The organism is Aeromonas sp. R4-1, assembly GCF_040908325.1.
Lineage (GTDB): Bacteria > Pseudomonadota > Gammaproteobacteria > Enterobacterales > Aeromonadaceae > Aeromonas > Aeromonas veronii.
The window spans coordinates 1-56,983 of sequence record NZ_JBFODM010000048.1 but is presented as its reverse complement, the minus strand read 5'-3'; the positions used below and the strand labels follow the sequence as shown (position 1 = coordinate 56,983).

The 56,983-nt window shown below is 57.9% G+C and carries 48 protein-coding genes, 3 tRNA genes and 3 pseudogenes (1 of these 54 cut by a window edge); 20 read left to right on the top strand and 34 right to left on the bottom strand.

What is annotated here, in order from left to right; all coding sequences use genetic code 11:
- From aroA to AB5Y90_RS07980, 4 genes are all read right to left on the bottom strand, one after another.
- A protein-coding gene (aroA, locus tag AB5Y90_RS07995) for a 3-phosphoshikimate 1-carboxyvinyltransferase (protein WP_005351267.1) crosses the window boundary here: on the bottom strand, nt 1–930 show its 5' portion. It extends 354 nt beyond the left edge of the window; the window shows 930 of its 1,284 coding nt (coding positions 1–930); the start codon lies at nt 928–930; its stop codon lies off the left edge, out of view.
- A 226-nt stretch (nt 931–1,156) separates the two neighbouring features.
- Nucleotides 1,157–2,245 carry a 3-phosphoserine/phosphohydroxythreonine transaminase gene (gene serC / locus AB5Y90_RS07990; RefSeq protein ID WP_307895046.1) on the bottom strand — a complete coding sequence of 363 codons (1,089 nt, stop codon included), beginning with the start codon at nt 2,243–2,245 and terminating at the stop codon, nt 1,157–1,159.
- Between the two features lie 225 nt (nt 2,246–2,470).
- Nucleotides 2,471–3,397 (bottom strand): electron transfer flavoprotein subunit alpha/FixB family protein, encoded by a 927-nt coding sequence (locus AB5Y90_RS07985; protein ID WP_307895047.1) that lies wholly within the window; start codon nt 3,395–3,397, stop codon nt 2,471–2,473.
- Nucleotides 3,394–4,161 carry an electron transfer flavoprotein subunit beta/FixA family protein gene (locus AB5Y90_RS07980; protein ID WP_368166774.1) on the bottom strand — a complete coding sequence of 256 codons (768 nt, stop codon included), beginning with the start codon at nt 4,159–4,161 and terminating at the stop codon, nt 3,394–3,396. Before AB5Y90_RS07980 ends, AB5Y90_RS07985 begins: the two co-directional genes overlap by 4 nt.
- A 169-nt stretch (nt 4,162–4,330) precedes the next feature.
- Between AB5Y90_RS07980 and AB5Y90_RS07975 the strand changes: the two genes are divergently transcribed.
- The 3 genes from AB5Y90_RS07975 (at nt 4,331) to AB5Y90_RS07965 (ending at nt 8,037) form a co-directional block, all read left to right on the top strand.
- Nucleotides 4,331–5,974, top strand: coding sequence for an electron transfer flavoprotein-ubiquinone oxidoreductase (locus AB5Y90_RS07975; RefSeq protein WP_307895048.1), 1,644 nt, complete (start codon nt 4,331–4,333; stop codon nt 5,972–5,974).
- 505 nt (nt 5,975–6,479) lie between these two features.
- The gene (corA, locus tag AB5Y90_RS07970; RefSeq protein WP_005337059.1) at nt 6,480–7,427 is read left to right on the top strand and encodes a magnesium/cobalt transporter CorA; all 948 of its coding nucleotides are present in this window, start codon (nt 6,480–6,482) and stop codon (nt 7,425–7,427) included.
- A gap of 148 nt (nt 7,428–7,575) precedes the next feature.
- Entirely contained in the window at nt 7,576–8,037 is a 462-nt protein-coding gene (locus tag AB5Y90_RS07965; RefSeq protein WP_042023947.1) for a DUF2919 domain-containing protein, read from the top strand.
- 12 nt (nt 8,038–8,049) lie between these two features.
- Here AB5Y90_RS07965 and AB5Y90_RS07960 read toward each other — a convergent pair whose 3' ends face one another.
- On the bottom strand, nt 8,050–8,820 hold the full coding sequence (locus tag AB5Y90_RS07960; protein ID WP_042080398.1) for a hypothetical protein: 771 nt from the start codon (nt 8,818–8,820) through the stop codon (nt 8,050–8,052).
- 245 nt (nt 8,821–9,065) lie between these two features.
- Here AB5Y90_RS07960 and AB5Y90_RS07955 point away from each other — a divergent pair, with 245 nt between their 5' ends.
- Entirely contained in the window at nt 9,066–9,617 is a 552-nt protein-coding gene (locus tag AB5Y90_RS07955) for a lipoprotein (RefSeq protein ID WP_005337065.1), read from the top strand.
- A gap of 195 nt (nt 9,618–9,812) precedes the next feature.
- Nucleotides 9,813–11,810, top strand: a complete 1,998-nt coding sequence (locus tag AB5Y90_RS07950; RefSeq protein ID WP_307895049.1) for a hypothetical protein — start codon at nt 9,813–9,815, stop codon at nt 11,808–11,810.
- A gap of 84 nt (nt 11,811–11,894) precedes the next feature.
- On the opposite strand, the gene glgC is transcribed toward AB5Y90_RS07950, so the two are convergent.
- Nucleotides 11,895–13,169: a glucose-1-phosphate adenylyltransferase gene (gene glgC, locus AB5Y90_RS07945; RefSeq protein WP_005337070.1), complete on the bottom strand. Its 1,275-nt coding sequence runs from the start codon at nt 13,167–13,169 to the stop codon at nt 11,895–11,897.
- Nucleotides 13,170–13,358: 189 nt separating this feature from the next.
- Between glgC and AB5Y90_RS07940 the strand changes: the two genes are divergently transcribed.
- Entirely contained in the window at nt 13,359–14,999 is a 1,641-nt protein-coding gene (locus AB5Y90_RS07940) for an EAL domain-containing protein (protein WP_368166773.1), read from the top strand.
- Here the strand turns inward: AB5Y90_RS07940 and AB5Y90_RS07935 are convergent.
- From AB5Y90_RS07935 to AB5Y90_RS07895, 9 genes and pseudogenes are all read right to left on the bottom strand, one after another.
- Complete coding sequence (locus AB5Y90_RS07935) at nt 14,962–15,456, bottom strand: hypothetical protein (protein ID WP_043825189.1); 495 nt, start codon at nt 15,454–15,456, stop codon at nt 14,962–14,964. The two genes, AB5Y90_RS07940 and AB5Y90_RS07935, sit on opposite strands and share 38 nt — an antisense overlap.
- A gap of 175 nt (nt 15,457–15,631) precedes the next feature.
- Complete coding sequence (locus AB5Y90_RS07930; RefSeq protein ID WP_005337077.1) at nt 15,632–15,994, bottom strand: DUF2750 domain-containing protein; 363 nt, start codon at nt 15,992–15,994, stop codon at nt 15,632–15,634.
- A gap of 180 nt (nt 15,995–16,174) precedes the next feature.
- Nucleotides 16,175–17,479, bottom strand: coding sequence for an inosine/guanosine kinase (locus AB5Y90_RS07925; RefSeq protein ID WP_005337079.1), 1,305 nt, complete (start codon nt 17,477–17,479; stop codon nt 16,175–16,177).
- A gap of 186 nt (nt 17,480–17,665) precedes the next feature.
- Nucleotides 17,666–18,057 (bottom strand): annotated as a pseudogene (locus AB5Y90_RS07920) (MAPEG family protein).
- Nucleotides 18,058–18,091: 34 nt separating this feature from the next.
- Entirely contained in the window at nt 18,092–19,066 is a 975-nt protein-coding gene (hemH, locus tag AB5Y90_RS07915; RefSeq protein ID WP_335832420.1) for a ferrochelatase, read from the bottom strand.
- Between the two features lie 98 nt (nt 19,067–19,164).
- Nucleotides 19,165–19,809, bottom strand: coding sequence for an adenylate kinase (gene adk, locus AB5Y90_RS07910; protein ID WP_204379905.1), 645 nt, complete (start codon nt 19,807–19,809; stop codon nt 19,165–19,167).
- A gap of 303 nt (nt 19,810–20,112) precedes the next feature.
- Nucleotides 20,113–20,871 (bottom strand): tRNA-(ms[2]io[6]A)-hydroxylase, encoded by a 759-nt coding sequence (gene miaE, locus AB5Y90_RS07905; protein WP_076494671.1) that lies wholly within the window; start codon nt 20,869–20,871, stop codon nt 20,113–20,115.
- Nucleotides 20,872–21,077: 206 nt separating this feature from the next.
- Entirely contained in the window at nt 21,078–22,598 is a 1,521-nt protein-coding gene (gene purF, locus AB5Y90_RS07900; RefSeq protein ID WP_005351229.1) for an amidophosphoribosyltransferase, read from the bottom strand.
- A gap of 21 nt (nt 22,599–22,619) precedes the next feature.
- Entirely contained in the window at nt 22,620–23,108 is a 489-nt protein-coding gene (locus AB5Y90_RS07895) for a CvpA family protein (RefSeq protein WP_368166772.1), read from the bottom strand.
- Nucleotides 23,109–23,116: 8 nt separating this feature from the next.
- On the opposite strand from AB5Y90_RS07895, the gene AB5Y90_RS07890 reads away from it, so the two are divergent.
- Nucleotides 23,117–23,293, top strand: a complete 177-nt coding sequence (locus AB5Y90_RS07890) for a hypothetical protein (RefSeq protein WP_368166771.1) — start codon at nt 23,117–23,119, stop codon at nt 23,291–23,293.
- A gap of 2 nt (nt 23,294–23,295) precedes the next feature.
- Here AB5Y90_RS07890 and serS read toward each other — a convergent pair whose 3' ends face one another.
- The 5 genes from serS to lrp form a co-directional block, all read right to left on the bottom strand.
- Nucleotides 23,296–24,591 carry a serine--tRNA ligase gene (gene serS, locus AB5Y90_RS07885; RefSeq protein ID WP_139401647.1) on the bottom strand — a complete coding sequence of 432 codons (1,296 nt, stop codon included), beginning with the start codon at nt 24,589–24,591 and terminating at the stop codon, nt 23,296–23,298.
- 306 nt (nt 24,592–24,897) lie between these two features.
- Entirely contained in the window at nt 24,898–26,235 is a 1,338-nt protein-coding gene (locus AB5Y90_RS07880; RefSeq protein ID WP_088869179.1) for a replication-associated recombination protein A, read from the bottom strand.
- Nucleotides 26,236–26,311: 76 nt separating this feature from the next.
- On the bottom strand, nt 26,312–26,920 hold the full coding sequence (gene lolA / locus AB5Y90_RS07875) for an outer membrane lipoprotein chaperone LolA (protein ID WP_307895055.1): 609 nt from the start codon (nt 26,918–26,920) through the stop codon (nt 26,312–26,314).
- A gap of 80 nt (nt 26,921–27,000) precedes the next feature.
- Nucleotides 27,001–29,517 (bottom strand): DNA translocase FtsK, encoded by a 2,517-nt coding sequence (locus AB5Y90_RS07870; protein ID WP_307895056.1) that lies wholly within the window; start codon nt 29,515–29,517, stop codon nt 27,001–27,003.
- A gap of 202 nt (nt 29,518–29,719) precedes the next feature.
- Nucleotides 29,720–30,211 (bottom strand): leucine-responsive transcriptional regulator Lrp, encoded by a 492-nt coding sequence (gene lrp, locus AB5Y90_RS07865; RefSeq protein ID WP_005300047.1) that lies wholly within the window; start codon nt 30,209–30,211, stop codon nt 29,720–29,722.
- Nucleotides 30,212–30,361: 150 nt separating this feature from the next.
- On the opposite strand from lrp, the gene ald reads away from it, so the two are divergent.
- The 3 genes from ald (at nt 30,362) to AB5Y90_RS07850 (ending at nt 33,922) form a co-directional block, all read left to right on the top strand.
- A complete protein-coding gene (gene ald, locus AB5Y90_RS07860; RefSeq protein WP_058059143.1) occupies nt 30,362–31,477 on the top strand; it encodes an alanine dehydrogenase in 1,116 nt (371 codons plus the stop codon).
- A 184-nt stretch (nt 31,478–31,661) separates the two neighbouring features.
- Complete coding sequence (trxB, locus tag AB5Y90_RS07855; protein WP_019445530.1) at nt 31,662–32,612, top strand: thioredoxin-disulfide reductase; 951 nt, start codon at nt 31,662–31,664, stop codon at nt 32,610–32,612.
- Nucleotides 32,613–32,674: 62 nt separating this feature from the next.
- A complete protein-coding gene (locus AB5Y90_RS07850; RefSeq protein ID WP_019445529.1) occupies nt 32,675–33,922 on the top strand; it encodes a diguanylate cyclase in 1,248 nt (415 codons plus the stop codon).
- 108 nt (nt 33,923–34,030) lie between these two features.
- Here AB5Y90_RS07850 and AB5Y90_RS07845 read toward each other — a convergent pair whose 3' ends face one another.
- A complete protein-coding gene (locus AB5Y90_RS07845; protein WP_144713543.1) occupies nt 34,031–34,501 on the bottom strand; it encodes a glycine zipper 2TM domain-containing protein in 471 nt (156 codons plus the stop codon).
- A gap of 19 nt (nt 34,502–34,520) precedes the next feature.
- Here AB5Y90_RS07845 and aat point away from each other — a divergent pair, with 19 nt between their 5' ends.
- The 3 genes from aat (at nt 34,521) to infA (ending at nt 36,228) form a co-directional block, all read left to right on the top strand.
- Nucleotides 34,521–35,228: a leucyl/phenylalanyl-tRNA--protein transferase gene (gene aat, locus AB5Y90_RS07840; protein WP_042080501.1), complete on the top strand. Its 708-nt coding sequence runs from the start codon at nt 34,521–34,523 to the stop codon at nt 35,226–35,228.
- Nucleotides 35,225–35,941 carry an arginyltransferase gene (locus tag AB5Y90_RS07835; RefSeq protein ID WP_368166770.1) on the top strand — a complete coding sequence of 239 codons (717 nt, stop codon included), beginning with the start codon at nt 35,225–35,227 and terminating at the stop codon, nt 35,939–35,941. Before aat ends, AB5Y90_RS07835 begins: the two co-directional genes overlap by 4 nt.
- Nucleotides 35,942–36,009: 68 nt before the next feature.
- Nucleotides 36,010–36,228: a translation initiation factor IF-1 gene (gene infA / locus AB5Y90_RS07830; RefSeq protein WP_005300033.1), complete on the top strand. Its 219-nt coding sequence runs from the start codon at nt 36,010–36,012 to the stop codon at nt 36,226–36,228.
- A gap of 68 nt (nt 36,229–36,296) precedes the next feature.
- Here infA and clpA read toward each other — a convergent pair whose 3' ends face one another.
- Both clpA and clpS read right to left on the bottom strand, forming a co-directional pair.
- Nucleotides 36,297–38,552 carry an ATP-dependent Clp protease ATP-binding subunit ClpA gene (gene clpA, locus AB5Y90_RS07825; RefSeq protein ID WP_005337110.1) on the bottom strand — a complete coding sequence of 752 codons (2,256 nt, stop codon included), beginning with the start codon at nt 38,550–38,552 and terminating at the stop codon, nt 36,297–36,299.
- A 59-nt stretch (nt 38,553–38,611) separates the two neighbouring features.
- Entirely contained in the window at nt 38,612–38,929 is a 318-nt protein-coding gene (gene clpS, locus AB5Y90_RS07820) for an ATP-dependent Clp protease adapter ClpS (RefSeq protein WP_005337111.1), read from the bottom strand.
- A 229-nt stretch (nt 38,930–39,158) separates the two neighbouring features.
- Here clpS and cspD point away from each other — a divergent pair, with 229 nt between their 5' ends.
- Entirely contained in the window at nt 39,159–39,377 is a 219-nt protein-coding gene (cspD, locus tag AB5Y90_RS07815; protein WP_005300025.1) for a cold shock-like protein CspD, read from the top strand.
- Between the two features lie 116 nt (nt 39,378–39,493).
- On the opposite strand, the gene folD is transcribed toward cspD, so the two are convergent.
- Complete coding sequence (gene folD, locus AB5Y90_RS07810) at nt 39,494–40,348, bottom strand: bifunctional methylenetetrahydrofolate dehydrogenase/methenyltetrahydrofolate cyclohydrolase FolD (protein ID WP_307895058.1); 855 nt, start codon at nt 40,346–40,348, stop codon at nt 39,494–39,496.
- Between the two features lie 213 nt (nt 40,349–40,561).
- Between folD and AB5Y90_RS07805 the strand changes: the two genes are divergently transcribed.
- From AB5Y90_RS07805 to AB5Y90_RS07790, 4 genes are all read left to right on the top strand, one after another.
- Nucleotides 40,562–40,638: transfer RNA gene (locus AB5Y90_RS07805), tRNA-Pro, on the top strand.
- Nucleotides 40,639–40,675: 37 nt separating this feature from the next.
- Nucleotides 40,676–40,752 (top strand) — tRNA-Arg (locus AB5Y90_RS07800).
- Nucleotides 40,753–40,876: 124 nt separating this feature from the next.
- Nucleotides 40,877–40,952, top strand: a tRNA-His gene (locus AB5Y90_RS07795).
- A gap of 164 nt (nt 40,953–41,116) precedes the next feature.
- On the top strand, nt 41,117–42,334 hold the full coding sequence (locus AB5Y90_RS07790) for a J domain-containing protein (RefSeq protein ID WP_104453005.1): 1,218 nt from the start codon (nt 41,117–41,119) through the stop codon (nt 42,332–42,334).
- 108 nt (nt 42,335–42,442) lie between these two features.
- Here AB5Y90_RS07790 and AB5Y90_RS07785 read toward each other — a convergent pair whose 3' ends face one another.
- From AB5Y90_RS07785 to AB5Y90_RS07745, 9 genes are all read right to left on the bottom strand, one after another.
- Nucleotides 42,443–45,013, bottom strand: a complete 2,571-nt coding sequence (locus AB5Y90_RS07785; RefSeq protein ID WP_368166769.1) for a DEAD/DEAH box helicase family protein — start codon at nt 45,011–45,013, stop codon at nt 42,443–42,445.
- On the bottom strand, nt 45,010–45,594 hold the full coding sequence (locus tag AB5Y90_RS07780; RefSeq protein WP_307895061.1) for a bifunctional 2-polyprenyl-6-hydroxyphenol methylase/3-demethylubiquinol 3-O-methyltransferase UbiG: 585 nt from the start codon (nt 45,592–45,594) through the stop codon (nt 45,010–45,012). Before AB5Y90_RS07780 ends, AB5Y90_RS07785 begins: the two co-directional genes overlap by 4 nt.
- 312 nt (nt 45,595–45,906) lie before the next feature.
- Nucleotides 45,907–46,338 carry a hypothetical protein gene (locus tag AB5Y90_RS07775; RefSeq protein ID WP_368166768.1) on the bottom strand — a complete coding sequence of 144 codons (432 nt, stop codon included), beginning with the start codon at nt 46,336–46,338 and terminating at the stop codon, nt 45,907–45,909.
- 250 nt (nt 46,339–46,588) lie between these two features.
- The gene (gene rmuC / locus AB5Y90_RS07770) at nt 46,589–48,412 is read right to left on the bottom strand and encodes a DNA recombination protein RmuC (RefSeq protein WP_005330548.1); all 1,824 of its coding nucleotides are present in this window, start codon (nt 48,410–48,412) and stop codon (nt 46,589–46,591) included.
- Between the two features lie 309 nt (nt 48,413–48,721).
- Nucleotides 48,722–49,666: a hypothetical protein gene (locus tag AB5Y90_RS07765; protein WP_021140991.1), complete on the bottom strand. Its 945-nt coding sequence runs from the start codon at nt 49,664–49,666 to the stop codon at nt 48,722–48,724.
- Nucleotides 49,667–49,821: 155 nt separating this feature from the next.
- A complete protein-coding gene (locus AB5Y90_RS07760) occupies nt 49,822–50,694 on the bottom strand; it encodes a hypothetical protein (protein ID WP_021140990.1) in 873 nt (290 codons plus the stop codon).
- Entirely contained in the window at nt 50,691–53,453 is a 2,763-nt protein-coding gene (locus AB5Y90_RS07755) for a hypothetical protein (RefSeq protein WP_368166767.1), read from the bottom strand. Before AB5Y90_RS07755 ends, AB5Y90_RS07760 begins: the two co-directional genes overlap by 4 nt.
- Nucleotides 53,450–54,058 carry a hypothetical protein gene (locus AB5Y90_RS07750; protein WP_005330555.1) on the bottom strand — a complete coding sequence of 203 codons (609 nt, stop codon included), beginning with the start codon at nt 54,056–54,058 and terminating at the stop codon, nt 53,450–53,452. Before AB5Y90_RS07750 ends, AB5Y90_RS07755 begins: the two co-directional genes overlap by 4 nt.
- A complete protein-coding gene (locus AB5Y90_RS07745) occupies nt 54,055–55,311 on the bottom strand; it encodes a hypothetical protein (protein ID WP_021140988.1) in 1,257 nt (418 codons plus the stop codon). The genes AB5Y90_RS07750 and AB5Y90_RS07745 overlap by 4 nt, the downstream gene beginning before the upstream one ends.
- Nucleotides 55,312–55,559: 248 nt before the next feature.
- Between AB5Y90_RS07745 and istB the strand changes: the two are divergent.
- Nucleotides 55,560–55,767: pseudogene (gene istB, locus AB5Y90_RS07740) on the top strand (IS21-like element ISAs29 family helper ATPase IstB); the annotation flags it as partial.
- Nucleotides 55,768–55,846: 79 nt separating this feature from the next.
- Here the strand turns inward: istB and AB5Y90_RS07735 are convergent.
- Nucleotides 55,847–56,017, bottom strand: a pseudogene (locus AB5Y90_RS07735) (IS3 family transposase); the annotation flags it as partial.
- A gap of 61 nt (nt 56,018–56,078) precedes the next feature.
- On the opposite strand from AB5Y90_RS07735, the gene AB5Y90_RS07730 reads away from it, so the two are divergent.
- The gene (locus AB5Y90_RS07730) at nt 56,079–56,843 is read left to right on the top strand and encodes an IS110 family transposase (protein WP_368166766.1); all 765 of its coding nucleotides are present in this window, start codon (nt 56,079–56,081) and stop codon (nt 56,841–56,843) included.
- The last annotated feature ends 140 nt before the right edge of the window (nt 56,844–56,983 follow it).

Here is a 56,983-nt window from a genome sequence, read left to right as displayed (position 1 = left end):
ATGGTTCATGTCCATATCCACTCCGTGCAGCGGCGCCTGCTCCGCCTCGATAAAATCATCGCCCCAGGTGATGCGCGCGCCCATCTTCTCCAGCACATCGGCGAAGTGGATATCACCCTGAATGCTGTGCTTGCCGATACCGGTGACCCGCACCTTGCCCTTGATGGCGCCCGCCGCGAGGAAGTAGGAGGCGCTGGAGGCATCTCCTTCCACCAGAAAATCACCCGGACTGATGTAGGTCTGGTTGCCCTTGATGTAGAAGAGCTTGTAGTTGTCGTGCTCGATGACCACCCCAAACTGCTTCATGATGTGCAGAGTGATGTCGATGTAGGGCTTGGAGACCAGCTCCCCCTTGATGTGGATCCGGGTATCGCCCGCCGCCATTGGGGCTGCCATCAAAAACGCGGTCAGGAACTGGCTGGAGACGGAGCCGTCGACGTGCACATCGCCGCCCCACAGCCCCTTGGCGTCCACAACCAGCGGCGGATAACCATCGTGTTTCAGGTACTGGATATGGGCACCCGCTTCACGCAGGGCATCCACCAGATGGCCGATGGGACGCTCTTCCATGCGCGGCTCGCCGCCCAGAGTATATTCACCGGAGCCCAAGCACAGCGCGGCGCACAGCGGTCGCATGGCGGTACCGGCGTTGCCAAGGAACAGATTGACCGGCTCTTTTACCGCAAAGCTGCGGCCCAGACCCTGCACGGTACACTCGGTCTTGTCGGCGGAGAGCTTGTACTTGACCCCGAGCTGGGTCAGCGCAGCCAGCATATGACGAATGTCATCGCTGTCGAGCAGGTTGGTCAGACGGGTGGTGCCACGAGCCAGCGCCGCCAGCAGCAGCGCACGGTTAGAGACACTCTTGGAGCCGGGCAGATTGACCTCTCCGGCCACACGAGAAATGGGTTCCAAACGCAACGAATTCATAGACTTCCTGTGCTATCTCAAAAATAAACGCCTGTCCGGACGTTAACAGCCTGCGTCCCGCTCGGCAAGGGCACTTTCAGCGGAAATCACACGGCAAACGCCAGCGCGCTGGTTCTGTTGAAAAAAAGACGCCGGGGTATCCCCGGCGTCTTGAATCACTGCAATAGCTGGAAGCGGCTCACGGGTTGTCACGAGAGGCCGCCAGCAAACAGGTGGAGCTCTCTTATCAGCCGTGGCGTTTGGCAAAGCCATCCATAAAGCCAACCAAGGCCTTCACCCCCTCCAGCGGCATGGCGTTGTAGATGCTGGCGCGCATACCGCCGACAATGCGGTGTCCTTTGAGGGCCAGCAGGCCGGCCGCTTCCGATTCTGCCAGGAACTGCTTGTCCAGCTCGGCATTTTTCAGCTGGAACGGGATGTTCATCCGCGAACGGCAGCTGACATCCACCTGATTGCCGTAGAAGCTCGACTGATCGAGATAGTCATAGAGGAAGTCGGCCTTCTCCTTGTTGCGCGCTTCCATCGCCTCGAGGCCACCCTGTTCTTTCAGCCACTCGAACACCAGACCGGCCAGATACCAGGCGTAGGTGGGCGGCGTGTTGAACATGGAGTCGTTCTTGGCGGTGAGCTGATAGTCAAAAATCGAGGGGACATCGGCTCTGGCCTGATCCAGCAAGTCATCGCGCACGATGGCGATGGCAAGCCCGGACGGCCCGATATTTTTCTGGGCACCAGCATAGATGATGCCAAAGCGGCTCACATCGAGAGGACGGGAGAGAATGGTGGAGGAGAGATCCGCCACCAGCGGCACCTCGCCAGTGGCCGGGATGTCAAACATCTCGATGCCGTCAATGGTTTCGTTCGGGCAGTAGTGAACATAAGCCGCATCGGCGCGAAACGCCGGGGTCGGCAACAGGTGGGAGATCCCCTGCTCGTTCTTGGCAACCCCCTGGAAGGTCTGGATATCGCCATACTTTTTGGCTTCATCCACCGCGCTCTGGGACCAGACACCGGTCAGCAGGAAGTCCGCCTTCTTGTTGGCCCCGCCCAGCAGGTTCATGGGCACGGCGGAGAACTGACCGCGGCCGCCACCGTGCATGAAGAGCACCTTGTAGTTGTCCGGCACCACCAGCAGCTCGCGCAGATCAGCTTCGGCCTTCTCGGCAACCGCCATGTAGGGCTTGCCGCGATGGGAAAGCTCCATGACCGAGGCTCCCAGCCCCTGAAAATTACAAAATTCGCGCTGGGCGCGCTCCATGACTTCAACCGGCAGCATGGCGGGGCCGGCGCAGAAGTTGTAAATCTGTTTGCTCATGACGCTTTCCGTGAGTGGATGAGAGTAATCGATGACTTGTCAGGTTTTACACAAGAGCAGCCAGCGGATCAAAGGCTTTTTGGGAGCTGGCTCAACCTTTTACCGTCACTCTGCGTCCCCCTTGCAGTAGAAAAAGCCCTGAACGGGTCAGGGCTTGCAGGGAACATGCACAGAAATGGCGGGCAGAGCGCATAAACGACCACAGCTCAGCCATTTCTGACAAATTTACAGTTTGGCGGTGAGCTCCGGCAGCAGAGTGAAGAGATCCCCCACCAGCCCGTAGTCAGCCACCTGAAAGATGGGGGCTTCACTGTCCTTGTTGATGGCCACGATCACCTTCGACTCCTTCATCCCCGCCAGATGCTGAATGGCCCCCGAAATGCCGACCGCGATATAGAGCTCGGGCGCCACCACCTTGCCGGTCTGCCCCACTTGCAGATCGTTGGCGACATATCCCGCATCAACGGCGGCCCGCGATGCGCCCACCGCCCCACCCAGCTTGTCGGCCAGCGCCTCAATCAGAGCAAACTGCGTCTTGGAGCCCAGCGCCCGACCACCGGAGACTACCACCCGAGCGGCGGTCAGTTCGGGCCTGCTGGAGCGCACCGCGCGGCGCTCGACCAGCCGGGTACGACCAGCGAATTCGGGCACGGCCAAGTGCTCGATGGGAGCCTGCCCGCCTGTCGCTGCCTTGGCAAACGCGGTGGCCCGCACTGTCATAACCTTGACGGGTGCCGAGCTTGCCACTCTGGCGATGGCATTGCCTGCATAGATGGGGCGCAGGAAGGTGTCGCTACTCTCGATAGCCGTCACCTCGGAGAGCATCTCCACCCCGAGCCGGGCCGCTACTTGTGGCAGCAACGCCTTGCCCATGGTACTCGCCGCCATCAGGCAGTGACTGTAACCTTCGCACCAGCTGGCCAGCAGCTTGTCGACCCCATCCAGCAGCCCGTCGGCCAAGCGGGGATGTTCGGCAAGCAACACCTTGTCGACACCGCCAATGGCAGCCGCCTGTTCACCTGCCTCGGTCAGCCCCTGACCCAGCAACAGCAGGTCAACCTGACCGCCGATGGCTCCGGCGGCGGTGACCAGTTGTGCCACGTTGTCGGCCAGATGGCCCTGATGATGTTCGGCAATGATCAGCACGCTCATGGCAGCACCTTCGCTTCGTGTTTGAGTTTGTCCACCAGCTCGTCCACCGAGCCCACCTTGATCCCTGCGCTGCGGGCTGGCGGCGCCATCACCCCGAGCAAACGGGTCTGGTTGGCCACCTCAACGGCGAGTGTCGAGAAGGGGGCGCTATCAAGCGGCTTGCGCTTGGCCTTCATGATGTTGGGCAGCGAAGCAAAGCGCGGTTCATTCAAACGCAGATCGGCGCTTACCACCGCAGGCAACGGCATGCCAAGGGTCTCGAGGCCACCGTCGATTTCGCGAGTCACCAGCAGTTCCCCAGCTTCCACCTTGAGGGCTGACGCGCAGGTCGCCAGTGGCCACTCATTGAGGGCAGCCAGCATCTGGGCCACCTGATTGTTGTCTGAATCGATGGACTGCTTGCCGAGCAGCACCAGATCCGGCTGCTCCTGCTCACACACCTTGTGCAAGGCGCGGGCGACAGTCAGCGGGGTGAGCGTCTCATCGGTGACACTCTCACCGGTTATATAGTGCAGCGCCCGATCCGCCCCCAGCGCCAGCCCATGGCGCAGTTGCTCGGCGGCAGCGTCAGGGCCGAAAGTCACCACCACCAGCTCGCTGGCGACCCCGGCTTCGCGCAGCCTGGCCCCCTCCTCCACTGCAATTTCACAAAAGGGGTTGATCCCCATCTTCACATTGGCGAGCTCCACGTCGGAGCCGTCTCCCTTCACCCGGATCTTGACGTTGTAGTCGACTACCCGTTTGATCGCGACTAGCAGCTTCATGGGGTCATGCCTCGTCTCTTTGGATTGAATTCATTAGTGTGCCTCTGCGTTTGTTGCAGTACGCTCTTCCCTGATTTTTTGCTTTTTCTTGCTTAGTTTTGCTTACAACCTCTTTACGTTTACGTAAACTACCAGCATTACCCTAGGCCAACCAGAGCGCAGAGGCAAGATGGAACGGGAAGCAATGGAATTTGATGTCGTCATCGTCGGCGGCGGTCCGGCGGGGCTCAGTGCAGCCATCGCCCTGAAACAGCAGGATGCCACTCTCTCTGTCTGTCTGCTGGAGAAAGGGGCGGAAATTGGTGCCCATCTGCTCTCCGGCGCCCTGTTTGATCCCGTCGCCTTGCAAGAGCTGCTGCCGGATTGCTGGCAGCAAGCGCCGCTCGGCGTGCCGGTCAGCGACGATCAGGTTCATCTGCTGCAAAGCGAGCAACGCTCCCTGCAACTCCCCGCCTGGGCGGTGCCACCCCGGATGCACAATCAGGGCTGTCACATCGTCAGCCTCGGCAATCTCTGCCGCTGGCTTGGCCAACAGGCGGAAAAACTGGGAGTCGAAATATACCCGGGATTTACCGCCAGCGAACTTATCATGGAAGCGGGCCGGGTCAAGGGGGTGATCACCGGCGATCTGGGGCTGGATCGGGCGGGCAATCCGAAAGCAGATCATGTGCCCGGCATGGCGCTGCTCGGCCGCTACACCCTCTTTGCCGAAGGGGCCCGCGGCCATCTCGGCAAGCAGCTGATCGCCACATTCAATCTGGCAAGCCCTGCCCAGCCCCAGCACTATGCCATCGGCTTCAAGGAGCTGTGGCAACTGCCAGCAGGTCAAGGCAAAGCAGGACAGGTGCTGCACGGCAGTGGCTGGCCCCTCGGCAAGCAGGGGGGCGGCAATAGCCACGGCGGTTTCTACCTCTATCACATGGAGGGGGATCAGGTGGCAGTCGGGCTGATTGTCGATCTCAACTACCAGAATCCTTGGCTCAGCCCGTTCGACGAATTCCAGCGCCTCAAGCATCACCCGCTTATCGCCGGCGTGTTGCAAGGGGGTGAACGCATCAGTTACGGCGCTCGCGCCATCACCAAGGGGGGCTGGCACGCCCTGCCCCGCATGCACTTCCCGGGCGGCCTGCTGATCGGCTGCGATGCCGGCACCCTCGACTTTTCCCGCATCAAAGGGATCCACACCGCCATGAAATCGGGGATGCTGGCGGCAAAAACCGTCGCGATGGCTCTACGGGGGGGCGATGAGGGAGGCCGGGATCTGGCCCAGTATGGTGACGAGCTGCACCAGAGCTGGCTGGCCCGCGAACTCAAGGCGGCACGCAACTTCGGCGCGGCACTTCATCGCTATGGTCCCTGGTTGGGCGGCGCCTTCAACTGGCTGGAGCAGCGGCTGTTTGACGCAAACTCGCCCTTCAGGCTGCTCGATAAGGCTCACGACTACCGTCAGCTGCGCGTGGCCAGCCGCTGCGAGCCCATCCATTATCCCAAACCCGATGGCAAGCTGAGCTTTGACAAACTCTCGTCTGTGTATCTGGCCAACACCAGTCACGACGAGGATCAGCCTTGCCACCTCAAGCTGCAGGACGAGCGCATTCCGGTCGAGGTCAATCTGCCCACCTGGGCCGAACCCGCCCAACGCTACTGCCCGGCAGGGGTGTTTGAAGTACTGGAAATGGAAGGCGCGGCCAAACTGCAGATCAACGCAGCCAACTGTATTCACTGCAAGACCTGTGACATTAAAGATCCCAGTCAAAACATTATCTGGACGCCGCCACAGGGGGGCTCCGGGCCCAATTATCCGAATATGTGATGGAACGGCGATGCCAAGATGCGGTGACATCAAAGATGCTCAGCCCCAAAACATCGTCTGGACACCGCCACAGGGAGACTCCGGGCCCAATTATCCGAATATGTGATGGAACGGCGATGCCAAGATGCGGTGACATCAAAGATACTCAGTACCAAAACATCGTCTGGACACCACCACAGGGGGGCTCCGGGCCCAATTATCCGAATATGTGATGAAGCGGGGCAACGGCAACAAGCAGCCCCAGCTAGCCCTCCTCCAGCCAAAGGCTGGGTTCTACCCCGCATAGCCGCTCAGGTGATCCGACCTCGCTGTTTTTTTGAACAAACAAGCTGAATCCCTGATGAATAGCCCCTGACAAGCGCGGCCCGCCCCTGTATAGTTCGCCGCATTCAGGTTTTCCATCGGCCCGATCTGCTTATCCACGGGATCGCCTTCTGCAGCGATCTAAGGCCGCATGACCTGTGCAACCATCCCTGATTACCCATGACTTTTTAAGGGGGGACAGATGATCACCGCCTACATTCTCAACAACAAGGTGCTGGATATAGTCACGCTCGGGCCTGACGACATAGTACCTGACAACACGGTCTGGCTGGATGCCTACAAGCCGGACACGGCAGAGCGAGAATGGTTGACGGGCCTGTTCCTGGAAGAGGTCCCCGACAAGGAAGAGCTCGACGACATCGAAGCATCCGCCCGTTTCTACTGGGATACCGATGGTCTGCACATTCACTCCCTGTTTCCCCAGCGGATCGGTCGTGACACCAAAGGTGTCCACGTCTCCTTTACCCTGCGCAACAACCTGCTGATCAGCATTCGTGAAGATGACATCGGGCTGGTGCGCCTGCTGCGTCACTATATGCGCCAGGATCGGCTGGAGGTGGAGGATGCCCTCGACATCCTGCTGGAGGTGCAGAACCTCAAGGTGGAGTACCTCTCCGACCTTATCGAAGATGGTTACAAGACCTTGGAAAACACAGCCGATCAGATCTTCGAGCCGGATCAGATCAACCCCATGCTGAAAGAGTTGATGGCACAGGAAGAGGCCAACGGCCAGATCCGTCTCTCTCTGCACGATACCCGCCGCGCCCTGCGTTTCCTCAAACGCAGCCTGCGCCAGCGCATGAGCCTTGAGCAGAACAAGTGGATCGACGAGATGCTGCATGACGTGGAGTCTCTCTTGCCCCACACCCAGTTCCTGTTCGACAAGATCAACTTCCAGCTGGAGGCCTCCATGGGGGTGACCAATCTGGAGCAGAACAAGGTGATCAAGATCTTCTCGGTAGCCGCCGTGATCTTCTTGCCGCCGACCCTGATCGCCAGTATCTACGGCATGAACTTCGGCCGCATGCCGGAGCTCGCCTGGGAGTATGGTTATCCCATGTCACTGGTGCTGATGGTGATGTCATCGCTCGGCACCGGCCTCTTCTTCAAGCGCAAAGGCTGGCTGTAACGCCGCCGACGCGCGCTGCGATATCTGAAGAAACGGATTGGGGGGCATGGCCCCCCGATTAATTTGCGCCATGCCCAACGCCTTGCAAAGGGCGCTTCGTCGCCCCATATCCCCTCCATCACTCAATTCAAGTGGATAACGGGCAACCATGACCCTCTACCCCGAACACCGATATGACGATCACGGCCAGTTGCGCCCGCCCCTCTGGTTCTGGCCCATCGCCCTGTTGCTGACCCGCTCGGTCTGGCTCTTTTTGATGGCAGGGGTCACCCGCGAGAGCGGCAGCGAGATCCTGACCCTCTTCTATCCGGACAAGATCACCCTCTACATCAGCCTGCTGACCGACGTGCCCGCCATGCTGGCGTTGCTCGCCTGCGGCGGCACCTATCAGCAGACCCAGAGCATTCGCGCCAGACTTCGACGCCACAGCCCGCTGCTGCTGCTCTGCTCTGCCGTCAGCGGTCTGCTGATGCAGTTGCACAGCCTCAATCTGCAGAAGTGGTCATTCAGCTGGCCCACCGCACTGGTGCTGGTCGCCAGCCTCTGGGCGCTCTGGTATCTGCTGCGCAGTCGCCAGCTACGGGAATATGCCGCAGATCAGCCCCACTGACGGGGCTGACACCTATTGACGAGTGACCCGGATCTGCAGGGTCTGGCGCTCGCTCTGGCTGCCTCGCCCGCCCTGTAGCTGGGTGCCGAGGCTGCTTCCCTGATCCGCTGAGCTGGTCGAGAGCTCCCCCACCGTCAGCCACTGGCCCGGGGCCCCGCTCACCTCGGTGGCACTCTGCCCACGATTGATGGTGCCCTGATCCAGCCTCGCCTGTTCGCTGCTCAGCGCAATCTGCACCCGATCGCCAATCAAGGTGGCCGTGGCATAGAGGCCGTTCACCAGCGGCATCATCCCCACCACGGCGCCCCCGTTCCACTGATAGAAGGTGACCGGCTGATAGGAGCCCATCTGCAGCAGCACGGGACGACCCGACAGCCCGCGCACCTGCCAGCTGTCGTTCTGGCTGCGCTGGTACTGCCGGGCGTTGCCATCGACCAGCCACTGCCGCTTGGCCTCGTCGCGACTGATTGAGCCCCCCAGTTGCTGACCGCTGGCGGCACCATCGACCCGCCACTCGATAAGCAGGCTTTGCGGTGGCTGGTTGACCTGCGCCAGCGTGGCTTCGGCCTCCTGCAGCTGGGCTGGCGTCCCGCTCAGCACCAGCTGATTCCCCATGGCACTCACCCCAAGCTGGGGATAGATCTCCTTGAGGGTCTGCACCGCCGCCTGCGCCTCGAAGACCGGGATCACTTTCACCTCAGCCCACAGCGACGGGCTCCACAGTCCCATCATGCAGCCAAGCCACAGCAGCGCCCTGCGGCCAACCTTGCCCATCCGAACCATTACGCTCTCCTCGTTCTCTGTGCTCTTCTCACACTCTGTTCTCTTCTCTCTGCTTAAGGCGTAGACCTACGCCTGCAGCCAACAGCTCAGCCCTATTCCGCTCACCCGTCGATGATGAACCCGGCGGTTGCCAAAAAACAATCGGGAATGCAGCAACTCCGTGATTTCCCACGGTATGAGGCTCTCATTCCACGCCCGTTATCGCGTAAGATAGCGCCATCATAGTTGCCCAAGCGGAATCCATCATGTTGAAACAGCTGTTGTTACTCCCCCTCGCCCTGCTGCTGGGGGCCTGCTCCCTGACCCAGTACAACGTCAGCGAGGCCGAAATCAACCAGTACCTCAAAGATCAGGTCTCTTTTGAAAAACAGCTGGGGATCCCCGGCATCATGTCGAGCAAGATCCGTCTGGATGAGATGCAGAGCCGTATCGGCCGCAAACAAGCAGATCGCATCGAGCTGGACGCCGCTGGCGACCTGCAGGTGAGCAGCCCCCTTGGCAGCCAGCAGATGAAGATCCGCTTTGCCCTGAGCGCCCGCCCGGACTATGTGGCCGATCAGGGCGCCATCTATCTACGCGACCTTGAACTGGTCTCGGTCAAGACCGAGCCGGCCGATATCGGGGCTGCCCTCACCCCGCTGCTGCCCACCTTCAATCAGTCGCTCTCCCTGTTCTTGTCGCAGACCCCGGTCTATCGCCTCGACAGCAGCCGCAAGAACGAAGCCAGGATCAAGGAGAAGGTCGAAGCCCTCAAGGTAGAGCCGGGTCGTCTGGTCATCCCGTTCAAGCTGCTCTGACCCCCGCCGCACCGGCACTTTCAGCGCAATAAACAGATAACCGTCCTCTTCGACAGCGCACGTCTGCTTTAACGTGCTACCGATCAGGGCGGTTTTTTACTTCTCAAGTCACCATCAACACAGCATAATGCAGACCATTCTCATTTAGATTCGTCATGAGAAGCGTCAATAATAAAACCAATGGTGAGAAGGGACATGAGAAAAACCGTACTGGTTCAGGCGATTGCCTGCGCACTGATCAGCGGCGCCGCACACGCTGCCGTCAAAGTCGAAGACAAGACATTCAATACCGCCGCCAACATGCTGGCCTATACCGAATTCGAGCTCTCCGGTGAGCCGCTGGCCGAAGCGCTGGGGCTGGATCTGGATGTGCTGGATGCCAACCGTGCCGATGAGCCGACCCCGTTCGACTTCGCTGCCGGCATCGAATCCTACGAATACTCCGAAGAGGCGATGTACGCCCTCAACTACCAATCCGGCATGGGCCCGCATCTGGTAAACGGGCCGCAAAACCTGGCTCGTGGTGGCACCATGGCCTCTCTGGGGCAACGGGTGCTGGTCATGGCCGATGCCGTTGGCTTCCCGGCGGATGAAGTGCCGCAGGGCATGTATCCCCTCTCCCTGCCCTACGCCTCCGCCAATCCTGAGTTTGCCCAGGCAGTGAATACCACTCCGGTCAATGGTGACCAGATCACCATCAAGACCGCCAAAGGGACCGAGAAAACCGTCAAGACCCAGGTGCCCGCCTACTTCCGCGACTACAGCACCCTGCGCTGGAGCGGCAGCGACAACCTGCTGGTGCCCGCAGCGGTGGGCGGCATCCTGCTCAAAGAGGTGATGTGGTCGCAAGACTTCCTCGGCGGCATGCACGTGGCCGAGACCGATGAAGAGGTAGAAGCCGCCTCCGCCACCATGGATCAGGATGGCAAGCACAAGCTGGGCGTCTCTGCCGCCGATGGTTTCAACGGCATGATGCTGACCGAGCAATCCATCGACAAGCTGGCCATCATGCAGAACCAGCTTGGCTTCGATGGCAAGCAACTGGGCGCCAAAATCACCCCGCAGTACGATCCGGCCAAGGGCGTGATTTACTTCCCCCATCAGGTGAAAGTGACCGAAACCAGCAACAACGATGCCGGTGCCATCGGCAAGCTGGAGGTGGTGGATGGCTCCGCCCAGCTGCGCGATGCCTGGATGATGCTGTGGCCGCTCTCCGAGTTCTATGCCTTCAGCGATCAGCGCAGCGCCAACACCAACCAGAACCCGGCCTTCCACGCCGTATTTGACGGCGCGCCGTTTGCCGCCGCACCGGCTGCCAACAAGACTAATGACCTGGGCAAAGCGGCCGCAGGCAGCGATGCCTTCTCGCTGGCGATCAATCTCTCCAACCTCACCTTCAAGAACCTGGCAGCCCTGCACTTTGATACCAAGGCTGGTACCCTGGTCGACAGCTGGCAGGCAGGCAAACAGGGCAAGCACGTCACCACCTTTGACGCCGCTTACGCACTGGTCGCCCTGCAGATCTTCCAGCGCGCTCAGGATGCGCTGCCGGTCGGTTACGCCGCCGGTGACAATGGCGAGCTGAACCTCAAGACCAAGCAGGGTCAGCAAGCGCTTGAGCTTATCCGCAAGCAGGCCGATTTCATCCTTGCCAACCTCAAGGGCAAAAATGATCTGGTGCATGACGGCATCACGCTAGGTGGCAAGCTCGATGCCGGCCACTCCATCGATGCACAGTTCGCCGCCATCCGTGGTCTGACTGCCGCGTTCCTCGCCACCTCCGATGCCAAGTACCGCACTGCCGCCCGCGAGCTGTTCATCGCCACCGACAAGGCCTACTTCAATGCCAAGGCGGGCACCTGGCTGGCGGGTAAACAGGGTGAATACACCCCCTGGACCCAGGCTGCCATCTCCGGCGCCCTGCGCTCTGCCATGCTGAACCTGCGCAACGAAGGGGCCGAGAAGGCGCCCGAGCTGGAGCTGGCCAAGCTGACCGGTCAGTACGTCAGCTGGTTCCGTGGCACCGTCAACGGTGGCATGCAGATGGCCGAGTGGATTGGTGACTCCGGCGAGAACATCATCGAAGGTGCCGGCAGCGACACCGATGAAGATGGCGTACCGCAAGTGACCTCTGCCGGTGGCAAGCACGGCACCGCCATGGTGATGGCTGCTAAAGCAGTGGTTAGCGAGTAATCCTCGCCATTCACCAGCATGAAAAAGGGAGCCAGATTGGCTCCCTTTGCATTACAGCGTCTGACACAGTTTCAAGGGCCTTCCTCAAACCAGCTTGTCCAGCATCTCCTTGGTCACCAGCACAATCCCCTGCTCGGAGCGGTAGAAGCGGCGGCTATCCTCATCGGCATTCTCGCCCACCACCAGCCCATCGGGCAGCACACATCCCTTGTCCACCACCACCCGGCGCAGACGGCAACCGGCACCAATCTCTACCCCGGGGAAGATGATGGCCTGATCCAGGGTGCAGAAGGAGTGCACCCGCACATTGGTAAAGAGCACCGAGTTGAGCACAAATGACCCACTGACGATGGTACCGCCCGAGAACATGGAGTTGATGGTCATGCCATGCTGACCGTTGCGGTCCTGCACAAACTTGGCCGGTGGCGTCAGGGTCTGGCTGGTCCAGATGGGCCAGTTCTGATCGTAGATGTCGAGCTCGGGCAGCACGGAGGCGAGATCCATGTTCGCTTCCCAGAAGGAGTCCAGCGTACCTACATCACGCCAGTAGGGCTTTTGCCCCTCACGCGCCCCGACACAGGACATGTTGAAGGGGTGAGCAAATGCCATCCCCTCCTCCACGATGCGGGGGATCACGTCCATCCCGAAGTCGTGTTTGGAGTCCTGATTGTGAATATCCTCCTCCAGCAGTTGGTAGAGGTACTCCGCCTCGAAGATATAGATCCCCATGGAGGCCAGCGAGCGATCTTCGCAACCCGGCATGGCGGGCGGATTGGCCGGTTTTTCGACGAAGGCGCGGATCTTGCGCTGCTCGTCGATATCCATGATCCCGAAGGCGGATGCCTCGGCCCGCGGCACCTCGATACAAGCCACAGTCACCTTGGCGCCAAGGCGCACATGGTCGAGCAGCATGGCAGCGTAATCCATCTTGTAGATGTGATCCCCCGCCAGCACCACTAGGTATTTGGGGCCGTAGTCACGGATGATATCGACGTTCTGATAGATGGCATCGGCGGTGCCGCGATACCAATGCACCTCGTCCACCCGTTGCTGGGCAGGGAGCAGGTCGATGAATTCGTTCATCTGGTAACGCAGGAAGGACCAGCCCGATTGCAGGTGACGCAGCAGGCTGTGAGATTTGTATTGGGTGACTACACCAACGCGGCGGATCCCCGAGTTGATACAGTTGGAGAGCACAAAATCAATGATCCGGAATTTGCCACCGAAATGGACGGCAGGCTTGGCGCGGTTGTCAGTCAACTGCTTCAGGCGACTACCACGTCCACCCGCCAGCACCAGTGCCATACTCTGGTTCAATAATTGTCGTGCTTTGGCACTATTTTCGGGCTCTAACAACATGATTTACCTCTGCCTTGTTTGATCTATTTTCAACTCATCTTCGCCTGTTTCGACACCTGTGAAAGTGGTTTCACTCACATTTAACCGATCTCAATTGACCCTTTTCACCGAGTTGCGAGGAATAGCATGCTTTGCTCCGCCAGCTTGGTTAAAATTCCCCCACAAAGCAGCCACTTCAAGGATGACAAGATGGTTCACAAGCTCGGACGTACCCTCTTTCTGATCGCCACCATAGTGACCATACCCCTGCTGCTCCTGCAAGCAGTTTGGTTGGCCCTTCAGAGCACACCGCTCACTTTGACCATTATTCTGGCCACCACACTGCTTGGCATGATCCTGTTGTTGATGCTGGCCATCCGCACCATGGATGGCATGCTCCAGCATCAGGAGCTCACCTGGATCAAGGCGATCAGAGGGCGGGATCCCTCACAACTCGATGAGCCCGCCTCCCAGGAGGTGCTGCAACAGCTGCTGGAGCAGTTCGAAAGTGCCGAGCAGAGCGCTCATCGCCAGCTGACCGAGCTCAGCAATCTGGCCACCACCGACGAGCTGACCCAGCTACTCAACCGCCACGCGTTTCGCCGCGACATGACCGAGTTGCTGCAGCGGGATCAGGACACCCAGACCGCGACCCTGGTGCTGATCCGTGCCACCGAGCTTGGCAAGATCAACGCCCAGCGCGGCTTCCAGTCTGGTGATGCCTACATCAAGGATATGGCGGCCCTTATCAAGCGGGTGGTGAGCCGCTTCCCGGGCAATCAGGTCTACCGCATTTCGGGGGCTGATTTCGCCGTGCTGGTGCAACCGGTGGCCAATATTCCTCCCCATCTGCTGGGGCAGGATTTGAAGGTGGCCTTCGATCACTATCAGGATCAGCACGAGCTGGAGAGCACCGGTTACTCGGGGCTGACCAAGCTCAGCAGCGGCCAGAAGATCGAAGCTGTGCTGGCCAGAGCGGATCTGGCGCTGGCTCGCGCCCAGACTGAAACCATCAACGGCTGGGCCATCCAGCAGGATGACAGCGCCTCCGAGCTACAGGGGCAACACCACTGGCGCGACGTGCTGACCGAAGTGCTGGCGCAGGAGCGCCTCAGCTTTACCTACCAGCCGATCCAGCCCCTACACCGCAGCATGCTGGCCTACAACGAGCTCTACACCCGCTTCAGCGGCAATGACGGCACCGCCCTGCCCACCGACACCCTGTTTGCCATGGCCCAGCGGCTGGATATGGTGATGCGGCTGGAGCAGTTGGTCATTACCCACATCATGCGTCAGTACCGGGCCTTTGGTGCCAACCAGAGTCGCTGGGGGATCAACCTCTCCCCCAACCTGCTGCAAAACAGCGCCTTCCTGATCTGGCTTGACCGCCAACTGCTCAAAGATCCCAATACCAGCGCCAATCTGGTGTTCGAACTGGATGAAGAGCATCTGGAGCGCAACCTGACCGGCGCCAAGCGGGTGTTTGAACTGCTGCGCCGCAACGGCAGCCGCTCGGCCATCGCCAATTTCGGCAAAGGGATCGGCTCCTTTACCCTGTTTCGCGAGCTCAAGCCCGACTACATCAAGCTCGATCCTGCCCTGATCACCGGACTGGAGCAGGATCAGACCAACCAGCAGTTCGTGCGGATGATCGTCGATGTATCACATCGGATGGGGTGTCAGGTGATTGCAGAGGGGGTGGAACAGCTTGGCCAGAAACAGCTGCTGCAGGGGATGTACGTGGATGGCTTGCAGGGCTATCTGATCGCCCGGCCGCAACCGCTGCGACCGGATATCAGCCAGCTGGGGCTCTTTACTGAGGATGCTTCAGCTTCAAAAGGGTCAGAATGATGTCATTGAGCTGGCGATAGCGCTCCAGCTCTTTCTGATCGTAGCGGGTCGCCAGGGTGGTGGGGTTGTGGCGATTTTTGAGGTAACGGTTGATTTGCAGGCGATTGAACCCAGCCACCTGATAGACCTGGCCAAGCAGGGTATTGAGTTCATCGTGCTCCAGACCGGCTCTGGCCAGATAGTCCCCATCGGCGGGACTCTCGGTCTGGTGACTCCACTTGCCAATGCGACCGCTCTCTTGCAGATAGCTGAGCCACTGCTCGATATAGAGCGGTTTGCACCCCGCCAACAGGTTGAAAAAGCCCACCGCATCGCAACGACAACCGCTCAAGAGCACGACCGCCAGCTGATCATCATCGCACTGGAAGGTCACTGGCCCGACTTGCGCCCAATCCAGCGCCTGCACCCGAATGCTGGCCTTCTCACCCGCAGCTCCCGTTACGTCGAATACAAACATGGCGCTCCTCCCTTGGCAAAAGGTTGATGATGGACCATCCCCCTGACAGGTGCAAAGGCAAATCGGCTTTTAACTCATCAATCGGGCCATTCGACCATAAAAAAGACCGGCACCCTCACGGGTGCCGGTCTTTGTCCCGATGGCCTGTGCGTTCAGGCCATCAATGGAGGCGCTTTCAGGCGTCCAGTTCAACCAGAGCCTTGGCCAGCTCGATAGGTTCGAGCTCCTGACCTTCCAGATCGGCGTTCCAGTTCGGACCGACCAGCACATCATCTTCATCCAGATCGTTGATCCAGATATCGAGAAACTCTTCCAGATCGATCACTTCCGGCTCGTAATCGGCCCACTCGTCAACACAGTGCAGACGGGCGTCCTCTTCGGCAGACCAGAGCGGCATCACGTCGGCATCTTCAAATTCGGCGGAGCGGCAGACGACCCAGTCTTCCCCATAGCGCAGACCCCACACCTGACCCGACTCGCGGACTTGTTCGATAAACAGTTGGAAATTGGCGTCAAGGTTGTCGTTAAGCATGCTCATGGGATTCTCTCTTTCTTTCGGGTGCTGCGGCATTGTCGGGCGACAATACGATGGCCAAATGGTGTCGCAAAAGTGACATGGACTCAAGCATATTGGGATTATTCCGGGAAAAAAGCCGGGATAACCCCCATTTGCCTGCAAAAACGCCTCCCGATGGAGGCGTCTTGCAGATTCAGGAGATCAACGCTCCCAGTAAACCTCTTCCAGGCTGTCCTCTTTCTCCGGCAAACCGCGGGAGAGACGGGGGCTGCTCTGGGCCAACACCTCGTAGCTGACGCGGTTGGCGTATTTGCACACCTGGGCCAGTGAGGAGTAGGTCAGGAACTCGGAGATGTGCTTGGCGGAGTTGGGCACATTCATCCGGTGATAGGAGTTAGCCACCATGTCGTGCAGCACGGCGGAAAGGGCGCCATCCCCTGCCCCGTTGGTGTTCTTGATCTTCTCCGGGCCACCCATGTACGGGGAGATGTGGGAGTAGATACGGGCCGGTTTGCGGCACTTGGCACGGGCCATCGGGCGGCTGAACTCATACATGTTGAACTCGGGGATAACGCCGGGCAGCAGGGTATGAGTGGTCTCGCGCTTGTAGTCCTCATCGGTGTAGCTCGCCATGTAGAGGCCGATGGGGCCAGCAGTACAGAGCACCATGTCGGCCCAGTCGAGCGCCTTGTCGGCCGCACCGAGCGGATCAGCGATACCGGTCAGGGCTTCACCTTCGTCTTCGTTCATCGCCAGCACGGTCACGTTTTCGGCAATGAAGTCGCGCCACCACTGGGGGTTTTCGTCGATAACGAAACGGGTGCCCAGGGTCAGCACCACGGGAATACCGGCCTCGCGGGCATAACGCACCGCAGTCATGGCCGCCTCTTTCATCGGGTCACCATCGTCACCACGCACCAGATAGGCGGTGATCACCAGGGCAGACGCCCCTTTGATCACATCCTCCGGAATGTGCTGCACATCCAGCTGGTTCATCTTGCCGGCGTTGATGCCGAAGCTGCGCTCGCCGCACTCGGTGATGAAGGTGAAGCAACGGCCGATGGGGCCATCAACCGGCTGCAGATAGTCCAGATTGACGCGGGAAGAGGTGTTGCACAGATAACGGTAGGCGTAGCAGCCGATGCGAATATCCTGACTCATCACACCCAGCAGGATGGAGTGGGAATCGGCCAGTACCGAGTAGTTGTGTACCGTGTTGCCAATGGTGCCACCGGCAAACTCGCTCACTACCATGTTGTTGGCCTTGAGCTCGTCATAAATCCGTTCGGCCACGTCGTCATTGATAACGACGGAGTGCCCCTTGCTCAGACCATAACGGGTCAGAAAGTCTTCATCCACATGGGCTTCGATATCAACCAGGGTCTGATCAATCCCGACGACGTAGGCTTTGCCCAGCTCGGTTAACAGGGGATTTTGCGGAACCAGGGGATCGCGTCTGTCGACAGGGAAGTAGTGTTTGGACTTGCGCTGACCGGGAAATTTCATGGCAATGTTCTGTGCTCTGGGGGAAAGAGGGGCGGGATTTTAACACAATCCGCCGCCCCGAAAAGTCGCCCTGTTTAAATAATGGAGTCAGTATAGACAAGGCTTGCAAAGAAAAACGTTTGCCTTTTCACCATAAAAAAACCACCCCGCCCGGGGTGGTTCCCTAGCATAAAAAAGCGCCTGTTTTCAGGCGGCCGCCATGCCCTGCAACAGGGCCAGTACCGAAAAGAGGCCGAGGGCGAGCCAGAACAGCAAGGTGCCCAGAAAACGGGGCACATTGGGGCTTTGGGGATCTGGATGCCGATGGCATGCAGGATGCGGCCGACCAACAGCATGGCGCCACCGGCATGCAGCCAGAGCGCACCGGCGCCGGATAGCTCGCACAGCGCCATCAGCAGCAGGGTCAGCGGCACATACTCGGCAAAATTGCCGTGAGCCCGGATCGCCGCCAGCAGCTCGGGGGCTTCCCCCTGCCCTATCATCACCCCGAACTGGGCGCGGCGTCTGACCACCCAGAAAGATAGCCCCAAAAACAGCAGCCCCAGCAGGCCTGCGTAGATCAGCGTGATATGTACCATGACTCGACTCCTTGTTTGACTGACTGCCGGTCACTCATGCCAATTCGCGGCAGATGAGCGAGACCATCATCCTGATGTGGGCCTGATCGCTGTTGAGGGCCGGAATATATTCAAACCGCTCGCCACCGGCCTCCATGAAGATCTCCCGATTCTGTACCTGAATTTCCTCAAGGGTTTCGAGGCAGTCGGCCGCAAAGGCAGGGCAAATCACATCGAGCCGCTTGATGCCCGCAGCAGGCATACCGCCAATGGTCACGTCTGTGTAGGGCTTGAGCCACTCCTCCTTGCCAAAGCGGGACTGGAAACTGGCCGTCCACTGCCCGGCCTCCAGCCCGAGTGCCTCGGCCAGCAAGCTGGCGGTATGGCGACACTGGTGACCATAGGGGTCCCCTTCGTTCTCGTAGCGCTCGGGAATACCGTGGAACGACATCAGCAAGTGATCACCCTGACCGTGCAGCTCCCAGTGACGGCGCACGCTCATGGCCAGCGCCTGAATGTATTCGGGGTGGGCGTGATAATCACGAATGAGCCGTACCAACGGCAGATTGCGTTCTCTCTTCATCGCCTTGCCCCAGGCATCGAAGACCGAGGCGGTGGTACTGACCGAATATTGCGGATAGAGCGGCAACAGGATCACCCGGTTGACCCCTTTGGCCTTGAGCGCCTGCCAGCCATCATTCACTGACGGGGAACCATAGGTCATCGCCAGCTCCACCGGCACCTCGACCCCCTCCCGCTTGAGCTCCTGCTCCAGTGCGGCGCGCTGCTGCTTGCTTATCACCATCAGCGGCGAGCCCTGCTCGGTCCAGACCTGCTGATAGAGCTTGGCCACTTTGGGCGAGCGCGTCGGCAAGATGATGAAGTGGAGCAGCGGGCACCAGAGGTAGCGGGGCAGGTCCACCACACGGGGATCGTGCAGGAACTGGCTGAGGAACGCTTTGACGGCAGCGGTGGTCGGTGCGGCTGGGGTACCCAGATTGACCAGCAATATTCCGGTTTTCGTGGTCACGTTGGCTTCCTGTCTATCTGTCATTATGCAAAAAGGACCCGACAGGGCCCTTCTCTTTATTTATCTGATGGCACGGGAAACAGTGCCGGCAGCAAAGATCAGCCCAGAATGGTGGCAAGCTGCTTGCTGACCAGATCAACCGGCTGGGTGCCGTCGATCTTGACGTAACGGGTGTGGCCCGCTTCCGCCTCTTTGCCGTAGAAACCGATCAACGGCGCGGTCTGCTGATGATATACATCCAGACGCTTGCGTACTGTGGTCTCTTCGTCGTCGGCGCGGATCACCAGATCTTCGCCGGTCACGTCATCCTTGCCTTCCACTTTCGGCGGGTTGAACACCACGTGGTAGGTACGGCCGGAGCCGGAGTGAACGCGACGGCCGCTCATGCGCTTGACGATCTCTTCGTCCGGCACATCGAACTCCAGCACGAAATCAACCACGACACCGGCGTCCTTCATGGCTTGCGCCTGGGGAATGGTGCGCGGGAAACCGTCCAACAGGAAGCCTCTGGCGCAGTCCGGCTGAGCGATGCGCTCTTTGACCAGACCGATGATGATGTCGTCAGAGACCAGCTGACCTGCGTCCATCACAGCTTTGGCTTTCAGACCGAGCTCGGTGCCCGCCTTGATCGCCGCACGCAGCATGTCGCCGGTGGAGATCTGGGGAATACCGTGTTTTTCCATGATGAACTGAGCCTGGGTACCTTTGCCGGCGCCCGGAGCCCCCAACAGAACAATGCGCATACACGCTCCTATTGATTGGTTATTCAAATCTTGCGAAGGCAAAAAATTACACGGTTTCGCCCGTTTCTACAAGGGTGAGCCACCTGAATGAGCACTTTATCACCACAATAACCGGCTGATCGAACAGGATTTCATCGCAAGGGGAAGACGCAAAAATAGCCAGGGATTCAGCATAGAGCGCCAAAAGCAGGAAGGAGGTACGACAGAAAAAAAGATCCCGGCTCAGGGCCGGGAATTGCGCTCAAAAGTAACTACTTGTCGCTCGTAGTAGGAACAGGGCAATAGTAGTTTGCCCCCTGTGCGTCAACAACTGTCAGATGTGACAGGCAGGCCGCTATGGAACCGGAACTGGGGATCCGGCGACGAGATAAGCTCAGCTTCCAGCTTGCCAAAGAAGGCCACCCGCTCGCTGATATCCTCCCCTGCGTACTGTTCGGCCAGGCTCAGGTAATCCTGATAGTGGCGCGCCTCGGAGCGCAGCAAAGAGACATAGAAGCGGCTCAGCTCTTCGTCCAGATGGGGCGCCAGCTTGGCAAAGCGCTCGCAGGAGCGAGCCTCGATGTAAGCGCCGATGATCATCTTGTCGACTATGGTGGCCGGCTCATGGGTGCGCACATGCTGCATCAACTGACGGGCATAGCGGGAGGCCGTCACCGGCCCGTATTCGATGCCGCGGGCCTGCATGATCTCCAGCACCTGCTCGAAGTGGTGCAGCTCCTCCTGAATGAGCCGCACCATGGGAAACAGCAGCGGATTGCGCTCCAGCTCGGCAAAGACGGTGCGATCAGACTCCCCCATGCTGCGTTTGCCCAGGATCTCGGCCTTCTCCGGAATGGCATCCAGCTCGCGATAGAACTCCAGCTTGGGCAGCAGATGGCGCTTGCCCTTGGGCAGGCAGTAGCGGCGCACCAGACTGTGGGCAGTGAGTGCGGCCTTGGTCTCGCAGTTGGCGTGATCGATGAGCAAGGTCGGTAAACGGGCTGGATCCCGCGCCATCTCCACCCACTCATCCGGGGTCTCGCACTGCAAAAACTGGCGCACTGGGGCTAGCAGATCATCCATCTGAACTCTCGTCTCTTAAAAGCGTATCGATCATATATGTTGCCGCCTATGCTAGCGGATCCCGCTGGCCATGCCCATATCCGGCAAGATAAGCGGATATTTTTCAAACAGATATCTCCTCCCCCTTCTGCCGGTGTGAGGCAAAAACGACAATGGGGGCCACTGGCCCCCATCTCGCTATCCCATCCGGCAAAACCGAAAAACGTTTAACTGCCTTCGTTAAAAATTTCCAGATTGCTGGTGCCTTCCTGCCATTCACGCACCGCTTTGGTGTCATCGTTGCGCAGGGCGTTGAGGTGATCCAGATAGGACTGGTCCACATCGGAGGTGACGTAGTGGCCATTGAAGACCGAGGTCTCGAAGTGACGCAGATCCGGGTTGATCTCCCGCACGGCGGCTTCCAGATCTTCCAAATCCTGGAAAATCAGGCCGTCAGCGCCAATCAGCTTGCACACCTCTTCCACTTCGCGGCCATGGGCGATCAGCTCGTTGGCGGTGGGCATATCGATGCCATAGACGTTGGGGAAGCGAATTTCCGGCGCCGCCGAGGCGAAGTAGACCTTGGCTGCCCCCGCTTCACGGGCCATCTGGATGATCTGCTCGGACGTGGTACCACGCACGATGGAATCATCCACCAGCAACACCTTTTTGCCCTTGAATTCGGAGCTGATGGCGTTGAGTTTGCGACGCACCGACTTCTTGCGCTGGGTCTGGCCCGGCATGATGAAGGTACGGCCGATGTAGCGGTTCTTCACGAAGCCCTGACGGTATGGCAGATCCAGGGTGTGAGCGATCTCCAGCGCCACGTCACAGGAGGTCTCGGGGATGGGGATAACCACATCGACGTCGAGATCTTCCCACTCGCGGGCAATCTTCTGACCCAGCTTGCGACCCATGTTGAGGCGCGCGGCGTAGACCGAGACCTTGTCGATGCACGAATCGGGGCGAGCGAAGTAGACGTATTCGAAGATGCAGGAGCTCATCTGCGGGTTCTCCGCACACTGCTCGGAGAAGAGCTGGCCCTGCTCGGTGATGTAGATGGCTTCACCCGGCGCAATATCCCGCACCGTCTCGAAACCGATGGCGTCGAGCGCCACGCTCTCGGAGGCGAGCATGTACTCCACCTGGCCCTGCTCGTCCTGACGACGACCGAGGATCAGCGGGCGAATGCCGTTGGGATCGCGAAAGCCGATGAGACCATGGCCAATCACCAGCGAGACCACCGCATAAGCACCGCGGATCTGCTGATGGGTTCTGCGCACCGCGGCGAAGATATCTTCGGGACGCAGGGCCATCTTGTCACAGCGATCCAGCTCGTGGGCCAGCACGTTCAGCAACACTTCCGAGTCGGAGGTGGTGTTGATGTGACGGCGGGCGACCTTGAACTGCTGCTCCTTGAGCTCCTTGGCGTTGGTGAGGTTGCCGTTATGGGCCAGCACCATGCCGTAGGGCGAGTTCACATAAAAAGGTTGGGCTTCAGCGGCACTTGAGCTACCTGCGGTGGGATATCTGACATGACCTATGCCGATGTTCCCTTGCAAACGCTGCATGTGGCGCACTTCAAACACGTCCTTCACCAGGCCATTGGCCTTGCGTTGCCGGAAGTTTCCACTATCAATGGTCACGATCCCGGCGGCATCCTGTCCCCTGTGCTGCAACACCGTCAAGGCGTCGTAGAGGGCCTGATTGACGGGGGTGGTGCCAACTATACCGACAATACCACACATGTCTTTGCTACCTCGAAGTCACTATACCTGTTTAAGAAAACTGGATGAGTTCAACATGAACCCGAAAAACCACTGGATCACCGGCTTGAACTCCGGCACCAGCTTGGACGCCACCCACCAGTCGCTCTGGGAGAGGCTGGTGAAGGTATCCATGAAAAAAAGCAGGGCACTGACGATCATCACCCCGCGAATTGCACCGAAGCAGACCCCCAGCACCCGATCGGTACCGGAGAGACCCGTCTTGTCCACCAACAGGCCCACCACATAGTTGACCACGCTGCCGAGGATCAGGGTCGCCACAAACAGCGCCGCGATGGCCAGACCGTTGCGAACCAGCGCGTCGGAGAAGGAGGTGAAATAGACGGCGAGATCGGGATAGAAATGGCTGGCAATAAAGAAGGCGACGAACCAGGTGACAAGAGACATGGCCTCCTTGACGAAGCCGCGCACCAGGCTGATGAGAGCAGAGAAACCGACGATGCCGATGATGGTGTAATCAATCCAGACCATAGAAAAAGATGTCCTGCGAAATTGCGGCGCAGTCTAACAAAAACGATTGCGCATTGCTTGATAAAAATGTGTTAACTGTTCAAAGCGACGCCGCAAAGCCGCATTTTTTCAACACTAAAACGGTTGATCGGCGCCAGAATGCACAACGCCATGGCAATGCCATGGCGTTGTGGTCTGCGGCGTGAACTTACCCGATGTGGGTCAGGCCACCCATGTAGGATTGCAGCGCAGCCGGGATGGCGATGCGGCCATCTTCCTGCTGGTAGTTCTCCATCACGGCAACCAGGGTACGACCCACTGCCAGACCGGAGCCGTTCAGGGTGTGCAGCAGTTGCGGCTTGCCGTCGATGCGCACGCGAGCTTGCATGCGGCGCGCCTGGAAGTCGGTGCAGTTGGAGACAGAGGAGATCTCGCGGTAGGTGTTCTGGGCCGGCAGCCACACTTCCAGATCGTAGGTCTTGGAGGCGCAGAAGCCCATGTCACCGGTAGAGAGCGCCATCACGCGATACGGCAGCTCCAGCAGTTGCAGCACCTTCTCGGCGTGACCCACCATCTCTTCCAGTGCATCCCAGGATTTCTCCGGGTGAACCAGCTGAACCATTTCAACCTTGTCGAACTGGTGCATACGGATGAGGCCACGGGTATCACGACCGTAGGAACCGGCTTCAGAGCGGAAGCAGGGGCTGTGGGCGGTCATCTTGATTGGCAGCTCTTGAGCGTCAAAGATCTCGTCACGGGCCATGTTGGTGAGCGGCACTTCGGAGGTCGGGATCAGGGAGAACTTGCGCAGCTTGCCCTCTTCTTCCCCTTCACCTTCGATACCGGTGTTGAACAGGTCCTGAGCAAATTTCGGCAACTGACCGGTGCCATAGAGGCTGTCCGGGTTCACCAGATAGGGCACGTAGCACTCGGTGTAACCGTGCTGCTGGGTGTGCAGATCCAGCATGAACTGAGCCAGGGCACGGTGCAGACGGGCAATCTGACCCTTCATCACCACGAAACGGGTACCGGAGAGTTTGACGCCGTTTTTGAAGTCAACGCCCTTGGCCGCTTCGCCCAGATCGATGTGATCGCGTACCGGGAAGCTGAACTCGCGCGGGGCACCCCAACGGCGCACTTCCACGTTGTCGTTCTCGTCACGACCCACCGGGGTGGTCTCGCTCGGCAGGTTGGGGATAGCGTCGGCAATGGCTTTCAGCTGGGCCAGCAGGGCATCCAGCTCGACCTTGCTGGTTTCCAGCTCGTCGTTGATTTTGGTCACTTCGGCCTTGAGCGGGGCAACATCTTCACCACGACGGGCAGCTTCACCGATGGATTTGGAGCGGGCGTTGCGCTCGGCCTGCAGCTCCTGGGTACGGGACTGCAGATCCTTGCGTTTCTCTTCCAGAGCGTTGACAGCCGCTACGTCCAGAACGTAGCCACGTGTCGCCAGACGAGCGGCAGCCTCTTCGATATCGCTGCGCAGATATTTGGGATCCAGCATGGTTTACCTACTTTTTTAAAATGGGATCTGGGCCTGAGTCGTCATGACGGGCTGGGAAACAGATCCGGAAGTTAACATCGGTTGGCGCACCCCAATCGTCTTCAGAATCGGGCCTTAACTATCAGGCCTTCGAGATCAAGAAGATGGCGCAAGGCCAAGACAAGCGGGGTCAGACGGGCAGTGTAGCAGACCGCCCCCCCGCCCGAACAGGGACTATTTGTGTCGTTTTTACCGACTTTGGCACGCAAACCGTCCTGCATATTCAAACGCCTGACCAATTTTCAGCCATGCGAGGTAACAAAGGGGCTATTTGCCCCGTTGCTGCGGACTTTGCCTGTCCAGTTCATGGAGGTAATCGAGCTTCTGGCCAATCTGCTTTTCAAGGCCGCGATCGGTGGGCTGGTAGTACTGCTTGCCGGCAAGCTCGGGCGGGAAATACTGCTCGCCCGCAGCATAGGCGCCCGGCTCGTCATGGGCATAGCGATACTCGGCGCCATAGCCCAGATCGCTCATCAGCTTGGTCGGCGCATTGCGCAGGTGCACCGGCACCTCGAAGTCAGGGAGGTTTTTGGCATCATTAAGCGCCGCCTTCCAGGCGGTGTAGACCGCATTGCTTTTCGGGGCACAGGCGAGATAGACGATCGCCTGGGCGATGGCCCGCTCCCCTTCCGCCGGCCCGATCCGATGGAAACAATCCCAGGCCGACAGGGCGACCTGCATGGCACGGGGATCGGCATTGCCCACATCTTCCGAGGCAATAGCCAGCAAGCGGCGGGCAATATAGAGGGGATCGCAACCGGCGCTCACCATACGGGCATACCAGTAGAGCGCCGCATCCGGCGCCGAGCCGCGAATGGATTTGTGCACCGCCGAGATGAGGTCGTAGAAGTGATCGCCCCCCTTGTCGAAGCGGGCCACGTGCTCCCCCACCACGGCAGCGAGCAGGGCACTGTCGATCACCCGCGCCCCAGTGCTGTCGGTTTCGGCCATGTCGGCCAACAGCTCCAGATAGTTGAGGGATTTTCGCCCGTCCCCATCCACCGCCTTGGCCAGCGCCTCTTTGACGCCGGGGGCGAAGGTGAGTGCCGGATCATTGAGACCACGGGGATCGGTCATCGCCTGATCGAGCATGGCGAGAATATCGCTCTCCTCCAGTCGCTTGAGCAGATAGACCCGGGCTCGTGAGAGCAGTGCGTTGTTGAGTTCGAACGAGGGGTTTTCGGTAGTGGCACCGATAAAGGTGATGGTGCCATCTTCGATGTGAGGCAGGAACACATCCTGCTGGCTCTTGTTGAAGCGGTGCACTTCATCCACAAACAGGATGGTGCGCACCCCGCGCCAGCTGTTCTCCTTCGCCTTGTCGATGGCGGCGCGGATCTCCTTGATACCGGAGGTGACCGCAGAGAGTCGCTCCACTTCCGCCTGGCAGTAGTGAGCCATCAGCTCCGCCAGCGTAGTCTTGCCGGTACCGGGCGGCCCCCACAGGATCATCGAGTGGCAGTGACCCGCCAGAATGGCTTTGCGCAGGGGCTTGTCAGCCCCTAGGATATGTTGCTGACCGATATACTGGTCGAGGTTTTGCGGCCGCATCCGGGCCGCCAGCGGACGAAAGTCCGACGAGAAATCCAGCGACAAGTTGCTCATCTGTATTGACCACCCAGCGTCACGCCACTCGCCTTTGACTGGCGCAGTGGCGAGCAATCCAACGACCGCTTGCTCATTAGCGCTGGTCGTCCAGCTCGACCCCCTTCGGGATCTTGAAAACAAATTCGTTGCCCTTGAGCACCGGCTTGCGGTTGAAGTTGCTCAGGGTGAATTCACTCCACTGCCCTTGCGCCTCTTTCACATCGAAACGACTGATGTTGTCTTGTCTGTCGAAGGTGACACGGAAGGAGGCAATCAGCTCATCCTTGTTGCGGCTGGTGACGGTGTAGACATCCCCCTGCTGGGTCACGTCATAGTTCTTCCAGAACTTGTCGTCATTGCCGGCGATCAGAATAAAGGGGGTGTTGAGCACCGCATCTTTCAGCTTGAGGGCTGTGACCTGCTCGACGAAGGGATCATAGACCCAGACATCCTGACCATCTGCCACGATCAGGCTCTCGTCAGGCGAGGCGGTGTGCCAGTTGAAACGGTTTGGCCGCTGCACCAGCAGGTCGCCGCTGGCCTTTTGCAGCTCCTTGCCCTTGCTGTCATAGACGGTCTGGGCAAATTTGGCGGAGAAGAGGCTGACACCCGCCAGCTTCTGTTTGAGATCGCTGGCCGCATCGGCCCACACCTGGCTGCTGGCCATCAGCAGCACGGTACCCATCAACAGTTGTTTTTTCATCACGCTCTTCATAAAGACGCTCTCGATAAAAGGCCACGCCCGCGGAGGGCATGGCCAAGGATAGTATGAAACGGTGAGGCTTAGTCCCGCACCGGCGGCGGTGCCAGCACGTCGCGCTGACCATTGCCACCCGGTGAGCTGACGATGCCCTGATTCTCCATCTGCTCGATGAGACGGGCTGCCCGGTTGTAACCAATCTTGAACTTGCGCTGGACGCTGGAGGTCGAGCCACGGCGGGACTCCACCACAAAAGCGACCGCTTCGTCGAACAGGGGGTCGAGCTCTTCATCGACACCACCGCCATATTCGCCGCTGCCACCTTCGCCACCCGACTCACCGGAGAGGATCTCCTCGATGTAGTTCGGCTCGCCGCGCAGTTTCCAGTCCGCCACCACCTTGTGCACTTCGTGATCATCGACGAACGCACCGTGTACCCGGGTCGGGTTGGAGGTGCCAGCCGGCATGTAGAGCATGTCGCCCATACCGAGCAGGGATTCGGCGCCGCCCTGATCGATAATAGTACGGGAGTCGATCTTGCTCGATACCTGGAACGAAATACGGGTCGGGATGTTGGCCTTGATAAGACCGGTAATCACATCCACTGACGGACGCTGGGTCGCCAGAATGAGGTGAATACCGGCGGCCCGCGCCTTCTGGGCGATCCGGGCGATCAGCTCTTCCACCTTCTTGCCGACGATCATCATCATGTCGGCAAATTCGTCCACCACCACCACGATGTGGGGCAGTTTCTCCAGCTCTGGCGGCATCTGATCCATGGAGTCACCCGGACGCCACAACGGATCCAGCAGGGGTTCCCCCTCCTCGATGGCGGCCAGTACCTTGTCGTTGTAGCCCTTGAGGTTGCGCACCCCGACTGCCGACATCAGCTTGTAACGGCGCTCCATCTCCCCCACACACCAGCGCAGAGCGTTGGCGGCATCCTTCATGTCGGTCACCACCTCGGTCAGCAGATGCGGGATCCCTTCGTAGACCGAGAGTTCCAGCATCTTGGGATCGATCATGATGAAGCGCAGATCATCGGGGGATGACTTGTAGAGCATCGAGATGATCATGGTGTTGACCCCTACCGACTTACCGGAACCTGTGGTACCAGCGACCAGCAGGTGCGGCATCTTGGCCAGGTTCACCACCACCGGCTCCCCTGCGATGTCCTGACCCAGGCCCATGGTGAGCGGGTTGCGGCTATCGCGGAAGGCATCGCAGTCAAGGGTTTCGCGCAGGTAAACGGTCTGGCGCACCCGGTTGGGCAGCTCGATACCGACATAGGTTTTACCCGGGATCACTTCCACTACCCGCACGCTGCTGGCAGACAAGGAGCGGGCCAGATCGCGCGAGAGGTTGGTGATCTTGCTCGCCTTCATGCCCGGCGCCAGATCCAGCTCGAAACGGGTAATAACCGGACCCGGATAAACACCCACAACCTTGGCCTGCACGTTGTAGTCGGCAAGCTTGGCTTCCACCAGACGGCCCATGCGATCCAGCTCATCCTTGCTCATCATCTGGGTCTTGGCTGGTGGACGGTCGAGCAGCTCGATACTCGGCAACGGTGGCATTGTTGACTGCGGACGACGCTTGGGCTTGGTTGGTGCGACGGCTACCGGCGCAGCGACCTCGTCGTCCCCTTCGGCCCAGGGCAGATCCAGATCGTCCTCATCATCGTCATCGGCCACAGCCAGTACCGGCTGACGGCGACCATTGGCGGCCGCCACCGCACGTTTCGGCTTGGCAGCCGGAACCGGCTCATCATCTTCATCATCAAACTGGGGATCGAACTCGAAGGTATCGTCGTCGAGTTCCGGCAGCCACTCTTCGGCGGCAGCCTTCTGATTTTTGGCCTTGGGCTTGCGCGTCCAGCTGGTGTGTGGCTCATCTTCCTCATCATCAAACGCGATAGCCCCTACCCCGCCTTCCAGCAAGGGATCCGGCCCCTCGTTGCGGGGTTGACGCCAGCCACCGGTCAGCCAGCGGCCGAGGGTGGTCGGGAAGTGGTAAACAGCGCTGACCGAACCGGTACAGGCCGCGCCGATCTGCTCAACGATGGTGAGCCAGGACCAGCCGGTAAACAGGGTGATGCCGGTTGCCACGAAGCAGAGCAGCATCAGGTTGGCCCCGACGCCGCCAAACAGCGGCACCACCGCGGAGGCTATTACATCCCCCACCAGACCACCGGCGGAGAAGTTCTGCATATCGTTGAAGTTCATGCTGGCAATGGCCGACATGCCGAGCACGGTCAGGATAAAGCCGATGATCCGCACCCCCAGGGTGAGGTAATCCACATCGAGCAGACGGCTCGGGCGCCAGAACAGACTCCAGCCCAGCAGCACCACCAGCGGCGGCACCAGATAGGAGAAGGCACCAAAGGTAAACATGGTGATATCGGCGAGCCAGGCACCGGCACTACCGGCGAGGTTCTTCACCTCCCCTTGCCAGGAGGTCTGGGACCAGCCGGGATCAGCAGGATGATAGGACAACAGGGCAAGCAGAAGATAAGCAGCCATCAGGGTGATGGCGATCAAGACGGCTTCGAAGATCCGTTGTGTACCTGATAAAGGAGTAAACAGCTTTTTATCGGCCAAACTCCGGCTCCTTTCTGAAAACATGTAATGCAGGAAATAAGGGGGCCTAGTATCCCCGAAAAGCCCATCGATTGTCAGCCAGAGCCTGATGGGACGGGGCCATATTTGCAATTATCTTTACAAGAAGAAACGAGCGGACCGGCCGCTCGTTTCTGACTGTCATGGTGTCTCATATGGAAAAGATACCACGGCATAACCTGCTTTATCGGGTGCTGATCACCAGACGACTGCTCTGTTTGACCTCTTCCATCACCACATAGGTGCGGGTGTCATTGACTCCGGGCAGACGCAGCAGGGTTTCCCCCAACAGACGGCGGTAAGCCGACATGTCGCTGACTCGGGTCTTGAGCAGATAGTCGAAGTCACCGGAAACCAGATGACACTCCTGGATCTCTTCGAGCACCTGAACAGCCTTGTTGAACTGTTCAAACACATCAGGCGCCCCGCGATTGAGGGTTATCTCTACAAACACCAGCAGAGATGCGTCCAGATAATGAGGGTTCAGAATAGCGGCATATCCTTCGATATAACCTTGTCGCTCGAGGCGACGAACCCGTTCCAGACACGGTGTAGGACTCAGGCCAACTCGCTTGGACAACTCAACATTCGAAATCCTGCCATCCTTTTGCAGTTCATTAAGAATATTGCGGTCAATCCTGTCCAAATCCTTTAGCCGACTCTTAGCTTCCATCATTTTATTCCATCCTTTGGCTATTTTTTGGTAAGAATCACCAGTCATTTTATAATTATGGTCACAAATCCTGTCAATACCTGAATATACTAGGCGCAAATGTTGGTTAACATTTTGGCAACATGAAACACCAATCTATAGACGAGGGATAGCATGATTATCGGTGTACCTAAAGAGATAAAAAACCATGAATACCGCGTAGGCATGGTTCCGGCCAGTGTACGTGAACTGACAGCACGAAACCATACTGTTTTCGTCCAAAGCGGTGCCGGAAACGGCATTGGCTTCAGCGATGCAGATTATATCGCTGTTGGAGCCGAAATTTTGGCCTCTGCAGCAGAGGTTTTCGCCAAAGCCGAGATGATCGTCAAGGTCAAGGAACCTCAGCCTGTCGAATGTGCCATGCTGCGCCCGGGTCAAACCCTGTTTACCTATCTGCATCTGGCGCCAGACTTGCCCCAGACCGAAGCCCTGCTGAAAAGCGGCGCCATCTGTATCGCCTATGAAACCGTCACCGACGGCCGTGGCGGCCTGCCTCTGCTGGCCCCCATGTCGGAAGTGGCCGGACGCATGTCTATTCAGGCGGGTGCCCAGGCGCTGGAAAAATCGCGCGGTGGTAGCGGTGTGCTGCTCGGCGGCGTACCCGGTGTCGAACCAGCCAAGGTGGTGATCATCGGTGGCGGCGTGGTCGGCTCCAATGCAGCCCGCATGGCCATTGGCCTGCGCGCGGATGTCACCATCCTCGACAACAACGTCGATACCCTGCGTCGTCTCGATAACGAGTTCCAGGGAGCAGCCAAGGTGGTTTACTCCAACAGCGAGACGCTGGAGCGCCATCTGCTGGCGGCCGATCTGGTCATCGGCGGCGTGCTGGTGCCGGGTGCCACTGCGCCAAAACTTGTCAGCCGTGACCACATTGCGCGCATGAAGCCGGGTTCTGCCATCGTCGATGTGGCTATCGATCAGGGCGGCTGTGTGGAAACCTCCCACGCCACCACCCACCAGGATCCGACCTATATCGTCGATGAGGTGGTGCACTACTGTGTCGCCAACATGCCGGGGGCGGTGGCCCGCACCTCGACCGTGGCGCTCAACAATGCCACCCTCCCCTTTATCATCAAGCTGGCCCAGCAAGGATATCGTCAGGCACTGCTGAGCGACCCCAACCTGTTGCACGGGCTCAACGTGATGGAGGGCAAACTCACCTGCAAGGAAGTGGCCGTGGCACATGGCCTTGCCTACACGGATCCCCTGACCCTGCTGAACTGATCTGCGCTGGCCTGCGCCAGTTGGAGATAAGTGAAAATCCGCCCGCGATGGGCGGTTTTTTATTCCTTTATTTTGCATGTCACCCCTTGTGAACACGATTAGTGCAATCGACTCACCAGCCTTTGACCCCGGATCACGAATTACCTACAATCGCGCAAACTCATCACATCCCGGAAATGACATCATGAGCCAAGTCACTCACAGCAAATTGCTGATCTTAGGGTCAGGCCCGGCCGGTTACACCGCGGCCGTCTATGCCGCCCGCGCCAACCTCAATCCCCTGCTCATCACCGGCATGCAGCAAGGGGGTCAGCTGACCACCACCACCGAAGTGGAAAACTGGCCAGGTGATCCGGAAGGGCTGACCGGCCCGGCCCTGATGGAGCGCATGAAAGAGCATGCAGAGAAGTTCGATACCCGCATCCTGTTTGATCACATCAACAGTGTCGAACTGACTCAGCGCCCGTTCCGTCTCAAGGGCGACAACGGCGAGTACACCTGCGATGCCCTGATCATCGCGACCGGTGCCTCCGCCAAGTATCTGGGTCTGCCCTCCGAAGAGGCCTTCAAGGGGCGCGGCGTCTCAGCCTGTGCCACCTGTGACGGTTTCTTCTATCGCAATCAGGAAGTGGCGGTGATCGGCGGCGGCAACACCGCAGTTGAAGAAGCCTTGTATCTGGCCAACATCGCCAAAAAGGTGCACCTGATCCACCGCCGCGACGAATTCCGTGCCGAGAAGATCCTGATCAAGCGTCTGCACGACAAGGTTGCGAGCGGCAACATCGTGCTGCACACCCACCAGACCCTGGACGAAGTGCTGGGTGATCAGATGGGGGTCACCGGTGTGCGCCTGCGCAACACTCAGGACAACAGCACCAGCGAGCTGCCGCTGATGGGCGTCTTCATCGCCATCGGCCACCAGCCCAACACCCAGATCTTCGATGGCCAGCTGGAGATGCAAAACGGCTATCTGAAGGTACGTGGCGGCCTCGACGGTTTTGCCACCCAGACCAGCATTGAAGGTGTCTTCGCTGCCGGCGATGTGGCCGACCACAACTACCGTCAGGCGATCACCTCTGCCGGTACCGGCTGCATGGCAGCCCTCGATGCCGAACGCTACCTCGACGCGCAATAAACAAGCGTAGTTGTGATATAAGGCATACCAGTCGGTATGCCTTTTTTATTTAAAGGAGTCTAATGAAACAGAAGATATTGATTGTCGAAGATAGCCTGACCATCCGCCGTATGCTGACTCAGGCCATTGCCCAGCAGACTGGCCTCGAGATTGACGCCTTCGATACCCTCGAAGGTGCCCGTCACTGCCGGGGCGAGGAGTATGTGGTCGCGCTGGTGGACCTGACCTTGCCGGATGCGCCCCGTGGCGAAGCAGTCAACGAGCTGCTGGCTCGAGGTTTGCCGGTGGTGATCCTCACTGCCGACATCAGCGAGGATAAACGTGCCGCCTGGCTGGAAACCGGCGTGCTGGACTATGTGATGAAGGATTCGCGCCACTCGCTGCAATATGCCGTCAGTCTGGTGCACCGCCTCTATCTCAACCAGTCCATCGAAGTGCTGGTGGTCGATGACTCACGCACCTCCCGTCACCGCACCATGGCCCAGTTGCGCAAGCAGTTGTTGCAGGTGCATGAGGCCAGTCATGCCCGTGAAGCGATGGCGATGCTGGAGCAACACCCGGACATCCGGCTGGCACTGGTCGACTACTATATGCCGGATATCGATGGCATCAGCCTGGTGCGGATGCTGAGAGAGCGATACAGCAAGCAGCAGCTCGCGATTATCGGGATCTCGGTCTCGGACAAACGCGGTCTCTCTGCTCGCTACCTCAAGCAAGGCGCCAACGACTTTCTCAACCAGCCGTTCGAGCCGGAAGAGCTGCAGTGTCGGGTCAGCCACAATCTGGAAGCGCTCGAGCAGTTCAACAGCATTCAGGAGTCAGCCAATCGCGACTACCTGACCGGTCTCTACAACCGGCGCTACTGGTTCAACGAAGGGCAAAAATGGTTTGAAGAGCATCAGCGCCAGCAGACGCCTCTGGCACTCTGTGTGCTCGATGTGGATCACTTCAAGCAGGTCAACGATCACTGGGGCCATGCCATCGGCGATCAACTGCTCTGCCATCTGACTCGGTTACTGACCCAGTTCTTCCCCGATGCCATGATCGCCCGCTTTGGCGGAGAGGAGTTTGCCATGATGGTGCCTCACTGTACCGTCCCCGTGTTGATCAAGCGTCTTGAAGGGCTGCGTCAGCAGCTGCGCCAGCAACCTTTGTCACCGGAAACCCCGCTCTTTGTTCGCGCCAGTTACGGCGTGATCAGCGTCGGGCGGATATCCATGGACGAGGCGCTGAGCGTAGCGGATCGGCTGCTCTATCAGGCAAAGAACACCGGTCGCGACAAGATAGTCTCTCAAGAGATAACTATCTGAATCCTCAGGGCATCAGTCCCGTGTATTACCGCCCGACAGACTTTCCGGCAGGAGAGTCTGCGGGTTCCTTTCCTGCCACAGTCTCCCCATCACCATGACTATCGAAAGTCAGTAAGTCTTGTCGACCCGCACCCCATCATCGAAGTAGAGAATGCGCACCTTGTCTCCATTGGCAAAGACCATGGCGGGATCATAATCCTGGATCACGTTGATAAGGGCATTTTGCTCGTTGCGGATCAGCAGCTCCACCAACTTGTTTTCCACCACGGTTCCCCCGGACTGGTATTGCTGCGCAGCCGCAGCACCAGCGAGCGCCCCGACGGCGGTGGCGATCTCACGGCCATGACCGCCGCCAAACTGGTTGCCCAGCAGGCCGCCCAACACGGCACCACCCAGCGTCTTCCAGCCAGAGTGCTCGGACTCCAGGATCTGGCGCTGGGTAATATTGCGCGCCGTTTCGACCTGACCAAACACCACCTGATTGACCGGCCGCGCGGTATTGCGCTGGTAGACCTCCGCCCCGGCGGGCGCCGTGACAAAGCAGAACAAGCTGGATACTATCAGGATAATGGCCTTCATCTATGAACCTCGTTGCCTTATGTCTCGCTATCTTACCCAACTGGATGATGAGCTTTGCTGGTTTCCCGACCCCAGCCATGCGCTGGAAGAGCCCAACGGCTTGCTGGCGATCGGCGGGGATCTCTCCCCTGCCAGATTGCTGGCAGCTTACCACAAGGGGATCTTCCCGTGGAATGAACCCCACCAACCGACCCTGTGGTGGTCACCGGATCCCCGCGGGGTGATCCGTCCCGACCAACTCCATGTGGGGCGGACACTGCAGAAGATTATCCGTCGAACCCCATTCGATATTTCTGTCAATCGCGCCTTTAATGAAGTCATTACCGCCTGCGCCGCCCCTCGTCGCACTGCCGATGGCACCTGGATCAGTCAACCCATGATCGAGGCCTACCAGCAGTTGCACCGGCTGGGTCATGCCCACTCTATCGAGATCTGGCAGGAGGGAGAGCTGCAAGCGGGACTGTATGGCCTCTCTATCGGCCGACTGTTTTGCGGTGAATCCATGTTCAGCCGGATTGATAACGGCGCCAAACTTGCCATGGTGGCACTCTGTCGCCACTTCGCCCGCCATCACGGCGCCCTCATCGATTGCCAGATGCAGAACCCGTTTCTGGCGACCCTGGGTATCGAGGAGTGGCCACGGGCCCGTTTTCTGGCTGAGCTGGCGCGCCTTGGCCATCAACCACTATTGGCTTCCTGCTGGCAAGAGGGGGAAATCAGCTTATGACTGAAGAAGTGATCCTCAAAGTAGGGCTGACTCCCAAGCATCCCTGCAGTTATCTGGACCATGAGCAGGAGCAATTGCTGGTACTGATGGATCACAATCTGCTCAACGCTAACGGCTACGAGCGATTGTTGACTGCCGGTTTTCGCCGCAGTGGCAACGACATCTATCGCCCCCACTGCCCGGCGTGCCATGCCTGCCAATCCCTTCGTATTCACAGCGAGCGCTTTCGCCCCAGCCGCGGCCAGAAGCGGATCCGCCAGCTCAACAGGGATATCGAGATCGTCCTGAGCTACGATGACAAGCCCGAGTATTACCTGCTCTACGAACGCTATATCCGCGAACGCCACCACGATGGCAGCATGTATCCCCCCAACCGCAGCCAGTATCGCGGTTTTCTCCATTGTGACTGGATGCCGCCACTCTATCTGGAGATGCGCAAGGAGGGCCGCCTGATCGGCGTGGCCACCACAGACCTGCTGCCCCACTCCTTGAGCGCCATGTACACCTTCTTCGCTCCAGATTATGCCGATCGCTCCCTGGGCACCTTTGCCATCCTTTGCCAGCTCGATCTGGCCAGGCGAACCGGGCGAAGCTGGCTCTATCTTGGCTATCTGGTAGAGGCGTGTCGCAAGATGAATTACAAACGCAATTACCTCCCTCATGAGCTGTTAATTCAGGGGGAATGGAAAAATATCGACCCCAAGCCCGAGTAAACTTTACACATAGCCTTAAATCCGGCATGATCCAGCGGTTTTTTGTTGTGGCTTATCAAGAGGATTCAATGGCTAAAGAAGACAGTATTGAGATGCAGGGCACTATTCTCGAAACCCTGCCCAATACCATGTTCCGTGTGGAACTGGAGAATGGTCACGTGGTTATCGCTCATATTTCAGGCAAGATGCGCAAAAACTACATTCGTATCCTGACTGGAGACAAAGTAACGGTAGCACTGACTCCCTACGATCTCTCCAAGGGACGTATTGTTTTCCGCTCTCGCTAAGCCAGGAATTCAGCAAAAAACCCCAACCTTTCGGTTGGGGTTTTTTGTCGTTTTCTGATCACTGACGCTTAGTGGGAAACAGCTTCAACATTGACCTGAAAATCAAAGCTGAGGCTGTCATTTACCAACTCAACCTTCACTATCCCCCCGTCAACCAGTGAACCAAACAGGATCTCGTTGGCCAGGGGCTTCTTGAGGTGCTCCTGGATTACCCGCCCCATCGGTCTGGCGCCCATGGCTCTGTCATACCCCTTCTCCGCCAACCAGTGGCGGGCACGCTCGGACACCTCGAGAGAGACTCCCTTCGCATCCAGTTGAACCTGCAATTCGACAATGAACTTGTCGACCACCTGATGGATCACCGTCATATCGAGATGGTTGAACCAGATGGTGTGATCAAGCCGGTTACGAAACTCCGGACTGAAGGTCTTGTTGATCACCGCCATGGCATCGTGGCTCAAATCCTGTTGCTGGAAGCCAATCGATTTGCGCTGAGTCTCCTGCACTCCGGCGTTGGTAGTCATGACCAAAATCACGTTACGGAAATCCGCCTTACGCCCGTTGTTATCGGTCAAGGTGCCGTTGTCCATCACCTGCAGCAGCAGATTAAATACGTCCGGGTGAGCTTTCTCAATTTCGTCGAGCAACACAACGGAATGAGGATGCTTGATCACCGCATCGGTCAGCAAACCACCCTGCTCAAAACCGACATAGCCGGGAGGCGCACCAATCAGACGTGAGACGGTGTGACGCTCCATGTACTCGGACATATCAAAGCGCAGCATCTCGACACCCAGCGCCTTGCCCAACTGCTGGGTCACCTCTGTTTTACCGACACCGGTAGGACCGGCAAAGAGGAAGCAACCAACCGGGCGACGCTCGTTACCCAAACCTGAACGAGAGAGGCGAATCGCATCGGTCAGCACCTCGATGGCTTTATCCTGACCAAAGACCACCATCTTCAGATTGCGCTCCAAGTTCTTCAGTACCTCTTTATCTGAAGAGGAGACTGATTTTTCCGGAATGCGGGCGATCTTGGCCACAATGGACTCAATTTCCTGCACATTGATCACTTTCTTGCGCTTGCTCGCAGGCAGCAACCGTTGACCGGCGCCCGCCTCGTCGATCACGTCGATCGCCTTGTCGGGTAGGTGACGATCATTGATGTACTTGGCAGAGAGCTCGGCAGCTGCACGGATCGCCTTGGCGGTATAGCGTACGCCGTGGTGGGCTTCGTAGCGACTCTTGAGCCCCATCAGGATGCGAGTGGTGTCATCGATAGTCGGCTCGACAATATCGATTTTCTGGAAGCGACGGGCCAGCGCACGGTCTTTCTCGAAGATTTGGGCGTACTCCTGATAAGTGGTGGATCCCACACAGCGGAGCAAACCATTGGAGAGCAGCGGCTTGATCAGGTTGGCCGCATCCAGCTGACCACCGGATGCCGCTCCGGCACCAATGATGGTATGGATCTCGTCAATAAAGAGAATGGCCCCTTCCTGACGCTCAATTTGCTTGAGCAGTACCTTGAGGCGCTTCTCGAAATCCCCACGGTATTTGGTGCCCGCCAGCAGAGAACCCATATCCAGCGAATAGATGGTACTGCCCGCAATCACCTCGGGGACATCCCCCTTGACGATGCGATAGGCCAAGCCTTCTGCAATAGCGGTTTTGCCCACACCCGCTTCACCCACCAGCAGCGGGTTGTTCTTGCGACGACGGCAGAGCACCTGAATGGTACGATTGAGCTCCTGATCACGGCCAATCAGCGGATCGATGCGCCCTTCCAGCACCAGCTGGTTCAGGTTGGTGGCAAAACTCTCGATCTGGGCGGCCGAGACATCATCATCAGACTCGGGATTGTTATTGCTGCCGAGATCAGGTTTGCTGTCCTTGCGCACCCCGTGGGAGAGGAAATTGACGACGTCGAGACGGCTAATCTCGGCTTTTTTCAGGAAATAGGCAGCTTGTGACTCCTGCTCACTGAAGATAGCGACCAGCACGTTGGCGCCGCTGACTTCGGTATTGCCGGAGGATTGCACATGGAAGACGGCACGCTGCAACACGCGCTGGAAGCCCAGTGTCGGCTGGGTTTCACGATCTTCATCATCGCGCGGTATGAGCGGAGTAGTTTGGGTGATGAATGCGCGGATCTCCTTGCGCATCTGCTCGACATCGGCACCACAGGAGCTCAGCGCCTCATGGGCTGAACTGTTATCCAGAAGGGCTAACAACAGGTGCTCGACGGTCATGAATTCGTGGCGCTCGTCACGGGCCAGTTTGAAAGCCTCGTTCAGCGTCTTTTCTAGATCTTTATTCAACATAGGCACCTCCCCTAGTACAGCTACAATGTGGTGTCACACTCGCCATCAAGTCATCAGATTCAAGCCTTTTCCATAGTACAGAGCAGTGGATGTTCGTTGTTACGTGCATAGGTGTTGACCTGGACAACCTTGGTTTCGGCGATCTCTGCGGTAAACATGCCGCAGACACCCTTACCACTATAATGCACACTCAGCATGACCTGAGTCGCCTTGTCCAAATCCATACCAAAGAACTTTTGCAGCACCTCCACCACAAACTCCATGGGCGTGTAGTCATCGTTGTTCAACACAACCTTATACATGGGTGGCGGCTGCAGCTTTGTTTTCTCTGCTTCTGCAATCTCTTCATTAGCAAAGAGTTCTTTCTGCTTGCTCATAATCGCGCTTTGGTACCTCTAGATTACTACCGTCTAACACAAGGTTGTCAATAGACTTGTTAACCAGATCACATCAGCTGTTAACAACTTCTTGACTCGCTCAAAAGTTAGACTAGATTGGTTACTTGCTAATCTGTGCCCGTCTGCTATGGGCTCATGTCCCTAGTTATAAAGGGCTGGCGCAGGTTACTCAACGACTTCTGGGTAATCAATAAAAGGATGTAGAAGTATGGCAACCGGCACAGTTAAGTGGTTTAACAACGCAAAAGGATTTGGGTTTATCTGTCCGGAAGGGGGCGGTGAGGATATCTTCGCTCACTACTCCACGATTCAAATGGAGGGCTACAAGACCCTGAAAGCGGGTCAAGCTGTCAATTTTGAACTGCAACAGGGGCCGAAAGGAAATCACGCCTCTGTGATTGTGCCAAACGAAGCACAAAATATGTAAATAACACCCGTTGGATAAATAAAAAACCGGTTCCTCTCTGAGCAACCGGTTTTTTATTGTCATATATCTGGCGAAACCTGCCTCCTCACGGGATCACAGGGTTACCACAGTCATTATCAGTCGTGATATTCACTGCAGGCGATCAGGGTATTTTCCATCAGGCTGGCGACCGTCATCGGGCCCACGCCACCGGGGACCGGGGTAATGAAGGAGGCATGGCTGCGCGCCGTCTCAAACTCCACATCCCCGACCAGCGAGCCATCAGCCAGGCGATTTATGCCCACATCGATTACCAGTGCCCCCGGTTTGATCCACTCGCCAGGAATGAAGTTGGGCTTGCCGACTGCAACAACCAGCAGATCGGCACGGCGAACCTGCTCTTCCAGATCCCGGGTAAAACGGTGACAGGTCGTGGTTGTGCAGCCCGCCAGCAGCAATTCGAGAGTCATGGGACGCCCCACTATGTTGGACGCTCCCACCACGACAGCATGCAGACCGTGCGTCTTCACGCCGGTGGTCTCGATCAGCGTCATGATCCCTTTCGGGGTGCAGGGGCGCAGCGCCGGAATACGTTGGGCCAGACGACCGACGTTATACGGGTGAAACCCATCTACATCCTTGTCAGGCTGGATCCGCTCCAGCACCTGAGTGGTATCAAAGTGATCCGGCAACGGCAACTGAACCAAAATGCCATCTACGTGGCTATCCGCATTCAGCTGATCAATCAGCGCCAGCAGCTCTTCCTGACTGGCAGTGGCACTCAGGTCATAGGAGCGGGAGAGAAAACCCACCTCCTCACATGCCCGGCGTTTGCTGCCGACATAGACCTGAGAGGCGGGATCCGCCCCCACCAGAATGACTGCCAGCCCTGGAGCCCGTTTCCCTGCCGCCAACCGCTGTTGGACTTGCCCCGCGACCTGGCTGCGAATCGTTTGCGCAACCTGTTTTCCATCTATGATTTTGGCAGACATCGTTCTCCACTCACCATGTGTTCAACTGCCGCGCATTGTCGCATTTTTTTAGCCGGGATGTTAGCGGCAGACGCACGCCAGACCTGTAGCGGGCAATAAGTAGGCACTTGAATTTACTGGGGGAAAAAGTCGTTGACGCTGCCCCTTACGCTTGGCTATGATGCCCGCCCGTTGCCCAGTACGACTGATGTCGATATGCTGGTCAGGGATTTTCGGTGATTAGCGCAGTCCGGTAGCGCATCTGGTTTGGGACCAGAGGGTCAAAGGTTCGAATCCTTTATCACCGACCATGTTCATCGACTCGTCGTCAAGACGTGTTGATACAAAGCGCCCTTAGCTCAGTTGGATAGAGCAACGGCCTTCTAAGCCGTGGGTCGCAGGTTCGAATCCTGCAGGGCGCGCCATTTAAAATGTGTTTTAAATCATTGAGTTATTGACGAAGAGTGTGACTTATCGTCCATTCGGCAGATTATCTCAAGATGACCTTGGCCACGCCTTGGCAGACACAAAATGGCGATGATTTCAGTGGTGGCTGTAGCTCAGTTGGTAGAGTCCCGGATTGTGATTCCGGTTGTCGTGGGTTCGAGCCCCATCAGCCACCCCATTATTTCTCTGTTGTTGCTATCTGTTGCGAAAGAAATGAAAGGCTTGAATATGGCCGGCAACTCATCAGCAAGGCAGACTTCGCGCAATTTATGCGCGGCGATAAACCAGCCCCGCGCCGGTTTTTTGTTTTAGCGAATCAATTAACGCCCATGGAGGCGGCCTATGTCTCTTCGTCATCCGGGTCGCAAGCAGCCCGCTCGCCAGCCCTCCCCCGCGACGGGCAACCCCGCCCTCGATCTCTTCCACCGCAACTGGCAAGCGCTCGAAAAGCTACAGGCAAAGATCGACAAGCAAGCCCTCAACGGCCGCGATATCTATCAGCGTTTCACCAGCGAAATAGAACCCCTTGAGCGTCAACAGTGCGAGCTCATCTTTGCCCTCGCCAAGCGCCTGGTCGATTTTACGGCTCGCAAGAGCTTTACCCTGTGGCAGCGGGAGACCTTGCACCACTGGATCCACGATCTCATCAGCTATATCGAGTCCAATCCGTTTCGTGGCGAGATGGATTTGGCTCCCCTCTTTCACCAAATCCAAACCAATACCGCCCTGCACATGGATGACGAACAGCTCGACTATCAGTGTGACGTTCTTACCCAGATGCTGATGGAGACTTGTGGCCACTGCCCCGATGACATCGATACCTTGCGCGAGATGCTCAAAAACCCCGATCGGTTGAACGAGTACATGATGAATGCGGCGCGCCAGCATATGGCCGAAGAGTGCAACACCGTCGATAAAGAAGAGGATGCCCGCTTCGACGATGATGAGTTGTTTGCCGATGAGCCTCTCTTCGGCACTGAGCAGCAAGATGCTTTTGCCCACGCGCGCACCCGTCGTGAGCAAGAGGAAGAGGCGCGCATCGAACAGTTGTTCAGCAAATCCAGCCTCAAGCAGCTCTATCGCAAGCTCGCCCTGGCGCTGCACCCGGATCGGGAACCCGACCCCGTCATGCAGGCGGAAAAGACCCGCATCATGGGCCAACTCAGCCAGGCCTGGGAAAACAAAGAGATGTTCACCCTGTTGCAGCTGGCCCACACCCACCTGCCCGAGTTCGATAACCTGCTCAGTGACGAGAACCTCGCTTACCTCAACCCGATGCTGAAACGCCAGCTACGCGAGCTCGAAGTCAGCTACTACGGCGGGCAAGACGGGCTAATGGGCGCGGTGCTGCACAAATTCAAGCAATCATCCAAGAAAAAGACCGAGCAGGCCTTTGCCGAACATCGGGACTATTTGCTGCGTGATATCGACCACCTGACTGCCCAGCTGGCCGAGATCACCACCCTGCAGACCCTCAAACCCTATCTGGCGGCCCGCTGGGATCAGCAGCAAATGAGGTGGGATGAGGAAGAGGACGATATGGAATGGCTGTTTAGGTAACGGCCAGCGGTGACCGACCATCTCATCAATCAATCAAGGCGCCACTGGCGCCTTGATTGTTTTCACACTGCTGGTTTTTACACTGATCGTGCTATCGGATAGCCAGCCTTAAATCAGGGTCACCTGACGCGCTTTGGCATCAGGCGCCAGCGCCTGTTCCTCATCGTGGATAGTTGTGAAGGGCTCAGGGGAAATGGCGGCTGCCGATGCGATTTTGCGCTGCTGATATTGGGCCAGACGCAAGTCCAGCAGCTCTTGCACCATGCGATGCAGAGGATCGATATCCTCCTCACTCACCGCGAAGCGTGGGCAGAAGCGATCCTCCCTTACCTCGAACCAGTACTCCCCCTTGGCGCCTGGATTGCCGCCACTGCTGAACTTGATCGGATTGCTCTTCCAGTAACTGAGCCAAGCCGGGCTGTCGGCGCTCAGGGCTTGCTGCTTGGCCGGCAGATCGAGACGGGCCAGCTCGGGATGCCGCTCGAACAGGTAACGGGAGTGGCTGGCCAGCGCTGCCAAGGTGGGTGGCTCACGCAGACCGTCGAGTTCGAGCAAGGCCAATAGCAGGATCAACTTGAAGCTCTTGTTGAGCGCGGTGTTCGCCACCCCCGCACGCAGAAAGTCGCCGTGCCGGTTCAGCACGCGCAGCTCCTCCTCCCCCAGATCGCCCGCTTGGGCGAGCAGCTCAAACCAGCCCCCCTGTTTTTGGGTATCGAAACGCAGTTGCTCACCCAGCCGGGCAACCCAGGTTTGCCGCGCAGTGGGACGATAACCGAGGTACTCCTTGAGGATATGATAGGTCTCAAGCAGAGTCGGTTGCTGCTGCCTTTTTAACAGCGCTAGCAACGGAAGCAGCTTGGGATCCAGATTGATAAAACAACCTGCCGCCAGCGTCATCGCCCTGTTTGCGTGCGTTGGCGAGTAGGTCAATTGCGTTTGCAGCAGCTGAGGCTTGTAGAGACATGCCTTGTGATTGCCCACCAGATCGATCACCACCAGGCGTTCTTTGCCTTGATAGAGGCGCAAGCCCCGCCCCAACTGTTGCAGGAACACGATGCGCGACTCGGTGGGACGCAGCATCAGCACGGTATCGATGGCGGGCAAGTCGGTGCCTTCGTTGAACAAATCTACCGAGAAGATGATATCGAGCTCGGCGGCGGCCAATTGCTCCTGGGCGGCTTGTCGCCCCTGACGGGAGCCCGCATAGACGGCTACCGCCCGCACTCCGGCTTGCTGGAAGACGCTGGCCATAAAATCGGCATGACGGGTCGAGATGCAGAAGGCCAGCGTGCGCTGCTGGCGTAAACGTCGCCACTGGCTAAGGGTGTGCTGAGCCCGCTTCTGACTGGCGAAGGCACTCTCCAGCGCATGGGGGTCAAACTGACCGTTGCGCCAAGGCAGCGCGGCATAGTCGATAGTGTCATCCAAAATGCCGTGATAGGTGAGCGGCACCAGCATCTTTTGCTCAATGGCGAGCGCCAGCCCCCGTTCAAAGACGAGATTGTTGTCGCACAGCGCCAGAATATCGGCCTGATCGGTGCGGTCAGGGGTCGCGGTCAGCCCGAGCAGGAAGCGGGGCTTGAAGTGGTTTAGCAAGCGCCGGTAGGAGGGTGAGGCTGCATGATGAAACTCATCGACCACCACGTAATCGAAGTGATCCGGTGCAAAGCGCAGCAGATGCCGACTCTTGCCCAGCGTCTGGATGGAGGCAAACAACCAGTCGGCCTCATCCTGCTGCTGACCGTGATAGAGGCCAGAATTTGCCTGCGGCGCCATGTGCAAGAAGGTCTGGCGCGCTTGGGTCAGGATCTCCTCCCGATGGGCAACAAACAGCAGGCGAGCCGCCTGCATCTGGCGCACATCAAAAGCCGCGAGCCAAGTCTTACCAAGGCCGGTCGCCATGACCACCACGCCCCGTTTATGCCCCTGTGCCCGCGCGGCTTGCAGCGCCATCAGCGCCTCTTGCTGCACGCTGTTGGGGATGGGGGCTTCACGCAGCTGCTCGGCGCTGCTGCGATGATCCCCGGTGAGCACCCGCAACTCCCGCAGCGCGCTCTGCCGATAGCGAGCGAGGTAGCCATCTATCCAGTCGTGGGTAAGGAGCACGACCCGCGCGTCTTGCGCCAGCCGCTCGATTTGAGCCGCGAGCTGACGCAGGCTGTGATGCGGCTCGCTGGGTCCGCTCGGCTCAGCCCTGAGCGACCAGTTCCACTCCAGCGACTCGGTAAGGGCGGCGGCAGAGATATTGCTGGAGCCGAGAAACGCCTGACCACCGAGCACCGCTGGCGACCCTTCCTGGCCAACTTGCTGGCCTAGGTACTGGGCTGCGTGCTGGACAAACAGATAGGACTTGAGGTGAAAACCGCGATTGCCCTGACTCTGGTAGATCAGCGCGCAAGAGCGAGCGGGATCAAATTTGAGCAACTCGCGCAGCGCCACCGGCTGGGTCACCTCCAGATAGTCCGAGGTGATCACCCGAAGCCGTGCTCCTCGCGCCAGCGCCTCGTGCAGGGCACCGCGCAACAACACCAGCCCGCTTTGGCGAATAAAGGAGACACACAACTCAATGCGGCTACCCTCGCCACAACGGGCGATGGCGTCCAGCAGATGTGGCAATAGGGGATCGTTGAACTCCGGATCCCCCGCCTCTCCCCCGCTGATGAGCACGGGTGCACTCATGACCCGACCTTGCGCACGATGGCGTTAAGCCAACACTCCTGCTCGCGGCCGGGGCGTCGATCCGCAGTCTGCCAGATCTCGACCTCGCTCAGCGGCAACGGCGTTATCAGGGCTTGCAGCCCCGCCTCATCCAACTGGGTGAAGGCTCGTCCATCGCGCTCGGTCTCGTCTACCCCATATTTGAACGAGCAATAGAGCAGACCACCGTCGGCGAGTTGCTGGCACAGATGGACCATTACGGCATCCAATTCGGCACGGGGAACATGCAGCAGACTGGCACAGGCCCAGATGACATCGACCGGCGCGGGAGCCACGAACTGATCGAAACGGCACAGTTGCACCGGCTGACCAAGCAGGCGCTCGGCGCGCAGGGCCAGCTCCGCGCTGGCATCGAACGCAGTGACCTGAAAGCCCTGCTCTCGGAAGTAGAGACTGTCCCGACCAGAGCCGCAGCCCGCATCGACGATATGAGCGCCGGGAGCGAGCAGAGGCAGGAAGCGCTGGTAAAGCGGCTGCATATCGACCGACAGCGTGCCTTCGACGAAGCTATCGGCGTGTTGGTTGTAGTAATCGATAGACATAGTAAGCAGGCACCTAGCAGAAAACGCTCAGATTAACAGAGAGTTAGGGGTAAAAAAATCGAGTCAGTGCCATTTCAGACAATCCGCAGTACGGGAAGGCCAACTGGCACCTTCTTCGCTATTCATAAATGCTCTATTGACCCTAACGGCGCTCAGTTCATGCTATCAAAAAGAGTGTTATTCTAAGCCTGAGAGCACGGTAGCTCTATGAAGCCAGATCACCAAATCGATCATTTCTACTATTTGGCCAAGATGTACGCTGCATCAGCGATTCATCATGGCGGTCTAATAGATCAGAACCACAGTCTGGGTTCACTTTGCGCCCAACACTGCTGGCGGTGTGCTCTGCCCATCACATCTAACTTGCCCCAAGGAGTTGGTGCGACAAGTTGTGCCATTGGAGGACCGCAGGTTGCCGAGGCTATCTTTACGCCAGGTGACGGTCTCGCCGGTGCTGGGATTGCTGACCCGTACATTGCCTAGACTATCTTTGCGGTAAGTGGTGCCTTCGCTGCTGCGCACATTGCCGAGAGAGTCTTTGCGCCAGGTGGTGCCGCTTTGCGAATCCCTGACGTTGCCGAGACTGTCCTTGCGCAGGGTGCCGCTATTGCCATCATCACACTGGTAGCGGGTATTACCGAGGCTGTCTTTGCGATAGGTACAGTCGGCGGCCCCGGCACTCTGGACCGCCAGCAGTAACAGGGCACCAGCTAATACGCCGAGCGGGGGTAACGAAGGTGACATAAACATGCTCCTTGGTTGGGGCTGACTGGGACTCTCTTCAAGCGGGTCCAGTATATGCCGCCTCAATACCCATGCCGATACAGGTTACATACACATGTCGCATTTTGGAGCAGATGCGGGGTGTCTGATCACCGAGCCGGCGTTTATCGGCGGGGTCTGCTGGACGACGATGGCAATGGGTTGCAACCCAGACAATCAAGGCGCCTGTGTAGCGCCTTGATTGTTTTACGCGATCTGCATCGTTAAACGACTATGCCGTCGGCGCCGTTTCCTCTATGGCAATCGTGCCGGGCTCTTCCAGAGCCTCGACGATCAATGACAACCGATCCTGTTCGAAGTCCATATGCATGGCGTCCAGTTGCGGCAGTGTCTTGCTGGCCTTCGCCGAGAGTTTGTTGAATCTCTCCACTTTGCCATACAGCCCTTGCTTGCCCACCAGCGCCTTGACCGTGTTGTTGTAGTGATTGCTGGCGGTGTTGAGCGTGCCGCCCAAGCTGCTCAGACGTTCGGCAACAAGGCAGACCTGGTTGTAGATGTCGCCGGCTTTTTCACTGATCTCGCGGGCCTCCGTATTGCTGCGTTCGATCATCCACAGATTTGATACCGTGCGCAGGATGGGGATCAGGGTCGTATGTGAGACCAGTACGATGCCCTTGTTGTATCCATACTCGAACAAATCCTTGTTGTGTTTCAACGCTTCGATATAGGCGGGTTCAATCGGCATGAACATCAGCACAAAGCTGGGGCTGTGCATGCCAATCAAGTTGATGTAATCCTTCGATGCCAGATCGTCGATATGCTTGCGCACCGCTTTGAGATGCTCTGCCATCGCCAGCTGATACGCCTCTGGGCTCTCGGCCGCTACCGCCCGATCATAAGCCACCAAAGAAACCTTGCTGTCGATGATGATGTGTTTGCCATCCGGCAGTTTGATCAGATAGTCGGTCTGCTTGTGCTTGCCTTCCGCATCCTTGAAGCTGCTCTGCACTTCGTAGTGGGCCGCTTCAATCAGGCCACTCATCTCCAGTGTGCGGCGCAGTTGCGCTTCCCCCCAGGCTCCGCGCTGCTGGGAATCGCCCTTGAGGGCCGACGTGAGGTTGTTGGCCTCCTTGCTCATATTCAGACCAATTTCCAGCACCTTCCGGATCTCGGCATTGAGCTGAGCGCTGCCTTGCACCGAGACATCGTGCACCTCGTTGATCCGTTTCTGGAATCCTTCGATCTGCTCGCGAAATGGCTTGAGCAGGCTATCGATCCCGATCTGGCTGCTCTGAGTGAACGCCTTGCCCTTCTCGTCGAAAATCTTGTTGGCGAGGTTTTCAAACTCCTGTGCCAGTGTCTTCTTGGCATCGGCAAGTTGACCCAGCTGCTCCTGGAAGTGCTCTTCCCGCTTTTGCAGCGTGGTCTTGAGCTCGGTGTGTTCGTTATCAACCTGATGCAACCGCTCCTGCAGGCCGAGAATGGCGTTCTCACGCTCTTTCAGGGTCTGTTTGACATCCACCAGTTGTTCACGGACTTCGCGCTCCGCGCTCTGCAGGGATTGCGCATGTTTGCCTTCATTGGCCAACTTATCCTTGAGCTGGCTGATCTCATCATGGGCTGCTCGGTTTTGCCCATCAGCCAGATTCAAGCGTTCACGCAAGTCAGCGATCTGCTCTTTCTGACCACGGTTTTCGGCCTGTGCCGTCTCCAGACGCTTCTCCGCGTCATGTTGCTGCTCCTTGGCCGCGCTCAACTGCTGCTGCAAGGCCTCGCTGGCAGCCTTACGTTCGCTCAATTGCGTCGCCAACTCTTGCAGCTGCTCTTTGGCACCCTCTAGCTGGGTCTGCACCTTGCCGGCCTCCACCTGCTGCCCATGACATTGTTGTTCCGCCGCCTTGAGCTGCTCCTGAGCCTGTGCCAATTGCTGTGTCAGCAAGCCCTGTGCCTGCTGTGCCTGCCCCAGTTGGCTAGTGAGCTGACCGAGCCGGTTGCCGTGGCGCAGCGCCGCCACAAAGTAGCCAATCACGCAGCAAGCGACTGCAATGATGACGCTGATGACAATGATCTCCGTAGTCCACTGGCTGATTTGCATGAATACTCCTTAAGCGTGCTTGAAAGGCAGATGTAAGTGGTGCGAATAGTGCTTTTGCCCGGCGATAACCACGATAATCGCGTCAATGCCTATGCTGGCCACTACTGTGCAACAGGCTAACACGCCCGATTTCATGGAAACCTATGGTGACTCACACTCCCGCCTGCTGATGCTCAACTGAGCAGAATGTTTATTAAAAATCCCGTTGGATGGCGACGTTCACAGGCTTGTCGGCCGCACCTTTGAGCATGGCGTCGAGCTTGTCGACGGGCTGGGATGGTATGCGGTCCCCGGGGTTGGCTCATCTTCCTATTCGACGTCTTCTTCGTCCGCTCGCGCGTGGCTCATGGCGCGGCCTTGGGCCGCAAACTCATTGCGACGCGCCCAGCTGAAATCCGCCAACACCAGATCCGGGTAATAGGCGCTGTTAGTGCCCATCATGACGCTGACCACAAAGTCCTGTATCACCTTCAAATACTGAATGAGGCCGTCCAGCGTGGGAGATGGCGCATGGATAAAGGCCAGGATCACCTCGGATACCTGAATGCCGACGGCAGCCAGCCCCTCACTGAGCGTGAAGGCGAGATCTTCCCCTGCGTGCCACCCCTCATCCAACTCGAAGTAATGGATGAGGGCCTTGCCAAGTTGCTCCGCCGTGCGCCACGCCTCCAGGCCGTGCACCTCCCCGGTCTGCCTGCTGATCGCACGCGTTACCCGTTTATTTTCCTCCACAACATCGGCAACGCTTCGCGCTGGGATGCCCTCGATATGCGGTGCCACCCCCTTGCAGAGCAGACAATGGAAGAAGGGAAACAGCAATTCATGCACGACGCTGGGCGAGCCGAAATAACCCGCTTGGGACGCCGTTTGCAGCATCTGCGCAAAGCCATCGGCGGGGACTTGCCCGGCGGCATAAAAGGCAATTTCGCTTTCGATGATCGATTTGGCCTCCTCCAAAGACCAGCCGAAATGATCAGGATCCAGCGACAACCGCATTCTCGATGCCAGCCACCAACCTTCACTGTCACGAACAAAGAGCACTTCCGCCGCCTTGCTCCCCGTCCAGCTCCGGTATAGGTGGAGAGTTTCTCCTTCGAAATAGCAGAACCATTTGTACTCCATCGCCGGAGGGATAAATCCCTGTCGGATGTTGGCCATCTGCTCATCGCGAAAGCGCAGGCTCAGCGGAAGGGTGAGCGCATCTCGATGCAATGGTTGTAACCCTTGCCAATCATGCCGTGTCGCCGCCTTCATCCTTTATCTCCCAAGTCATCAGTTAAAACCCAGATGACTATATCGTTCGAGCAAAGCCGCTTCGATACTGGGGTTTTGCACATGTCGTATTTTCAAGCAGATATTTTCAAACTAATAGACAGATAAGAGGCAGGCGAGACGGACGGGGCAGTTCCTCACAACCACACGGCTTCCTGCTCCAGCGCCATCCCGCTGGCTTGCATTGACCGGATCAATTGCTTCACTTCCACGTCGAAATCGGCTGTCGCAGGGTGTGCCAGCATGGCGTTGAATTCGCGCTGGGTATCCTGCCAAAGCGTGGTACAACCGAAACGCTCGAGACGAGATGGCCACTCGGGCATCAACCACAGGGCCACGCTGTGGCCAAGACGGCTGCGAAGCCGGGCAAAGTTGAGCAGACCCACTCCGTCGTAGTCGGGAAAGAAGTGGATCGCAGGCGCCCGCTGGCGCAAGGCGAGCCAATCCAACAATGTGTTGGGCAATTGGCCACTGTAATAAGCAACACTGGCGGGCTGGGCGCAGGGTAGCCAGTCCAGCTGGTCAAACAGCGCCTGATTTTCCACAAGCCATAGCGGATGTTCGGTATACCAGGTGCTGTCGGCGTGCACAGTCAGAGCGGCGACGCCCAGTTGATCGGTGCTCAGTCGCAAGTCCAGCCGGTTGTCTTTATCGTCTCGCCACGCCACCTGACCGGGACCGGCCTTTAACAGCAGATAGCTGAACTCATGCCCATGATCTGCCCCCTTGCTACGGCGAGTTGCGGCGATGTTACGCGCTCGGCGTGGCAGACCATCGACCAATTCGGCTTGCTCTATCGGCACCAGTTGTCGCCACTGGTGTTCCACCACGGCGGGCAGCCTTATCTCAAATACGACTCCCCTGCCCTCGGGCCGCATCTGTATGCTGCCGGTAGCGCGGGCAAAGCTGCTCAGCTCACGTCGCTGCCCCTCGCTCAATTGAGAGCTGGCAAGCCCTCCTCCAGGGGCTTGGCGCAATTTGCGCAAGGCGGCGATCAAACTACGGCTCATGGTCGCTCCTTGGGAGCAAGCACCAGCCAGCTCTGCCGATTGATATGGTTCTTGCCGGCATGGTGATGGATAGGTACGCAATAGCGTGCCGTGGTCAACGGAGCTGGCGAGGCGCAGATCAGGGCAAAACCGAATTCTGCCGCCACATCGATCAGATTTTTCTGGTTGCGGGTATCCAGCGCCAGCGCCTCATCCAGATAACAGATGGTGCGGATGCGCTTGTTCTTGTGATGCATCAGGTGGAGCATGGCCAGCCCGGTCACCAGCTTGGCCATCAATACGGTGCCGTTGGAGGCCGCACTGTCTATCTCGGTGAAGGACTCCTCCTGCTGATCCTGCTTACCTATCACAAACTCCAGGCGAAACAGATCGGCGACACGGAGCCCTTGCCGGGCATTGCCCTCATCAAACAAGGTCTGTTTGGCGCGATCCAATCGCACATCATCCAGCACGCTTTGCTGATTAAACAGATCGAAGCTCTCCCCCGTCTCCACCTGAGCGGACTTATCGAGCAGAATTTCGATGGCTTCCACCAGGTGTGCTTCATCCCTGGGCTCGATTTTGAAAACCCTGAGGTCGGACAGTTGACGCTGACTCACCAGCCGGTTAAAGCCCCGCATCTGCGCCTTAAAAGCATTCAGCCCCTGTCTGAGCTGTTTCAGGCTGGCGGTGACACTGATCACGGCACTGCGGGCCTTCTTCTCCAATGCCTCGGCTTCTTTTGGCAACATCTGATGGAAATCGAGGATCCGACTCCACTCCTCGTCCTGAGTCGGGCAGTGTTCATACTTGGTGAGTCCGCCAGCGTGCAAATCCTGCAAACCGCGCTGCAACGCGCTGTTCAACGCCAACAATTGACGACTATCGGTCTGGAATTCTTGCAAACGGGTATATAGGGTATCCAGCGTTCTGGTGGCTCCCCCGAGCCAGGGATGGTAGGAAAGAGATTCCAGATAACCGAATTCTGGCCCCTGATCCTCGCGCTGGTTACGCATGGTGACGATGCCGTTATGCTCATCATCCAGTCGCATCTGCGCTTGTCGCAAAGCATTGAGTTGATCAACCAAGCTCAATTGCTGCTGGTTAATCGCTGCCAGCTCGGCCTGTAGCCTATCCAGCTCTTGTTCATGGGCTATCAATTGCTCTGCTCGCTGGTCACTCTGGGCCAATAGATGCTGCCAGGTGTCGAAGTCGGCCAGCTCCTGCCGCAGTTGTTGCTGCTCCTGCTCTAATCGTTGCTTGTGTGCCTCGGCCTGGTGGCGCTGCTCGGCTGTTTGCTGCTGCACCTCCAAACTGGCGATATGCCTGTCGGTATCCCTGATCTGCTCCTTCAGCTCGGCTTCACTGAGTTGCTGAAACTGGGGATGCAACCGATGAAGGTTGATGCGCAGGCCAGCCAGCATCAGCGTCTCGCCCGGCGTCTGTGACAACTGTTGTTTCAACCGGGGCATATCCAGTTCGAAATCTGCCGATCCTAGCTGCATCACTCCGGCCTGGAGCACCCGGTTTAGTCGCAGTAACTCCTCTTCACTCAGATGATCAGCCATGTGTCGATAGAGATTGTCGGTCAAGGTCTCCTGCTGCCGATGCAGGCTCATCGACAACTGCTGTTGCCGACGTAAATCTCGCCTTATGTCCTCTACGCTGCGGCTCTTGACCTGCCCCAGCAGGGTGATCTGAGCCTCCAAATTCTCCTTGACCGCCGCCAGCTGTGTTTCAAGTTGCTCACGTCCCGAAAGCAGGGTAAACCGACGCTCCAGCTCCGCTTGCTGCTGATTGAGCGCCAGCAGCTGAGTATGGGACTGCTGTTTTACGAGCCGTTCGACACTCAGCTCCTGAATACGGCTCCCCGATTGCTTTTGTGCCGTCTCGCATTGCAACACCTTGGCTGCCAATTCCTCTGCTGTGGACTCATAGTAGGAGTGCCACTGCTTGAGGTCTTCTTCTATCTGTGGGCACCAGACGATGAGCTTGCCTCTGAGCGTCAAACGCTCTTGCACTTGTTTGGCCAAGCTCAGGATCCGTGCAGACTGATTGACCGCCGCCTGATACTGAGCCCGTTCACTATTGACCTCGCTAAATGCCTTTTCCCACTCTTGCCGAAAGTCGATGGCCGCATCCGACAAGTCCCGTTTGAAGATTTCCAACAGATAATTTTTGACATCGGCCGAGGTGAGCCTATCCAGCCGTAAGGTACGAGTGAGGACCTGTCGATAGGCAGCAGCATCCGATTGATGCTCCAGATGAAAGAGGGTGAAATCGGGCTCGCTGGCGGCCCGCTTGCGACGACCACCATACAGGGCATCGCGAAAATCATTGGGACTCTTGTAGACAAACACCAGCCGCTGGCGCGTGGCCAGGTGGTTTACCAGTTGGGGCTCCGCCACCAGAGCGCCGCCGTCCAACCGATAATCATCCAGATCCAACGCTCCCTTGTAGGCAAAGTACTGATAGTCATGGCTAACCCCCTTGCCGACACATCCCAGCACCACGGTCCCCGTTTCTGGCAGACAGGCTTCCAGCAGTATGTAGGCGCTGTTGTTGGGGAAGTAGAATCGTTTGGACTTCTCCAGATCGTGGGCGCCAAAGTCCATGCGTCGCTGGTCGATGATCAATAAAAACTGCAGCGCGTTGATGAGGCTGGTTTTACCTGTGTTATTGGGGGCGATGAGTGAGACGGCAGCATCCAGCGGCAACTCGGCTCTCTGATACCCGGCACTGCCCAACAATACCAGACGCTCAAACCCGTACTGGATCATGCTTCCTCCTCCTCATCCAAACCCACCTCTGCCGATTCATCTTCCTCGCCACCCTGCGGCTCATCGAATGAATCGTCTTGGCCAGATGCGCTCAACGATTCGAAGTGTTCCAGATAGCGATAGACCGCCGGCAATAACTGCCAATAACCGTTAAGTGACAACGCAAATCCGAGCTTGACCGCGCTGTCCAGCAACGCGATGAAGCCATCCAGCTCCAACCCCTCGGCCTCAAGGATCTCCTGATGATGCTCGTGAGCCTTGGCCAGCAAGGCCTTGTCTACCCGCCACTCCGTAAAGCGGGACAAGGGTCTGCCCTCATCAGCCTGGGTATCAAACAAGCACATCCATAACAACGCCAGGCGCTTGCTAGTCTTGCTGGCTTGGCTGCCGGACTCCTCGATATGAAACCAGGCATAGCCACGTGGCTCGACTTTAAGCTCAAACCCCAGGGCGGCAAAAATAGCCTGATAGCTTTCCTGACACCGCTCCAGTTCGGCCCACAGGGCAGGCTCCGCCACCCGGTTGAGGTGCTTGCCGCTGTTGAACAGGCGAAACAGCTCACTCAGGGCACCGAGCGACTCCAGATGCGAAATAGAGGTAATCATGATCTCTGGATCCTGTAGGGGTGATAACTGACCAGCACCTCTTGCAAATCCGTTGTGGTGCTATCTGGGTGAAGGCTCGCCAGCCAAAGAGGCTCACGCACCAGTTCGTGGTAGAGTCGCAACAAGGTGGCATCCGGCTGCTCGCCATAATGCTGTAGCAACCAGAGCATCAGGTTCTCCACTGGCAGGCTCTCTTGCAGGTGTTGTTTGAGGGTCTCGTCATCAATGGGCTCTACCAGTGAGGCGTCGAAGGGGACCTCCGTCGGGAAACGGATGAGTTCCGGTATGTACGCCAGGGCGCTGGCCATAAAATCCTTGACCTCGAAGCCTACACTAACGCGTCGCGGTCGCTCCTGCCGCCAGACAGGCAAGGCCCCCTTCGTATTGCGCAACGGCAGAGCTCGCGTGAGGCCACGTTTGCGCACACGCCCCAACAACTGGCTGATGGCGGCAGACAGGCCATTATGCTCGCGCAGCTCTTCACGCAGCGGCAGCAAGGTGGCGGCACATTGCTGGGCTACCAATCTTCCCAACCGCTGCAACTCCTTGGCTTGATAAGAAACCTGACGCAACTGTAACTGGTGGGTATAAAGCCCACCTTGTATGGTGATGGCCTCTACAGCCCGATCCAGAGCCCTCTCCGCCTGCTCCAGAAAGGGATAGAAGTTGCCCGCAAGCCCGGAGTCCATCATCTCGTTCATGGGTTCCACATACTGGTCATAGGCTTCAAGCACTGAGCGATAACGTTGCGCTATTGGCATGGCTGCATCCGCGGATTTAGCCTGTTCGGCCAGCTCCAATATGGCATGGCGATCCTGATCCAATTGCAAACTGATCTGCCGCAACAGGTCTGACATCTTGGCTGAGCCCTGACGCAAATAATCGGGATTGAGTGGTTCAGAACCTTCCAGTATTTGTGCTGTCGCTTGTTTGATGGCCTCGATACGCGCCTTGAGCACGGCAGAAAGCCCTAACTCATGCTCACGTAACAGCCCCCGCGCAAACTCTTGCACCAAGGGGTTGACCTGCAGGGTATCGGTTCGCTCAAGCCACTGCAGGACATCGCTGCTACATAGGCTGCGCAAGATTTCTCCACACTCAGGCTCGCTGTCACTGCCCCGGCTGGACTTGCCAATTAGCCTCAGCACCATCGCCTCATCGAAAGCAGGCCATTCCCGCGAAGCCCGAACCAATGCTTCGATGACGTCCCAATGTTTATGCAGTTGGAATATCAGACTTTTGGGATTTGCCATTCGGTATCCTTGTTCGCTCCCTTGGCCCCAGTCCAAAGAATCATACGATGGACGGCTGGCATCATTTGACCACAAGAGCATAGAAAGCAACCCAGCTGGCAACAATACTGGATACTTCTACATGTCGTTTTTTCAAGCAGATATCTGACGACTCCGGTCTCCCTTACCGCCATTGCTGCAAATGCTCAAACGCTGAGTGTGGGCCGGACTACCGCCAGGATGTTGGCTTGGATCACGCCTCCAGCAGGCAGATCATGGATGATCGGTATGGAAAATACTCGACGGTAGTGGTCAGTCAACTACCAACGGAAGAGTGGTACGCGAGCTTGGGGGACAACACCCCTGGCAGATGCGATCCTGGACCGGCTGATGCACAACGCTCACCGGCTGTCACTGAAGGGAGAATCGATGAGAAAGAGGAGAAGTGAGTTGACCCAATCTGAACAGTCGAGTTAGAAACGAGATGACATGAGCGCGTTAAGGATCAGGGTGTTCACGTTGGCCGGAATCACTGTTCAACTTCACCGGAATACGCAAGTCGTTCATCTTCTTGTTGGCGCTGTGACGGTGGACGGTGGCGCCAGTGGTAGAAGCCCGCACGAGAGACCTCCAGCACACGACAGATAACGGAAATGGGATAGAGGTCCTGTTGGTTGGCTATCCACGCGTACTTGGCAGTGACTCCTGAGCAAAGTACGCGGCGGCCCAATGGGATGGTCTGCTCCATCCACCCCGCTATGCTGTAGCCAACATCAAGGAGGCTCATCATGACTCAAGCGCAGATTTACATTTACGGGATCGATTTAGGCAAAAATTGGTTTCACCTGGTGGCGATGGATCGCATGGGGCATGTATTGGCCAAGCAAAAGCTCACTCGCTCACAACTGAAACAGTTCATTAGCACGACCCCACCCTGTCGGGTCGCCTTCGAGGCATGTCCTGGTTCGCAATACTGGGGGCGCCTGTTTCAACAGGCGGGGTTCGAACCCAAGATTATCCCTGCCCAATTTGTGAAGCCCTACCTCAAATCAAACAAGAATGACTTCAACGATGCTACCGCCATTGCCGAGGCTGGTAGCAGAGGCACTATGCGCTGTGTCCCGTTGAAATCTCATGAGCAACTGGCATTGCAGGCGACTCATCGCGTCCGTCAGCGTTTCATCGTCGAACGTACCGCCACTGTCAATCAGATGCGAGCGTTGCTGCTGGAATATGGGCTCACCGTGCCAGTCGGCAGAAAAGTCTTCGAGCGCTCTCTGCCGACGATCCTTGAAGATGCCGAGAATGGCTTGCCTGACTTTATCCGCGCCCTGGTATTACGCCTGAGAGAACGGTGGCAACAGCTGGATATTCAGATTGATGACATGAGCCTCATGCTCGGACAAGCCTCAAGCGCATCAGGTTTGTGCCAAAAAATCAGTACCGTCCCCGGCATTGGACCGATTGTCTCAACCGCGTTGATTGCCGCGATTGGCAATGGCTCACAATTCAAGAAAGCCCGCGACCTGTGGAAGGTGCGAACAAGTCCCTGATATGAGATCATGTTTGTCATCTGGAGCCATGGAACAGGGTTCATCATGAGTCATCAACTTACCTTCGCCGACAGTGAATTCAGCAGTAAGCGCCGTCAGACCAGAAAAGAGATTTTCTTGTCCCGCATGGAGCAGATTCT

What these genes read in the sequence shown, in the direction of transcription:
- serC (WP_307895046.1), bottom strand. Translation starts at nt 2,245, where the DNA reads ATGAGCAAACAGATTTACAACTTCTGCGCCGGCCCCGCCATGCTGCCG.
- AB5Y90_RS07985 (WP_307895047.1), bottom strand. Translation starts at nt 3,397, where the DNA reads ATGAGCGTGCTGATCATTGCCGAACATCATCAGGGCCATCTGGCCGAC.
- AB5Y90_RS07980 (WP_368166774.1), bottom strand. Translation starts at nt 4,161, where the DNA reads ATGAAGCTGCTAGTCGCGATCAAACGGGTAGTCGACTACAACGTCAAG.
- AB5Y90_RS07975 (WP_307895048.1), top strand. Translation starts at nt 4,331, where the DNA reads ATGGAACGGGAAGCAATGGAATTTGATGTCGTCATCGTCGGCGGCGGT.
- corA (WP_005337059.1), top strand. Translation starts at nt 6,480, where the DNA reads ATGATCACCGCCTACATTCTCAACAACAAGGTGCTGGATATAGTCACG.
- AB5Y90_RS07965 (WP_042023947.1), top strand. Translation starts at nt 7,576, where the DNA reads ATGACCCTCTACCCCGAACACCGATATGACGATCACGGCCAGTTGCGC.
- AB5Y90_RS07960 (WP_042080398.1), bottom strand. Translation starts at nt 8,820, where the DNA reads ATGGTTCGGATGGGCAAGGTTGGCCGCAGGGCGCTGCTGTGGCTTGGC.
- AB5Y90_RS07955 (WP_005337065.1), top strand. Translation starts at nt 9,066, where the DNA reads ATGTTGAAACAGCTGTTGTTACTCCCCCTCGCCCTGCTGCTGGGGGCC.
- AB5Y90_RS07950 (WP_307895049.1), top strand. Translation starts at nt 9,813, where the DNA reads ATGAGAAAAACCGTACTGGTTCAGGCGATTGCCTGCGCACTGATCAGC.
- glgC (WP_005337070.1), bottom strand. Translation starts at nt 13,169, where the DNA reads ATGTTGTTAGAGCCCGAAAATAGTGCCAAAGCACGACAATTATTGAAC.
- AB5Y90_RS07940 (WP_368166773.1), top strand. Translation starts at nt 13,359, where the DNA reads ATGGTTCACAAGCTCGGACGTACCCTCTTTCTGATCGCCACCATAGTG.
- AB5Y90_RS07935 (WP_043825189.1), bottom strand. Translation starts at nt 15,456, where the DNA reads ATGTTTGTATTCGACGTAACGGGAGCTGCGGGTGAGAAGGCCAGCATT.
- AB5Y90_RS07930 (WP_005337077.1), bottom strand. Translation starts at nt 15,994, where the DNA reads ATGAGCATGCTTAACGACAACCTTGACGCCAATTTCCAACTGTTTATC.
- AB5Y90_RS07925 (WP_005337079.1), bottom strand. Translation starts at nt 17,479, where the DNA reads ATGAAATTTCCCGGTCAGCGCAAGTCCAAACACTACTTCCCTGTCGAC.
- adk (WP_204379905.1), bottom strand. Translation starts at nt 19,809, where the DNA reads ATGCGCATTGTTCTGTTGGGGGCTCCGGGCGCCGGCAAAGGTACCCAG.
- miaE (WP_076494671.1), bottom strand. Translation starts at nt 20,871, where the DNA reads ATGGATGATCTGCTAGCCCCAGTGCGCCAGTTTTTGCAGTGCGAGACC.
- purF (WP_005351229.1), bottom strand. Translation starts at nt 22,598, where the DNA reads ATGTGTGGTATTGTCGGTATAGTTGGCACCACCCCCGTCAATCAGGCC.
- AB5Y90_RS07895 (WP_368166772.1), bottom strand. Translation starts at nt 23,108, where the DNA reads ATGGTCTGGATTGATTACACCATCATCGGCATCGTCGGTTTCTCTGCT.
- AB5Y90_RS07890 (WP_368166771.1), top strand. Translation starts at nt 23,117, where the DNA reads ATGTCCTGCGAAATTGCGGCGCAGTCTAACAAAAACGATTGCGCATTG.
- serS (WP_139401647.1), bottom strand. Translation starts at nt 24,591, where the DNA reads ATGCTGGATCCCAAATATCTGCGCAGCGATATCGAAGAGGCTGCCGCT.
- AB5Y90_RS07880 (WP_088869179.1), bottom strand. Translation starts at nt 26,235, where the DNA reads ATGAGCAACTTGTCGCTGGATTTCTCGTCGGACTTTCGTCCGCTGGCG.
- lolA (WP_307895055.1), bottom strand. Translation starts at nt 26,920, where the DNA reads ATGAAAAAACAACTGTTGATGGGTACCGTGCTGCTGATGGCCAGCAGC.
- lrp (WP_005300047.1), bottom strand. Translation starts at nt 30,211, where the DNA reads ATGATGGAAGCTAAGAGTCGGCTAAAGGATTTGGACAGGATTGACCGC.
- ald (WP_058059143.1), top strand. Translation starts at nt 30,362, where the DNA reads ATGATTATCGGTGTACCTAAAGAGATAAAAAACCATGAATACCGCGTA.
- trxB (WP_019445530.1), top strand. Translation starts at nt 31,662, where the DNA reads ATGAGCCAAGTCACTCACAGCAAATTGCTGATCTTAGGGTCAGGCCCG.
- AB5Y90_RS07850 (WP_019445529.1), top strand. Translation starts at nt 32,675, where the DNA reads ATGAAACAGAAGATATTGATTGTCGAAGATAGCCTGACCATCCGCCGT.
- AB5Y90_RS07845 (WP_144713543.1), bottom strand. Translation starts at nt 34,501, where the DNA reads ATGAAGGCCATTATCCTGATAGTATCCAGCTTGTTCTGCTTTGTCACG.
- aat (WP_042080501.1), top strand. Translation starts at nt 34,521, where the DNA reads ATGTCTCGCTATCTTACCCAACTGGATGATGAGCTTTGCTGGTTTCCC.
- AB5Y90_RS07835 (WP_368166770.1), top strand. Translation starts at nt 35,225, where the DNA reads ATGACTGAAGAAGTGATCCTCAAAGTAGGGCTGACTCCCAAGCATCCC.
- infA (WP_005300033.1), top strand. Translation starts at nt 36,010, where the DNA reads ATGGCTAAAGAAGACAGTATTGAGATGCAGGGCACTATTCTCGAAACC.
- clpA (WP_005337110.1), bottom strand. Translation starts at nt 38,552, where the DNA reads ATGTTGAATAAAGATCTAGAAAAGACGCTGAACGAGGCTTTCAAACTG.
- clpS (WP_005337111.1), bottom strand. Translation starts at nt 38,929, where the DNA reads ATGAGCAAGCAGAAAGAACTCTTTGCTAATGAAGAGATTGCAGAAGCA.
- cspD (WP_005300025.1), top strand. Translation starts at nt 39,159, where the DNA reads ATGGCAACCGGCACAGTTAAGTGGTTTAACAACGCAAAAGGATTTGGG.
- folD (WP_307895058.1), bottom strand. Translation starts at nt 40,348, where the DNA reads ATGTCTGCCAAAATCATAGATGGAAAACAGGTTGCGCAAACGATTCGC.
- AB5Y90_RS07790 (WP_104453005.1), top strand. Translation starts at nt 41,117, where the DNA reads ATGTCTCTTCGTCATCCGGGTCGCAAGCAGCCCGCTCGCCAGCCCTCC.
- AB5Y90_RS07785 (WP_368166769.1), bottom strand. Translation starts at nt 45,013, where the DNA reads ATGAGTGCACCCGTGCTCATCAGCGGGGGAGAGGCGGGGGATCCGGAG.
- AB5Y90_RS07780 (WP_307895061.1), bottom strand. Translation starts at nt 45,594, where the DNA reads ATGTCTATCGATTACTACAACCAACACGCCGATAGCTTCGTCGAAGGC.
- AB5Y90_RS07775 (WP_368166768.1), bottom strand. Translation starts at nt 46,338, where the DNA reads ATGTCACCTTCGTTACCCCCGCTCGGCGTATTAGCTGGTGCCCTGTTA.
- rmuC (WP_005330548.1), bottom strand. Translation starts at nt 48,412, where the DNA reads ATGCAAATCAGCCAGTGGACTACGGAGATCATTGTCATCAGCGTCATC.
- AB5Y90_RS07765 (WP_021140991.1), bottom strand. Translation starts at nt 49,666, where the DNA reads ATGAAGGCGGCGACACGGCATGATTGGCAAGGGTTACAACCATTGCAT.
- AB5Y90_RS07760 (WP_021140990.1), bottom strand. Translation starts at nt 50,694, where the DNA reads ATGAGCCGTAGTTTGATCGCCGCCTTGCGCAAATTGCGCCAAGCCCCT.
- AB5Y90_RS07755 (WP_368166767.1), bottom strand. Translation starts at nt 53,453, where the DNA reads ATGATCCAGTACGGGTTTGAGCGTCTGGTATTGTTGGGCAGTGCCGGG.
- AB5Y90_RS07750 (WP_005330555.1), bottom strand. Translation starts at nt 54,058, where the DNA reads ATGATTACCTCTATTTCGCATCTGGAGTCGCTCGGTGCCCTGAGTGAG.
- AB5Y90_RS07745 (WP_021140988.1), bottom strand. Translation starts at nt 55,311, where the DNA reads ATGGCAAATCCCAAAAGTCTGATATTCCAACTGCATAAACATTGGGAC.
- AB5Y90_RS07730 (WP_368166766.1), top strand. Translation starts at nt 56,079, where the DNA reads ATGACTCAAGCGCAGATTTACATTTACGGGATCGATTTAGGCAAAAAT.